The sequence below is a fragment of the Streptomyces sp. NPDC000410 genome, assembly GCF_040300305.1.
Classification (GTDB): Bacteria; Actinomycetota; Actinomycetes; order Streptomycetales; family Streptomycetaceae; genus Streptomyces.
In genome coordinates this window covers 5,582-61,992 of the sequence record NZ_JBEPDM010000014.1, presented here as the reverse complement: position 1 = coordinate 61,992, position 56,411 = coordinate 5,582, and the positions used below count along the sequence as shown (strand labels likewise).

The window sequence follows — 56,411 nt, the reverse complement described above, 5'->3', positions numbered from 1 at the left end:
GCCCCAACCCGTCCGCTGGACGACCAGCGCTCTGCGCTTGTCGGCGACGAGTGCCTCGATGGCCCGCCACTGATCCTCGCGCAGCCTGGCCGCGCCGGTGGTGTCCCCGACGAGGCGGGCGAGGACGGAGTCGGCCGAGGCGCGGAGATCTTCGCGGTCTGCGTTGGTCATGCCCCCATGCAACCTGATGGCGGTGACATTGCGCGAACGAGACCTCTGGCCCTGTGGATAACGTTATCCACAGGGGTCGCGGCATCGGGGTGGTCCGCGGGACCGTCGTGCCATGAACAAGCACCAGGAACCCACCGGTCCGGCCGACGAGCAGTTGCAGATCACTCTGCGCGGCCCCGCCGAACTGGCCGACGCGCTCCCGTACATGTTGGGGTTCAGGCCGACCGACTCAGTCGTGCTCGTCGCGCTCCACGGCACCCGCGGCCGCTTCGGCGGGCGGCTGCGGCTCGGCATTCCCGAAGCGTCGCTCGAGTGGCTGCCCATGGCTCGGCAGCTCGCCGAAAGCCTCGTCGAGTCCAGTGAGGGGCACGGCGCCAGGCCCGACGGCGTCATCGCCTTCCTCTGCCAGGACCCGAAGGAGGGGGAGACGGGCCATGACGTGATGGAACGGCTCAGGCCCCTCGCGCAATGGCTGCGGACAGCCTGCGGTGCGCTCGACGTCCCGGTCTACGAGGCCCTGTGCATCTCCGACAGGCGCTTTTGGTCCTACTGCTGCCCGGATCCCCGTTGCTGTCCGGCGGAGGGGACAGCCATGGCGATGCCGGGCACCTCGGTGATGGCCGCGGCTGCGGCCTACGCGGGCATCCAGGTCCGCGGGTCGCTGCGCGAGATGGAGGACCGACTGAAGCCCGTGCCCGCTCCCGCCGCGGCCGAGCAGCAGCGGGCGCTGGACACCGCGGGCGCCGCGCTCGTGACCAGGATGGTGGCCGCGAACGACCGGGACCAGGTCGCCGCCGAGACCGTCAGGCTTGCCCGGCGTCTGATGAAGAGACTGGGGGAGAAGGCGACCCTCGGCGTCGGCTGGACCGAGGCGGATGCCGGCGACGACAAACTCATCTCGCACGACGAGGCGGCCGCGGTCATCATCGGGCTCCAGGACCGCGACACCCGGGACACGGTCGCGGGCTGGATGGAGGGTGCCGAGGCGGACCGTGCGCTGCGGCTCTGGCGGGCGCTGTCCCGTCGCTGTGTCGCGCCGTACGTGGAGCACGCTGCCGCTCCGCTCGCGCTCGCCGGATGGGTCTCCTGGTCGACCGGCGACGAGCCGGGCGCGCGCGTCGCACTCAGCCTCGCCCTGCGGGTCGATCCGGAGTACGTGTTCGCGCGGCTGCTCCACCAGGCGTGCAACGAGGGGCTGGATCCCGAGGCGCTGCGCTGCATTCTGCGTTCCGAGCGCACCGCTTCCTCCTTGCCGGGCTCAGGAGTCAGCGCGGGCGACCACGGTCCGGATGCCGGATCGGGCGACGCCGGTCCTGGAGACGGTTCGAGCAGCCGCACGGCAGGACGGCGTACGCGGGCGCGGACAGGGACGCCACGTTCCACCGGGCCGAAGAAGGGCCCGTCGGCCGGCACAGGGGCTCCGGCGGCGGACCAGGCGCGTCGGCGGCGTAGCACGCCGAGGCCGGACACGGCAGCAGCCCGCAGCCAGGAGCGCTCGGTCGGACGGGGCGGGCCGAGGGACACACGGAGCGGACGATGATGCCGGGCGTGACCCCACCACCTGTGCGGGCGTTCACCTGTGTGGCGGTGTCGTACGACCGTCCCCCTACCCCCTGCGTGCGTGAGAGGACCCCCAGCCGCACTCGAAGCGGCTGTCCGGAGCGCACAGAAGAAGGCACAGCAGACCCCACATGGCCCCCAGCGACCATCTCCAGGCCCCGGCAGCGGGCCAGGCCCCCGGTACGCGCCGCGTCACCGTCCCGTCGTCCGTACGCACACCGGTCCTCGGAAGCACCCCACCGGGCCATGCGCGTGCCATCCCGCCCGCCACGTCCACTCCCCCCGCCCGGCGGCCACCCGGAGACCCGCCCGCCCTGCACCACACGCTCATGTGCGTCGCCCTGCCGGGTCTCACCGTTTCCGAGGAGCACGGCCAGCTCAACGGACACGGCCTGGAGGGTGTCTACCGAGCGGGCGTCAGGCTGCTCTCACGCAGCCAGTTGCGCATCGCCGGGCGAGAACCGCTCGTCGTTCAGGGCAGGCTGGTCTCCCCCGACCGCGCCACCTTCATCGCGGTCGCGCGGACCCATGCGGACATCGGCCCGGACCCCGGGATCGGCGTCGAGCGGGCACGCGACGCCGACGGGAGCGAGCGGATCACGTTGCGCAACTGGTCCGGCCGGACCGTCCGGCTCCCGGTCGAGATCGGGCTCGGCACCGATCTCGCGGACCTGGGCGCGGTGGCGGCCGGGCGGGCGGGGCCGGAGCTGCCGGCCAGTGTCCATGGCTCGGGCCTGCGCTGGTCGGCACCCCACGGCCGCCACACTTCCGTCACCGCGTCCCCACCGCCGAAGGACGCACTGGCCTCCGCGGGACTGCTGCGCTGGGAATTCGAGCTGGCGCCCGGCGAGAGCAGGACCGTCGAGCTCCGTGTCCGCGCCGACCGGGCGGTGCGACCGGCCGGTCACACCGGCGGCAGCCCGTTGGCCGACGCACGCGCCGAGGGCGACGATCCGCGTGTGGGGAGCCTGCTGCGGGCCGGTCTGGCCGACCTCGGCGCCCTGCTGCTCCGCGACCGCGACCAGCCGTTGGACGTGTATCCCGCCGCAGGTGTGCCCTGGCGCTGCGGACTCGCACCCGCCGAGGCACTCTGGGCGGTGCGCATGGCGCTCCCGGCCGGTACGCGCCTGGCCGCGGCCACCTTGCGCACACTCGCCCGCACCCAGATCGGTGGCACGGGACCCGACGCCGGGCGCATCCCAGGTCCCCTCCGGGACGCCGGACCGCACCTTCCACCCAGTTGCACGGGAGTCGAAGCGACGCTCGCCTTCCCCGCCGTCCTCGCCGAGGCCTGGCGCTGGGGACTTCCGGATCAGGAGCTGGAGGAGCTGCTGCCGACGGCCGAGCGCTGTCTGCTCTGGCTGCGAGCGGCCGCCGACGGTGGCGGATTCGTGTCCGACTTGGGCCCCACCGGGGTGCAACGTGCCGAGACACAGGCGCACGCCCACCGGGCGGCGATGCTCGGCGCGGACGTCCTGACGGCGTGCGGGCGCCCCGGAGCCGCATGGTGGCGCGAGTGGGCAAGCGGTCTGCGCCAGGAGTTCAGGGAGGGATTCTGGCTCGACGACCGCAGCGGCGGGCGGCCGCCCGCCGCCCGCATGGGGGACGGCAGGCTCGTGCCTCACCTGGGCGGCGCGGCGGCGCACCTGCTGGACACCGGTCTGTGCGGCGGCGGACGGTACGCGCCCGGACTGCTCGACCACGTGCAGACGGGGCAGCTGGCGCGACTGCTGGGCGGCCCGGACCTGGATTCCGGCTGGGGACTGCGCAGTCTGGGAGCGAGGGAGCCCGCGCACAATCCCTTCGGCCACCGGTCGGGGACGGTGCGGGTGCACGAGACGGCCGTGGCGGTCGCGGGCCTGGCCGCGGCCGGATACGAGAAGGAGGCGAGTTCCCTGCTCCGGGGGATCCTCGACGCGGCAGAGGTCTTCGGATACCGGCTTCCGGAGATGTACGCGGGGGACCAGCGGACGGTCGGCTCGGTTCCGGTCCCGCACCCTGCCGCGTGCCGGCCGGCGGCCGTGTCCGCCGCCGCCGGGATCCAGCTCCTCACCGCGCTCGCGGGTATCCGTCCCGATGCCCCCGCCGGTGCGGTCGCGCTGGAACCGATACGCGGTGCTCCCCTCGGCGCCGTCCAGTTCTCCGGTCTGCGGGTCGCGGGGGAGCCGTTCTCCGTCCGTATCAGCAGACTCGGGCTCGGCATGGTCGAGGAGGCTGCCGGTGGACTTCAGTTGGGGATCTGACGGCGGTGGGTGACGCGGTTGGGCCCCCGCTGGACCGGGAGGCGTGGGCGGATCAAGAAGTCCTCGGAGCGGATCACGAAGGGAGTGTTTATCGTCAGGAAGACGACTATGATCGCGGCATGTCGCCCTACGACCCGTCGGCCTTTCCGCCCTTCGCTGTCACCGTCGACCTGGTCGTGCTCACCGTACGCCGCCATGCGCTGTGCGCACTGGTCGTACGCCGCGGGGAGCCGCCGTTCCAGGGCCGGTGGGCGCTGCCGGGGGGCTTCGTCAGGGCCGATGAGGATCTCGCGGCGGCAGCGGCGCGGGAGCTCGTCGAGGAGACGGGCCTGTGCGTGCACGATCCCGCGTCGCCGACGCCGGACAACGGTGCCCACCTGGAACAGCTCGCCACCTACGGTGACCCTCAGCGCGATCCCCGTATGCGGGTGGTGAGCGTCGCTCACCTCGTGCTCGCTCCGGACCTGCCGGCACCCCGGGCCGGCGGCGACGCGAACAGCGCGCGCTGGGCGCCCGTGGAGTCCCTCCTGGGCCCGGAGAACGGCGCCCGAGAGGACGAGCAGTCCGCGCAGCTCGCCTTCGACCACGCGCTGATCCTGGGGGATGGTGTGGAACGGGCCCGGTCCAAGATCGAATACTCCTCGCTGGCCACGGCGTTCTGCCCGCCGGAGTTCACGGTGGGTGAACTGAGGCGGGTGTACGAAGCGGTATGGGGCGTCGCTCTGGATCCCCGGAACTTCCATCGGAAGGTGACCGGCACGCCGGGGTTCCTGGTCCCGGCCGGCGGGACCACGACCCGTCAGGGCGGCCGGCCCGCCCAGTTGTTCCGGGCCGGCGGTGCGACCCTGCTCAACCCGCCCATGTTGCGGCCCGAGGTCTGAGGGCTCGCACAGGCCAGCACCGGGAAACCGGTCGTCGCCGTGCCCGAGTTGGGTCAGGGCCTCCTGTGCATGTCCCGCCCGCGGGCACGGCACCTGCTGCCCAAGTCGGATGCGCGGCACCGCTGTTGTCGTCGGCCGGCCTTTCCCCGCCCGCCTGTCACCGGCCTTCGGGGCGTGGCCCGTTGGTGAGGGTCCCGGCCTCGGAGGGCCGCGAGATAGCGTCAACTCGGCTCGCAACTCCCCGGAGATTGACCGTTTCTTCCCGATATGGCGTCAATTGCGGGGCGGGCGCCGATCACCCTTTCGTGTGCTTTTCACCAAAGACCTCAAGGGGCGCGAGAGCGACGCCGACAAAGGATGCGTGAGTACCCTTGCGCACACCATGATGACCGCCGCCCGCCCCGCCGAGTCCGGCCTCGCCGGCCCGGGCGAACTCGACCGCTACCCGTACCCGGAGGCTCCGGGTATCGACCGCGTCGACCGTGTCGGACCCCCGGCCTGGGACACCTCGGAGGCCGAGTTGGGCCGGGTCGGCCGCCGCGCGGCGGGCAACCGGGGCCGCGGGCTCCACGGTCAACTCGTCCAGCAGCTCGGCCAGATGATCGTCTCCGGCGACCTCGGGGCCGACCGTCCGCTCGTGCCCGAGGAGATCGGCCAGCGCTTCGAGGTCTCCCGTACCGTCGTCCGGGAGTCGCTGCGCGTCCTCGAGGCCAAGGGCCTGGTCAGCGCCCGTCCGAACGTCGGCACCCGGGTCCGTCCCGTCAGCGACTGGAATCTGCTGGACCCCGACATCATCGAGTGGCGCGCGTTCGGTCCGCAGCGCGACGACCAGCGCCGCGAGCTCACCGAGCTCCGCTGGACGATCGAGCCGCTCGCCGCGCGGCTGGCCGCCGGGCACGGCCGCGAGGACGTCCAGCAGCGCCTCGGTGACATGGTGGAGATCATGAACCACGCGCTTACGCAGGGTGACGGGATCACCTTCGCCCGCGCCGACGCCGAGTTCCACTCTCTCCTGATCCAGGTCGCCGGCAACCGAATGCTCGAGCACCTGTCCGGCATCGTCTCGGCGGCTCTCCAGGTCTCGGGAGGTCCGGCCGTCGGATGCGACCGCCCTTCCGAGGCGTCCCTGGCGCACCACACCCGGATCGTCGACGCGCTCGCAGCCGGCGACGCGCACGGTGCCGAATCGGCCATGCGCCAACTTCTCACCGTCCATCCGGAGGTGGAACGCGTCGTTCCGGCTCCGCGCGAGCACTGATCCGCGGACACGGCCAGGGCGCTTCGGGGCGTACCCGCTGTGCCCCTCGTGTGTCGCCGGGCCCGAGGGTCCGGCGACACGACTGCCGACAGGGTCGTCGCGGGTTGTTCCCGGCGGCCTCGAGGGTCGGGTGGTCGCGGCCGCCGGCGGCGGCCGTCCGCCGGGGTCATGCGCAGGTTCGTCGGTGTGATTGCGGCACGATGGTCGAGCGACTCTGGCGTGATCACGACGGGATTGCGGAGTGAATGCCCTCATATATCCGTTTCGTCGCAAAAGAGGTGTGACTCGGGCCACGCGGATTGGGCGTAACACTCCTCGAAACAGTGCGATGACCTAAGAGGTGACAGCCGAGGAGGGAATACAGCAGCCGTACGCGGCGCTGTGCAGCTCTGAGGTTCAGCCCGCGCCGCCGGCACATCCCCAACCGGCGGACGTCGGCTCCGGCCCGATCATGGGCGGGGCCGGAAGCCGTTTTCCATCGTTCCGAGAGGTTGTTCGTGTCGGCCAGCACATCCCGTACGCTCCCGCCGGAGATCGCCGAGTCCGAGTCTGTGATGGCGCTCATCGAGCGGGGAAAGGCTGATGGGCAGATCGCCGGCGATGACGTGCGTCGGGCCTTCGAGGCTGACCAGATTCCGCCAACCCAGTGGAAGAATGTTCTGCGCAGCCTCAATCAGATCCTCGAGGAAGAGGGTGTGACGCTGATGGTCAGTGCCGCGGAGTCGCCCAAGCGCACCCGCAAGAGCGTCGCAGCGAAGAGCCCGGCAAAGCGCACCGCCACCAAGACCGTCGCGGCCAAGACGACCGTGACGAAGACCGTCGCGGCCGCCACCGCGGCACCGGCGGCCGAGACCGTGGAGGTTTCGGCCGACGAGACCGCCGCTGCCGCGAAGAAGGTGGCAGCGAAGAAGACTGCCGCCAAGAAGACGACGGCAGCCAAGAAGACCGCCGCCAAGAAGACGACGGCAGCCAAGAAGACCGCCGCCAAGAAGGACTCCGACGAGGGTCTCGAGGGCGAGGAGCTGCTCGAGGAGGTCCAGCCCGGCAAGGGCGAGGACGAGGAGACCGAGGGCGAGAGCAAGGGCTTCGTCCTGTCCGACGAGGACGAGGACGACGCCCCCGCGCAGCAGGTCGCCGTCGCCGGCGCCACCGCCGACCCGGTCAAGGACTACCTCAAGCAGATCGGCAAGGTCCCCCTGCTCAACGCCGAGCAGGAGGTCGAGCTGGCCAAGCGCATCGAGGCGGGCCTGTTCGCCGAGGACAAGCTGGCGAACTCCGACAAGCTCGCCCCGAAGCTCAAGCGCGAGTTGGAGATCATCGCCGAGGACGGGCGCCGCGCCAAGAACCACCTGCTGGAGGCCAACCTCCGGCTGGTCGTCTCGCTGGCCAAGCGCTACACCGGCCGCGGCATGCTCTTCCTGGACCTGATCCAGGAGGGCAACCTCGGTCTGATCCGCGCCGTCGAGAAGTTCGACTACACCAAGGGCTACAAGTTCTCCACGTACGCCACCTGGTGGATCCGTCAGGCGATCACCCGCGCGATGGCCGACCAGGCGCGCACCATCCGTATCCCGGTGCACATGGTCGAGGTCATCAACAAGCTCGCGCGCGTGCAGCGCCAGATGCTCCAGGACCTGGGCCGTGAGCCCACCCCGGAGGAGCTGGCCAAGGAGCTCGACATGACCCCGGAGAAGGTCATCGAGGTCCAGAAGTACGGCCGTGAGCCGATCTCCCTCCACACCCCCCTGGGTGAGGACGGCGACAGCGAGTTCGGTGACCTCATCGAGGACTCCGAGGCGGTCGTCCCGGCCGACGCGGTCAGCTTCACGCTCCTCCAGGAGCAGCTGCACTCGGTGCTGGACACCCTGTCGGAGCGTGAGGCGGGCGTCGTCTCCATGCGCTTCGGCCTCACCGACGGTCAGCCGAAGACGCTCGACGAGATCGGCAAGGTCTACGGGGTCACGCGTGAGCGGATCCGCCAGATCGAGTCCAAGACGATGTCGAAGCTGCGTCACCCGTCGCGTTCCCAGGTGCTGCGCGACTACCTCGACTAGGCCTCAGGTCTCTCCGTGCGGCTTTGTCGACGGTGACGACGTTCGCCGAGGGCCCGGCTCCCGTAAGGGAGCCGGGCCCTCGGCCGTCGGTCCGCGGGTGCGGGCCCTGCTCCGGTGGATGACTCTGAGTGGACGGAGTTCACCGGAGAGTCAGGAGTCCGCATGCGCTGTCCCATCGCCCGAGCACTCGCAGGAGCCCTGGCACTGGTCGCGACAGGAGTCCTGGCGCCGCTTGCCGCACCCACCCCGGCCGCCGCGGACGTGATCATCGGCGGTCGGCCGGTGCGCTCCGCGGACGCACCGTGGGTCGTTGCCCTGTCCAGCCGTGACCGGTTTGGCGGTATGCGGGCCGGACAGTTCTGCGGGGGCGTGGTGGTGGCCCCGACGAAGGTGCTCACCGCGGCCCACTGCCTCGGCCCTGATGTGCTGGGTACGGAAGTGGAGGAGGTCCGCGATCTGAGGGTCATCGCGGGGCGCGATGATCTCAGGGGTGCCGGCGGCAAGGAGATCGCCGTGCTGGAGGTGCTGATCGCGCCCGGCTACGACCAGGGGGCGAACACCACCGATCTGGCCGTGCTGACGCTGTCGAGCGCGCTGCCCGCGGACCATGTGATCGAGACGGCTCGCGCGGGTGACGATGCGTACACCGCGGGTACCCAGGCCGAGGTGTACGGCTGGGGCGACACGACGGGCGGTGGCGACTACGCGTCCACGCTCCGCGCCGTGCCGGTGACGGTCCTGCCGGACGAGACGTGTGTCCACGCCTATCCGGGCGGCGCTGGGGGCCGCTACGAGGCGTCCACGATGCTCTGCGCCGGAGATACCCGAGGAGGTCACGACGCGTGCCAGGGGGACAGTGGAGGGCCGCTGGTGGCGCGGGGACGGCTGATCGGGCTGGTCTCGTGGGGCAGCGGCTGCGGCCGGGCGGACAGCCCAGGGGTGTACACCCGTATCTCCGCGGCGCTCGGATCGGTGGCGGGCCGCCTGTGACCGATCGCGGCAGGTCGCGGTACGGGAGGATCTGACTACTCTCGGTGATGGGAGCCCGGGTGGTTCACGAGAACGGGCTGCCGCCCCTCATGGGAGGGGCGGCAGCCCATCGGCCGGTCCTGGACCAGCCCTTAGCTCGTCGGGGGATGCGAGGTCAGCGTTCGTCCTCGCCGGCACTGGCCGGTGCGGCCGTCAGCCGGTCCGTCTCATCCTGTATCTCCGCGGCGATCTTCTTGAGTTCCGGCTCGAACTTGCGCCCGTGGTGGGCACAGAAGAGCAGCTCACCGCCGCTTGTCAGGACGACGCGCAGGTACGCCTGGGCGCCGCAGCGGTCGCAGCGGTCCGCCGCCGTCAGGGGGCTCGCGGGGGTCAGAACAGTAGTCACGTCGCCTCTTCTCTAGCTCGACGAGCTGTCGTACCAGGGTCAACATCCAACCAGGCCGAAAACGTTCCCGCTCGTGCCTTTTCCTTGAAACTTCTTCTCAAGCTGGCTGTCTGCTGCCGGTTGGCGGCGAATGTGCCGTATTGCTTAGCTTTACGGTTTCGCTTTGCTTGCTTGTCTCGGTATGTGTCCTCCCGGCTGGGTTGCCGGTTGTTCATGAGGACGTGCCCGGAGCCTAAATGGTTCATGCCCCGAAGGGAACGTGATGTTCGCTTCACTCGATCGAGGGATCGAACGTGTATGCGACTCTGCACTAGCATAAGGAATCACGAGGGTGGCGTTACATCGGCTCTACCAGGCCTCGGTACCCTCTGACCGGCGACCGACGCCGGGGCCTTTACCCCCACAGGGCCAGATTCAAATTCAGCGAGGAGCGAACCGCGTGACCGCCGAGACGTCCGTGCCGTCCAGTGCGCTGCTGACCGCAGACCGTGATGGTTCCAACTACACCGCGCGGCACTTGATGGTTCTCGAGGGGCTCGAGGCAGTCCGTAAGCGCCCGGGTATGTACATCGGGTCGACCGACAGCCGCGGTCTGATGCACTGCCTCTGGGAGATCATCGACAACTCGGTCGACGAGGCCCTGGGCGGCTACTGCGACCACATCGAGGTGATCCTCCACGAGGACGGCTCCGTGGAGGTCCGGGACAACGGCCGCGGCATCCCCGTGGACGTCGAGCCCAAGACCGGCCTGACCGGTGTCGAGGTCGTCATGACCAAACTGCACGCCGGCGGAAAGTTCGGCGGTGGCTCGTACGCCGCCTCCGGCGGTCTGCACGGCGTGGGCGCGTCCGTGGTGAACGCGCTCTCGGCCCGTCTCGACGTCGAGGTCGACCGCAACAGTGCCACGCACTCGATCAGCTTCCGCCGCGGCGTTCCCGGCATCTTCACCGAGTCCGGCCCCGACGCCCCCTTCGACCCGGCGGGCGGTCTCATGAAGGGCAAGCGGGTGCCCAAGACCCGCACCGGCACGCGCGTGCGCTACTGGGCGGACCGCCAGATCTTCCTCAAGGACGCCAGGCTCTCCCTGGAGACGCTCCACCAGCGCGCCCGCCAGACCGCATTCCTCGTTCCCGGCCTCACGATTGTCGTCCGCGACGAGCGGGACCTGGAGGGCCAGGGCAAGTCGCAGGAGATCTTCCGCTTCGACGGAGGCATCAGCGAGTTCTGCGAGTACCTCGCCCAGGACAAGGCCGTCTGCGACGTCCTGCGCCTCACCGGCACCGGCACCTTCAAGGAGACCGTCCCGGTCCTCGACGACCGAGGCCACATGACTCCCACCGAGGTCACCCGCGAGCTCGGCGTGGACATCGCGCTCCGCTGGGGCACGGGATACGAGACGAACGTGAAGTCGTTCGTCAACATCATCGCCACCCCCAAGGGCGGCACCCACGTCACCGGCTTCGAGCGCTCCGTCACCAAGACGGTCAACGAGGTGCTGCGCTCCGCCAAGCTGCTGCGCGTCGCCGAGGACGACATCGTCAAGGACGACGCACTCGAAGGCCTCACCGCCGTGGTGACCGTGCGTCTCGCGGAGCCGCAGTTCGAGGGCCAGACCAAGGAGGTCCTCGGTACCTCCGCGGCCAACCGGATCGTCGCCAACGTGGTCGCCAAGGAGCTCAAGGCCTTCCTGACCTCGACCAAGCGCGACGCCAAGGCGCAGGCCCGCGCCGTCCTGGAGAAGGCCGTCGCCGCCGCCCGTACGCGTATCGCGGCCCGCCAGCACAAGGAGGCGCAGCGCCGCAAGACGGCCCTGGAGTCGTCGTCGCTCCCGGCCAAGCTCGCCGACTGCCGCAGCGACGACGTCGAGCGCAGCGAGCTCTTCATCGTCGAGGGAGACTCGGCGCTCGGTACGGCCAAGCTCGCCCGCAACTCCGAGTTCCAGGCGCTGCTGCCGATCCGGGGCAAGATCCTCAACGTCCAGAAGTCGTCCGTCTCGGACATGCTCAAGAACGCCGAGTGCGGGGCGATCATCCAGGTCATAGGGGCGGGATCGGGTCGGACCTTCGACATCGACGCCGCCCGCTACGGGAAGATCGTCCTCCTGGTCGACGCCGACGTCGACGGAGCGCACATCCGCTGCCTGCTGCTCACGCTCTTCCAGCGCTACATGCGGCCGATGGTCGAAGCCGGCCGGGTCTTCGCCGCCGTGCCGCCGCTGCACCGCATCGAGCTGGTCCAGCCCAAGAAGGGCCAGGACAAGTACGTGTACACGTACTCGGACAACGAACTGCGCTCGACGCTGCTGGAATTCCAGCGCAAGGGCGTCAGGTTCAAGGACTCCATCCAGCGCTACAAGGGCCTCGGTGAGATGGACGCCGACCAGCTGGCGGAGACCACGATGGACCCGCGGCACCGCACGCTGCGCCGGATCAACATCGGGGATCTGGAGTCCGCGGAGCAGGTCTTCGACCTGCTGATGGGCAATGAGGTCGCCCCGCGCAAGGAGTTCATCACCAGCTCGGCAGCGACCCTCGACCGCTCGCGCATCGACGCCTGACCGCGCCCCCGGGTGGCGGTGGAGACGGCAGGGAGACCTGGCCGGGGAAACCGTCACCTGATGGGGTGAAGCGAGGGTAGAGAAGAGTCCTGGATCTTCCCGCTCTGTCCATCCTTGGGCATGTGACCGAAACGGTTCGCCGAAACGGTTCGCCGACAAGGAGAGTTGAGCGTGGACGAGCAGCAAGGCCCGGACGCCGCCGCTGTGCGGATCGACGACCCGTGGTACGACGCGCTGGCCTCCGGCTGGGGCGAACTGGACGGGACGGAAGCGGCTGGGCCCGCGGCTTTCCCGGGGGCCAGGGACGGTGAGCCCCGGCACAGCCAGGCGGACATCTATCTGGAGGTGCACCGCAGCGCGGCCTTCCAGGAGGTGCGCAGCCGCTATCGGCGCTTCGTCGTCCCCGCCGCCCTGGCCTTCTTCGCCTGGTACCTCGCGTACGTCGTCGCCGCCACCGCCGCACCCGAGCTGATGGCCAGGCCCGTCGTCGGCGCGGTGAACGTGGCGATGGTGGCGGGCCTCGGGCAGTTCCTCAGCACGTTCCTGCTGACCTGGGCGTATGCCCGGCACGCCCGGCTGCGCAGGGACCGCGCGGCGCTCGATCTGCGGTGGACGGTCTTCGACCAGACGCGGGGGAGCGCCCGTTGACGGACGACCATCAGACCCTGGCGCTGCTGCTGTTCAGCGCGTTCATCGCGGTGACCCTCGGGATCACGACATGGGTCAGCCGCAACCGGCACGGCTCGGCGGAGGAGTTCTACGCGGGCGGACGGCTGTTCTCGCCCATGGAGAACGGGTTCGCGATCGCGGGCGACTACATGTCCGCCGCGTCCTTCCTCGGTATCTCCGGGCTCATCGCGCTCTACGGCTACGACGGAATGCTCTACTCCGTGGGCTTCCTGGTCGCGTGGCTGGTCGTCCTGCTGCTCGTCGCCGAACTCGTCCGCAACTGCGGCCGGTTCACCCTGGCCGATGTCGTCGCCGCCCGGATGAAAGAGCGGCCGGTCCGCATCGCGGCGGGAACTTCCTCGGTCACGGTGTCCGTTCTCTATCTGGTGGCGCAGATGGTGGGGGCGGGCAGCCTGGTCGCACTGCTCCTCGGCGGGACGAGCGAAGCCGCGCGCTCGTGGACGGTCATCGGCGTCGGTGCCCTGATGGTGATCTACGTGTCGTTGGGAGGGATGCGAGCCACTACCTGGATTCAGATCGTCAAGGCAGTGCTGCTGATGGCGGGCGCGCTCGCGCTCACCGTGCTCGTCCTCGCGCGCTTCCACGGCGACTTCAACCAGCTGCTGAACAGTGCTGCCGAACAGAGCGGCCACGGCAAGGACTTCCTCTTGCCCGGCCTTCGCTACGGCGCGGACTGGACCGCGCGCCTCGACTTCATCAGTCTCGGACTCGCCCTCGTGCTCGGCACCGCCGGCCTGCCGCACATCCTGTCCCGCTTCTACACCGTGCCGACCGCGCGGGCCGCCCGCCGCTCGGTCGTCTGGGCCATCGGTCTCATCGGCAGCTTCTATCTGATGACCATCGTGCTCGGCTTCGGTGCCGCGGCCGTCCTCGGCTCGGAGGAGGTGCGCGCGTCGAACGCCGCGGGGAACACGGCGGTGCCGCTGCTCGCCCTCGACCTCGGCGGGGGAGCGGGCTCCACCGGTGGCACCGTGCTGTTCGCCGTCGTGGCGGCGGTGGCCTTCGCGACGATCCTGGCCGTCGTCGCGGGGATCACACTCGCCTCGTCGGCCTCGGTGGCGCACGATCTGTACGCCTCGCTGAAGCGTCCCCATGCGAAGCAGTACAGCGAGGTCGCGGTGGCGCGGGTCGCCGCGGCCGGGATCGGCGTGGCCGCGATCGCGCTCGGTCTGCTCGCCCAGGATCTCAATGTGGCGTTCCTGGTGGGGCTGGCCTTCGCGGTGGCCGCCTCGGCCAATCTGCCGGTCCTGCTCTACTCGCTGTTCTGGCGCCACTTCACCACCCGAGGTGCGGTCTGGTCGGTCTACGGCGGGCTGATCCCCTCCGTGCTGCTGGTGCTGCTCTCACCGGTCGTCTCCGGCAGCCCGGAGGCGCTGTTCCCCGGCGTCGACTTCCATGTCTTCCCGCTGCAGAACCCGGGCCTGGTCTCCATCCCGCTGGGTTTCCTGGCGGGCTGGATCGGCACGGTCACCTCGGCCGAGGAACCGGACGAGGCCAAGCACGCGGAGACGGAGGTGCGCGCGCTGACCGGGGCGGGTGCGGTGTGACTCCCGGGGCTCAGCCGCCGTGTGCGTCCCGCGTGCTCGCCGCCCAGGTGTACTGGTGCTCGGGGCGGCCCGTCTCGCCGTACCGGAGGGTGAGCCGGACCCGTTCGGCGCGCTCCAGCAGCTTCAGATAGCGCTGGGCGGTCTGGCGGCTCACTCCGGACCGTTCCGCGATCACCTGCGCGGACAGCGGCCCGTCGGCGGAGAGGAGTACCTTGCGGACCACCTCCGCGGTCGTCGGGGAGTGACCCTTGGGCAGGTCGGGGACGCTCGTCGCGGAGAGCGCGCCGAAGATACGGTCCACCTCGGCCTGTTCGGCTTCGCCGCCGCCGTCCAGGGTGCGCCGCAGCCCGGCGTACGCTTCCAGCTTGGCGCGCAGCCCGGCGAACGTGAATGGCTTCACCAGGTACTGGAGTGCGCCGTGCCGCATCGCCGCCTGGACGGTGGCGACGTCACGCGCGGCCGTGACCATGATCACGTCAGTGTGGTGGCCGAGGCGGCGCAGCTCGCGGACCACCGTGAGCCCGTTCTCGTCCGGCAGATAGTGGTCCAGCAGGATCAGATCCACCGGCACCTTGGCGATCCGGGCGAGCGCCTCGGCCGCCGAGTGGGCCCGCGCGACGACCCGGAATCCGGGCACCTTGGCCACATAGGCCGCGTTGATCTCCGCGACCCGGGTGTCGTCGTCCACGACCAGTACGCTGATCGGCCCGTCGGGAGGCCCGTCGGGAGGCCTGCCAGGCGCCCCGGAAAGCGGCCCGGAGGGCGGTTCGCCGGGTGGTACGTCGATCGGTGCGTCGGCCATCACGCCATCGCCTCTTCCGCTGTCGCGAGCCCCGCGTCCGTCAGTGCCTCGGGCAGTACGACGGTGAACTCGGCCCCGCCGCCCATCGCCGCCGGGGCCTCGGCCACCCGGGCGCTGCCGCCCTGCCGCTCCGCGAACCGCCGCACCAGGGCCAGCCCGAGGCCGCGCTTGCCGTGAGCCGGGAGTTCCTTGGTGGACCAGCCCTCCGTGAAGACCAGCTCCCGCTGCCCCGCAGGGATGCCCGGCCCGCTGTCCGACACCCGCAGCACGGCCGTACGACCCTCCACGCTCAGCCCGACCTCGACCCGCGGGTCCTCCGAGCCCGCCGCCGCGTCCAGCGCGTTGTCCACCAGGTTGCCGACGACGGTGACGAGGCCGCGCGGATCGACCAGCCGGTCGGGAAGCAGCGTCCCCGGCGCGATCCGCAGCGAGACACCCCGCTCCGCCGCGACCGTCGCTTTGCCCACCAGCAGCGCGGCCAGCAGCGGATCGTGGATCTTCTCCGTGACCTGCTCGGCCGTGGCCCGGTGTACGCCGACGACCTCGGTCACGAACTCCACGGCTTCCTCGTGCATCCCCAGCTCCAGCAGTCCGAGGAGGGTGTGCATCCGGTTCGCGTGCTCATGGTCCTGGGCGCGCAGGGCGTCGATGAGCCCGCGCGTGGAGTCCAGTTCGCGGCCGAGCTGCTCCAGCTCGGTGCGGTCGCGCAGGGTGGCGACGGCGCCGCCGTCGTCGGTCGGCATCCGGTTGGCGATCAGTACACGGTGGCCGCGTACGGTCACCAGATCCTCACCGCTGACCCGCCCTGCGAGCACGTCGGTGGTACGGCCCTCGCCGAGGACCTCGTCCAGGGGGTGGCCGATGGCCTGAGGACCGAGACCGAGGAGCCGCTGCGCCTCGTCGTTCATCAGCCGGATCCGGCCGGACTCGTCAAGGGCGACCACGCCTTCCCGGATTCCGTGGAGCATGGCCTCGCGCTCGGCAAGCAGGGCAGAAATATCGGAGAAGGCCAGGTCATGGGTCTGCCGCTGAAGTCGGCGGGAGATCATGTACGCGGCGAGGGCGCCGACGGCCAGGGCGCCGCCGGCGTACGCGAGCAGCCCCGGGATGGCCGAGAGCAGCCGGTCGCGCACGCTGTCGTACTCGATGCCGACGGAGACCGCGCCGACGATGGCGCCCCGCTCGTCGCGCAGCGGGACCTTGCCGCGCGCGGAGCGGCCCAGAGTGCCGCTGTCGATCTCCATGACGTGCTCGCCCGCGAGCGGCCGGCCGGGGTCGGTGGAAACGACCTTGCCGATCGCGTCGGGGTCGGTGTGGGACCAGCGCACTCCGCGCGTGTCCATGACCACGACGTACTCGGCGTCGGCCGAGCGCCTGATGCGCTCGGCCTCGGCCTGTACCGGGCCGCCGACGGACGGCCGGGATGCCAGCAGCGCCTCGGCCACCTGCGGTGACGCCGTGGTCTCGGCGATCGCCAGCGCGCGTCGCATCGCCCCTTCGTCGAGCTGGTCGCTGAGGGGAGCGAGGAAGAGGCCCGTGGCCAGCACGGTGACGCCGGTGGCGATGGCCAGCTGCATCAGCAGGACCTGCGCGAAGACCCGCCGCGGCCAGCCGAACCGCCGCCGTCTCACGCGTGCGCCCGCGGGGTCGGGCGGTGCGGGGTGCATACGTACGAAGGTAAAGGGCCGCGACGGGCTTCGGGAAATCTCCTCAGGAGGGCCCATATCCTGGAGCCCCCCTTGAGCCTCTTCGGGCCTCCTTGAGCCCCTTGAGCCCTTGGAGCGGGCAGAGGAACAGCAGATCCGAGAGGTGTCGTCGCGTTGAGCAAGCAGCAGATCCCCGTCATCGTCCTCGCGGGCTTTCTGGGATCGGGCAAGACGACCCTGCTCAACCATCTGCTGAGGGCGAGCCGCGGCACCCGCATCGGTGCCATCGTCAATGACTTCGGTTCGATCGAGATCGACGCCATGACCGTGGCGGGGCAGCTGGGGGATTCCACCGTCTCGCTCGGCAACGGCTGTCTCTGCTGTGCCGTCGACGCGAGCGAGCTGGACGTCTTCCTCGACAAGCTCGCCCGGCCGGCGGCGCGGCTCGATGTGATCGTCATCGAGGCGAGCGGGCTGGCCGAGCCGCAGGAGCTCGTACGGATGATCCTCGCGAGCGAGAACGAACGCATCGTGTACGGCGGCCTCATCGAGGTCGTCGACGCGGCGGAGTACGACGCCACCCGGGAGCGTCACCCCGAGATCGACCGGCATCTCGGCATCGCCGACCTCGTCGTGCTCAACAAGGCGGACCGGGCCGGCGGCCCGGCAGAGGAGGACCGGCTGCGGGAGCGCGTCGCCGCCCTCGCCGACGGAGCGGCCGTGATCCCGGCGACGTACGGGCGTATCGACCCGGAGCTGCTCTTCGAATGCCGCCCGCGCACCGAACGCGTGGGCCAGCTGTCCTTCGAAGATCTCGAAGATCTCGACGACCTGCACGATCCCGACGCCCCTCACGGTCACGACGGCCACAGCGGCCATCTGCACGCCGCCTACGACACCGTGTCCTTCACCTCGGCCGAACCCCTCCACCCGCGCCGGCTGCTGGACTTCCTCGACTCCCGGCCCGACGGCCTCTACCGGATCAAGGGATTCGTCGACTTCGGCGTGTCCGACCCGCTCAACCGGTACGCCGTCCACGCCGTCGGCCGCTTCCTCCGCTTCTACCCGGAGCCCTGGCCGACGCCGGGCGGCGGCGCCGAGCGGCTCACCGAACTGGTCCTCATCGGCACGGGCATCGACACCGGCGCACTCCTCAAGCAACTCGACGCCACCTGTGTGACCGGGCCGCAGGACGTCCCCGCCGAGCACAGCATGTGGGGAGTCCTGCGGTACGTGCCCGAGCGACCGGAGCCGGATCCGGAGCCGGATCCGTACGACTACGAACCGTGACCCATCGCCCTGGGTGCGGGAGCCGGTTCATAAGATCGACCCCGTGACAACAGCATCAACGGGGTGGGTGCCGCCCACGGAAACCGAGCAACTGCTGTCCGCGGCAGGCGAGAGCGGAGACCCACAGGCGGAACTCGCCGTTCTGGCCCGCGCCAGGCTGTTCCTGCCCGTCGGCCGGCTGCACGCGGACACCCCCGGCTCCAGCGCGCCGCTCGTCCCCGTGAAGGACCCGCTCTCCGGGAAGTGGAGCATCGCCGTGTTCACGGCGGGCATGCTGCCGCGCTGGCACCCGGAGTGGGTGCACCGGTCCACCACCCTCGCCGAGCTGGCCCGGGACTGGCCGAACGACAAGTGGCGCCTCGCCGTCAACCCGGGTACGCCCTGCGCTACCAGCATCGAGGCCACGCGCTCCCGCCGCCGGACCTGGCAGAGGGTCGCCGAGGAGACCGGAGGCACCCCGCGCGGGCTCCTTGTCACACACACCGGCGGTCCGCTGAGCGGCGCCCTGGCACACGGTCTGGCCTGCGGCGCGCACCTGTCGCTGCACAACAGCGTGGCGTGGAACGAACTCGGCACGACGTACCTGGACTACTTCGATGACGCGAGGATCCTGCGCGGCACCTGGAGGGTGACGAATCGCGCCCAGTTCCAGAGCAAGCTGACCGAGCTGTTAGAGGCCCGGTTCTCGAGCGACCGGGAGGCGGGGCAACGTTCCACCCGCTATGAGGAGCGCTTCCGGGCGGACGGAGTGCTCGGTCACGGTGAACCAGTCGACTCGCTGCGCGCGTTCGACTACGGGCGGATCATCATGTTCGTACGGATCGCGCTCGGAGCCCGCCTGTGCGATCCCCGGGAGGCGGAGGAGGCGGTCCTCGCCGCGGGCAGGCTGAGCCGGGAGACGTACGCCTCGTGGAGCGCGTTCTCGGCGGCGTACTGCCTGGCGCGTGTACTCGCCTTCGACGAGGACGAGTTCGGGCGGACCTACCAGGAGTCGGTCGCCCAGCACCGGATTCTCACCCAGGATCCGAACAGCCCGTACCGGAGCATCCCGTGGTCATGAACTGGATCCCTCCCACGGCGGTGGAGCGGGAGCTGTACGAGGCCGGGCTGCGGGGAGACGTGGAGGCGCAGCTGCGGGTACTGGCGGCCGAGGGGCTCTTCATCGGGCAGCCCCGGCACGAGGTCGACGCCGAACCGGACATGATCTATTGGCGCGCGGTCACGGACCCGGCGACCGGGGGGCGCTGCAGGCCCGTGCTCACCCGGGGCATGCTGCCGCCCTGGCACCCTGACTGGGTGTTCCACGAGGTGACGCTGCGCTGGCTGGCGGAGTTCAGCTGGCCGGACCCGGCGCAGTGGCTCGCGGTCAACGGCGGCACCCCCGCCGCCGTACATCTGCCGGCCTCACCGCAGCACCGCGCGGTCTGGCGCCGCTATTACGCGGAGAACGACCGTACGACGGGCAACCGGCTGACCGCACTGCACACCGGGACGCTGTTCGGACCGCTCGCCTTCGGGCTCGCGTGCGGGGGGCACCTGGCGGTGGCCAACGGAGTGCCGTGGAACGAGGTCGGCACCGTCTGCCGGGACTACACGACCGAGCGGCAGTCCCTGCGCGAGTCCTGGGGGCTGACCGACCACCCCGGCTGGCAGCGGCAGATGGCGGCCCTGCTGGACTACTCCAACAGCCCGCCCGAGCCCGAGTTCGCCCTCCAGGTCCGCGAACAACTGCGCAGGCACCTGGGCGAGCTGCCGCCCGCCGACCTCTGGCGCGAGACCGCCGCCGGGTCGCTCCAGGACCGGTGCGCCCCGCCCCGCATCGTCAAGGAGATGGAGGAACTGGTCCGCCGCATCATGCGCTACGAGGCCAGGTTCCGGGCCGACGGACTGCTCCCCGAGGACGGCCGGGTCGCCACGGCCGCGGCCTACGACTACGGGCGGGCGACCGGCCTGGCGCGCTGGGGTCTGGCCGCGCGGTTCTGCAACCCGCAGGAAGCGGAACAGGCGATCGTGCACGCGGGTGCGCTCAGCAAGGCCGCGTACCGCTCCTGGGGAGAGTTCTCGGCGGGCTATCTGCTCGGCAGGGTGCTGCGCTTCGACGACGAGGAGTACGGCTCGTTCTACGAGGGCGCGCTGAACGCCCACCGGCTGCTCATGGAGGACGAGGGCAGCCCCTGGCGGAACATCCCCTGGAGCTGACCGCCGCCCGTTCCCACTCCGCCCAGCCCAGCTCAGCCCAGCCCAGCCCAGCTCAGCCCCGACGCGCCCGCCCCCTCCTGCTTCCGCGGCGGAGGGGGCGGGGCGTGCGTACGTACGCGCCGTGCTTACGAAGCCGGGCCCGCCAGCGCCGCCACCGGCCCCACCAGCGGTGTGCCCGAACCGTCGCGGCGCGGGTCGGTCTCCGGCAGCTCGGACGGCGTGCCGTTCTCCTGCGCCGCGCGCGCCGGGGCGGCGCCCGCCCAGGCCAGCACCAGGACGTCCTCGCCCTTGAGGAACCGCTGGCAGCGCACGCCGCCGGTCGCGCGCCCCTTGCGGGGGTACTGGTCGAACGGCGTCAGCTTCGACGTCGTCGTCTCCGAACCGCCCAGCGTGCCCGTCGAGCCCGCGACGGTGAAGACCACCGCGTCCGCCGCCGGGTCGACCGCGGTGAACGAGATGACCTCGGCGCCCTCGGCCAGCTTGATGCCCGCCATACCGCCCGCCGGGCGACCCTGCGGGCGGACCTGGGAGGCCTGGTAGCGCAGCAGCTGCGCGTCCGACGTGATGAAGACCAGGTCCTCCTCGCCGGTACGCAGCTCGGCGCCGCCCACGATCCGGTCACCCTCCTTGAGGGCGATCACCTCCAGCTCGTCCTTGTTCGCCGGATAGTCGGGGGCGACGCGCTTCACCACGCCCTGGAGCGTGCCGAGCGCGAGCCCCGGCGAGGACTCGTCGAGGGTCGTCAGACACACCACCGACTCGTCCGGGTCCAGAGTCAGGAACTCCGACAGCTGCGCCCCGCCCGACAGGTTCGGCGCGTGCGCGGTCTCCGGCAGCTGGGGCAGATCGATCACCGCGAGCCGCAGCAGCCGCCCGGCGGAGGTGACCACACCCACATCGCCGCGCGCCGTGGCGGGCACGGCCGAGACGATCACATCGTGCTTGGCGCGCCTTCCGCCGTCGTCCGGCAGCGGCTCCCCGGTGACCGTACGGGCCAGCAGACCGGTCGAGGAGAGCAGCACCCGGCACGGGTCGTCCGCGACCTCCAGCGGCACCGCCCCGACGGGCGCGCCCGCGGACTCCAGCAGCACCGTGCGCCGCTCGGTGCCGAACTTCTTGGCCACCGCGGCCAGTTCGGCCGAGACCAGCTTGCGCAGCTCCGCGTCCGACTCCAGGATCCGGGTCAGCTCCGCGATCTCCGCGTTGAGCTTGTCCCGCTCGCTCTCCAGCTCGATCCGGTCGAACTTGGTGAGCCGGCGCAGCGGGGTGTCCAGGATGTACTGCGTCTGGACCTCGCTGAGCGAGAAGTGCGCGATGAGGCGCCCCTTCGCCTGTGCCGAGTTCTCACTGGAGCGGATGAGGCGGATGACCTCGTCGATGTCCAGCAGGGCCACGAGCAGGCCCTCGACCAGGTGCAGCCGGTCGCTCTTCTTGCCCCGGCGGAACTCGCTGCGGCGCCGTACGACGTCGAAGCGGTGGTCGAGATAGACCTCCAGCAGCTCCTTGAGGCCCAGGGTCAGCGGCTGGCCGTCGACCAGCGCCACATTGTTGATGCCGAAGGACTCCTCCATCGGCGTCAGCTTGTAGAGCTGCTCGAGGACGGCCTCCGGGATGAAGCCGTTCTTGATCTCGATCACGAGGCGCAGGCCGTGCGCACGGTCCGTGAGGTCCTTGACGTCCGCGATGCCCTGGAGCTTCTTCGAGCCGACGAGGTCCTTGATCTTCGAGATCACCTTCTCGGGGCCGACCGTGAAGGGCAGCTCGGTGACGACGAGGCCCTTGCGGCGCGGCGTCACGTCCTCGACGGTCGCGGTCGCGCGGATCTTGAAGGTGCCGCGGCCCGACTCGTACGCGTCCTTGATCCCGGACAGGCCGACGATCCGGCCGCCGGTCGGAAGGTCGGGGCCCGGGACGAAACGCATCAGCGTCTCCAGGTCGGCGCCCGGGTGACGGATCAGATGCCGGGCGGCGGCGATGACCTCGCCCAGGTTGTGCGGCGGCATGTTCGTCGCCATGCCGACCGCGATGCCGGAGGCCCCGTTGACCAGAAGGTTGGGGAAGGCGGCGGGCAGCGCGACGGGCTCGCGCTCCTGGCCGTCGTAGTTCGGGGAGAAGTCGACCGTGTCCTCGTCGATCGACTCGGTCATCAGGCTGGTCGCGTCGGCCATCCGGCATTCCGTGTACCGCATGGCGGCCGGGGGGTCGTCGTTGCCGAGCGAACCGAAGTTGCCGTGGCCGTCGACCAGCGGGAGGCGCATGGAGAAGGGCTGCGCCATGCGCACCAGCGCGTCGTAGATCGACGCGTCACCGTGCGGGTGGAGCTTGCCCATGACCTCGCCGACGACACGGGCGCACTTCACATAGCCCCGGTCGGGCCGCACCCCCATCTCGTTCATCTGGTAAACGATCCGGCGGTGCACGGGCTTCATCCCGTCCCGCGCGTCCGGCAGGGCCCGGGAGTAGATCACCGAGTACGCGTACTCGAGGAAGGAGCCCTGCATTTCGTCGACGACGTCGATGTCGAGGATCTTCTCCTCGAAGTCGTCGGGCGGCGGGGTCTTCGTGCTGCGGCGGGCCATCGCTGCTGCGGCTCCTTCACCAACATGAACGGGAACTGACGCGGACCATTGTGGACTGTCCCACTGACAAGCCGGACCGCGACCCGGAACAGTGGGCCGAACCACCGGGAACTCAGCCGGGTTGTCCACAGGGAACTTCGCCAGGTGTCGGCACGCTTGCATACAGTGGCAGGACATCAAGCAACGCGATCGAAGGGACTACATGCCCATGGGTCACACGGCCACAGCGCAGGCCGGCTCCGGCGGCCTGACAGCGACCGAGCACCGCCTGGCCAACGGCCTGCGCGTGGTGCTCTCCGAGGACCACCTGACCCCGGTCGCCGCCGTCTGCCTCTGGTACGACGTCGGTTCGCGCCACGAGGTCAAGGGCCGTACGGGCCTGGCTCACCTCTTCGAGCACCTGATGTTCCAGGGCTCGAAGCAGGTGCACGGCAACGGGCACTTCGAGCTGGTCCAGGGGGCCGGCGGTTCGCTCAACGGCACCACCAGCTTCGAGCGCACCAACTATTTCGAGACCATGCCCACCCACCAGCTGGAGCTCGCGCTCTGGCTGGAGGCCGACCGCATGGGCTCGCTGCTCGCCGCACTCGACGACGAGTCCATGGAGAACCAGCGCGACGTCGTCAAGAACGAGCGCCGCCAGCGCTACGACAACGTGCCGTACGGCACGGCCTTCGAGAAGCTGACCGCCCTCGCCTACCCCGAGGGCCACCCGTACCACCACACCCCGATCGGCTCCATGGCCGACCTGGACGCGGCGACGCTGGAGGACGCGCGGACCTTCTTCCGTACGTACTACGCGCCGAACAACGCGGTGCTGTCGGTCGTCGGAGACATCGACCCCGAGCAGACCCTCGCCTGGGTCGAGAAGTACTTCGGCTCCATCCCGTCCCACGACGGCAAGCAGGCGCCGCGCGACGGCTCCCTCCCCGAGATCATCGGGCAGCAGCTGCGCGAGGAGGTCGTCGAGGAGGTGCCCGCCCGCGCCCTGATGGCCGCCTACCGGCTGCCGCACGACGGCACCCGCGAGTGCGACGCCGCCGACCTGGCGCTCACCGTCCTCGGCGGCGGCGAGTCGTCCCGGCTGCACAACCGCCTGGTGCGCCGCGACCGCACGGCCGTCGCCGCGGGCTTCGGCCTGCTGCGGCTCGCAGGGGCCCCCTCGCTCGGCTGGCTGGACGTGAAGACGTCCGCCGGGGTCGAGGTGCCCGACATCGAGGCCGCCGTCGACGACGAGCTGGCCCGGTTCGCCGCCGAGGGCCCCACGGCCGAGGAGATGGAGCGCGCACAGGCCCAGCTGGAGCGCGAGTGGCTGGACCGGCTCGGCACGGTCGCGGGCCGCGCCGACGAACTCTGCCGGTACGCGGTGCTGTTCGGCGACCCCCAGCTGGCGCTCAGCGCGGTCTCGCGGGTCCTCGACATCACCCCCGAGGAGGTCCAGGCGGTCGCCCAGGCCCGGCTGCGCCCCGACAACAGGGCGGTGCTGGTGTACGAGCCGCTCGCGGCCACCGAGGACAACGACGACGAAGAGGGAGCGGTCCAGTGACCGACGCTGCCGTGACCATGGACTTCCACCCGCAGCCGCAGCCGGGCGAGGCCAAGCCGTGGGCCTTCCCCGCCCCCGACCGCGGCGCGCTCGGCAACGGACTGACGGTCCTGCGCTGCCACCGCCCCGGCCAGCAGGTCGTGGCGGTCGAGATCTTCCTCGACGCCCCGCTGGACGCCGAGCCCGAGGGCCTGGACGGCGTCGCCACGATCATGGCGCGGGCGCTCTCCGAGGGCACGGACAAGCACACGGCGGAGGAGTTCGCCGCGGAGCTGGAGCGGTGCGGCGCCACGCTCGACGCGCACGCCGACCACCCCGGCGTCCGGGTCTCGCTGGAGGTCCCCGTCTCCCGGCTGCCCAAGGCCCTCGGCCTGGTCGCCGAGGCGCTGCGCGCGCCGCTGTTCGCCGACAGCGAGGTCGAGCGTCTCGTACAGAACCGGCTGGACGAGATCCCGCACGAGACCGCGAACCCGGCCCGCCGGGCGGCCAAGGAGCTCTCCCGGCAGCTGTTCCCGGCCACCTCCCGGATGTCGCGCCCCCGTCAGGGCACCGAGGAGACGGTGGAGCGCATCGACTCGGCAGCCGTACGCGCCTTCTACGAGGCGCACGTCCGCCCCTCGATGGCCACCGCCGTCATCGTCGGCGACCTCACCGGCGTCGACCTCGACGCGGTGCTCGCCGACACGCTCGGCGCCTGGACCGGCGACAAGGCGGAGAGCCGTCCGATGCCGCCGATCACCGCCGACGACACGGGCCGCGTCATCATCGTGGACCGCCCCGGAGCCGTCCAGACCCAGCTGCTGATCGGCCGGATCGGCGCGGACCGCCACGACCGGGTCTGGTCGGCCCAGGTCCTCGGCACCTACTGCCTGGGCGGCACCCTCACCTCCCGCCTGGACCGCGTCCTGCGCGAGGAGAAGGGCTACACGTACGGCGTGCGCTCCTTCGGGCAGGTGCTGCGCTCCACGGCCCCGACCGCCCCGGGCGGGGCCACGGGCGCCGCGATGCTCGCCATCAGCGGCTCCGTGGACACGCCGAACACGGGACCGGCGCTGGACGACCTCTTCAAGGTGCTGCGCACGCTCGCCGCGGAGGGGCTGACCGACGCCGAGCGCGATGTCGCCGTGCAGAATCTGGTGGGTGTGGCCCCGCTGAAGTACGAGACGGCGGCGTCCGTGGCGGGCACGCTGGCCGACCAGGTCGAGCAGGGCCTTCCGGACGACTACCAGGCCCAGCTGTACGCGCGCCTGGCGGAGACCGGCACGGTCGAGGCGACGGCCGCGGCAGTCAACGCCTTCCCGGTGGACCGGCTCGTCACGGTCCTCGTCGGGGACGCACACGAGATCGAGGACCCGATCCGGGAGCTCGGCATCGGTGAAGTGACCGTTGTCACGGGCTGATTGAGCCGAGAGGGCCCGAAGAGGGCCGAGAGGGACCCCGGCCGGCAGGCATGCCACCGGGGTCCTTTTTATGTCCGCTTCGAGGGGGGATGTAGGTGTCTGCCCTGTGGCATGCACTACAAATCGGCGTGTCTGTTTGGTGATTGAATGATCTCCCGCTTAGCGTCTTCTGCGCTGCCCGTCAGTTGCACCAGCCGCACCCGCGGCATCGGGCAGCCATCGCCGAGTCCCCGTCCGGCGCGAGCCTGGGGAGCCGGGGACCCACATGTCCCCTGGGGTGAATCGGACGCCTTCGCACCCGGTGCGGAGGGGCCCGTAGGAGACCTTCCTGCTCCGAACCCGTCAGCTAACCCGGTAGGCGAGAAGGAAGGAAAGGATCAGCCACTACATGGCGTTCACCCGTGCCACCGGGAAGCATCGTGGTCCGAGCCGGCTGTCGCGCAGGAGCGCGGGCGTGGCCGGAGTCGCGACCCTCGCCACCACCGGAGTCATCGGAACCCTCGCCTCCCCGGCGGTCGCCGCCGAAGCGGAAAGCCTCTCCCTCGAAGACACCGGCCTGACCCAGGCCATCGTCGCTCCCGACTACCTCGCCGAGCAGATCGACGCCCAGGCCGAGGCCCAGCAGCTGGAGGCCGACCTCGCCGCCGCCCAGGCGAAGGCCGAGGCCGAGGCGAAGCGCAAGGCGGAGGCCCGCGCCGAGGCGGCCCGCGAGGCCGAGGAGCGCGCCGCCCGCGAGGCCGAGCGCAAGCGCCTGATGTCGTACACCCTCCCGGTCGCCGGCTCGTACGTCAGCACCAGCTACCAGGCGGGCAGCTCGCTCTGGTCCTCCGGCAGCCACACCGGCGTCGACTTCCATGCCGCCTCCGGCACTTCGGTCGTGGCCGTCGGCTCCGGCAAGGTCGTGGAGGCCGGCTGGGGCGGCGCGTACGGCAACAACATCGTCATCAAGATGAACGACGGTACGTACACCCAGTACGGCCACCTGGCGTCGATCGACGTCTCGGTCGGCCAGACCGTCACCCCCGGCCAGCAGATAGGCCGCGCCGGATCGACCGGCAACTCGACCGGTCCGCACCTCCACTTCGAGGCCCGTACGGGCGAGGACTACGGCTCCGACATCGACCCGGTCGCGTATCTGCGCGCGCACGGCGTGAACGTCTGAGACCTTCAGTGTCTGAGATCTTCGGCGTCTGAGATCTTCAGCGAAGGCCCCGGCTCGGGATGAACCGAGCCGGGGCCTTCGTCGTCTTCCGGCCAAAAGATATCCATGGATTCCCGTTCGCCGTCGGAAATTCCGTCCCCTTGCAATAGAGTCACCGGACAGGCAGGGCGATCGGGCAGAGATCCACGGGTTTCGCGAGGATTAAAGCGGAGGTTCGGTATGCGCATTCCAGCGCGCTCGGTATGCGCGGCGATCCGCGACGACATCATCACCGGTGTCTTCGAGCGCGGCAGCCGGCTCACCGAGGAGCAGCTGGCGCGCCGCTACGGCGTATCCCGCGTACCGGTGCGCGAAGCGCTGCGCACCCTGGAGTCGGAGGGCTTCGTGGTCACCCGCAGGCACGCCGGAGCCTGCGTCGCCGAGCCCACCGAGCAGGAGGCCGCCGATCTGCTGGAGATCAGGATGCTGCTGGAGCCGCTGGGTGCGGCGCGCGCGGCCCAGCGGCGCACGGAGGCGCACCTCAAGGTGCTGCGCGGCCTGGTCAGACTGGGCCAGGAGCGGGCGCGGCGGGGTCAGGGCGAGGACCTGCGCTCGCTCGGCGCCTGGTTCCACGAGACCCTCGCCCAGGCCTGCGGCAGTCCCGGCCTCACCGCCCTGCTCACCCAGCTCCGGCACAAGACCGCCTGGATGTACGCCGTCGAGCAGCCGGCCCGGCCCCTGGAGTCGTGGGCCGAGCACGGCGCGATCGTGGACGCCGTGGCGCGCGGTGACGCGGAGCGGGCCAGGGCGCTCACCGCGATGCACGCGGAGCGGGCGAACGGCGCGCACCGGCTGCGCACCGGTGTGGTGGTGAGGGCTTCGCAACACTCCGTAAACACGGTGAGCGGCCGTCATTAACATGGCCGACGTATACAAGAAGTATTCGCATCGGAGATTTCCCTTTGTGGGATTTCGCCGCGCGTAAACGCGTATAAAGCGGCGGAGCCGCGCACCGATGAAGGTGGTGCGCGGCTCCGCTCCGCATTCCCCGCGAGAATTCAGCAAATTCGGGGACCGGATGGTCTCAGACGGTTTCGGGGAGTTCCTCGAGCCCCTCCGCGACCAGCTTCGCCAGCCGGTCCAGAGCGGCCTCGGCGCCTTCCGCGTCGGAGGCGAGCACGATCTCCTCGCCGCCCTCGGCGCCCAGACCGAGCACCGCGAGCATCGAGACGGCGTTGACGGGGGTGCCGCCGGCCTTGGCGATCGTCACGGGGACGCCGGACGCCGTGGCGGCACGGACGAAGATGGAGGCGGGGCGGGCGTGGAGGCCCTCGGCCCAGCCGACATTGACGCGGCGCTCAGCCATGGTGATGCCCTTCGGGTGCTCTTCGGTGCCAAATGTTGTCTAGACCAGTCTCTCATGCGTGCTGGAGTGCCCCCAGCGTGCCCTGGAGCGAGGCGGTCCGCGAGCCGTGTCCGCGAGCCGTGCCGACGCTGTTGCCGGAGCCGTACGCTGGCCCCATGCAGAGCCCGTCGGATCACGCGTACCCCGACCACTGGGAAGCCGACGTGGTGTTGCGCGACGGTGGCACCGCGAGGATCAGGCCCATCACGACCGAGGACGCCGAGCGGCTCGTCAGCTTCTACGAACAGGTCTCGGACCAGTCCAAGTACTACCGTTTCTTCGCGCCCTACCCACGGCTCTCGGCCAAGGACGTGCACCGCTTCACCCACCACGACTACGTGGACCGCGTGGGCCTGGCGGCCACGGTGGGCGGTGAGTTCATCGCGACCGTCCGCTACGACCGGATCGACGCGGACGGGAGGCCCGCCTCCGCGCCCGCCGACGAGGCGGAGGTCGCCTTCCTGGTCCAGGACGCGCACCAGGGCAGAGGCGTCGCCTCCGCGCTGCTCGAACACATCGCGGCGGTCGCCCGGGAGCGGGGGATCCGGCGGTTCGCGGCGGAGGTGCTCCCCGCGAACAGCAAGATGATCAAGGTGTTCACGGACGCCGGCTATACCCAGAAGCGGAGCTTCGAGGACGGGTCCGTGCACCTCACGCTCGACCTCGAACCGACCGCCGAATCCCTCGCGGTGCAGCGCGCCCGTGAACAGCGCGCCGAGGCCCGGTCCGTGCAGCGGCTCCTCACGCCCGGGTCGGTGGCCGTGATCGGGACCGGCCGCGCGCCGGGCGGAGTGGGCCGCACCGTGCTGCGCAATCTGCTGGGCGCGGGCTACGCGGGGCGTACGTACGCGGTGAACCGGGCCCTCGGGCCGGACGTGCGGGAACTGGACGGGGTCCCGGCCTTCCCCTCCGTCGGCGCGATCGGCGAGCCCGTCGACCTCGCCGTCGTGGCCGTACCGGCCGAACGGGTACCGGAGGCGGTCGCGGACTGCGGCGAGCACGGGGTGCGGGGGCTGGTCGTGCTGTCCGCCGGATACGCGGAGAGCGGGGCCGAGGGGCGGGAGCGGCAGCGCGAACTGGTCCGGCAGGCACGGTCGTACGGGATGCGGATCATCGGCCCGAACGCCTTCGGCGTCATCAGCACCTCGCCCGACGTCCTGCTGAACGCCTCCCTGGCGCCCGAGTCGCCGACGCGCGGGCGGATCGGGCTGTTCACCCAGTCGGGCGCGATCGGCATCGCGCTGCTGTCGGGGCTGCACCGGCGGGGCGCGGGCCTGTCGTCCTTCATCTCCGCGGGCAACCGCGCGGACGTCTCCGGGAACGACTTCCTCCAGTACTGGTACGAGGACCCGGACACCGACATCGTCCTGCTCTACCTCGAATCCATCGGCAACCCGCGGAAGTTCACGCGGCTCGCGCGGCGCACGGCGGCCGTCAAGCCGGTCGTCGTGGTCCAGGGCGCCCGGCACAGCGGGAGCGCGCCCCCGGGGCACGCGGTGCCGACGACGCGCATTCCGTACGCCACGGTCTCCGAACTGCTGCGCCAGGCGGGCGTGGTCCGAGTGGACACGGTCACCGAACTCGTCGACGCCGGACTGCTCCTGGCCGGTCAGCCGCTGCCCGCCGGCCCGCGCGTGGCGATCCTCGGGAACTCCGAGTCCCTCGGGCTGCTCACGTACGACGCCTGCCTGACGGAGGGCCTGCGGCCACTGCCGCCACGCGACCTCACGACGGAGGCCACGCCCGGGGACTTCCGCGCCGCGCTCGCGCAGGCGCTGCGGGACGACGCGTGCGACGCGGTCGTCGTCACGGCGATCCCCTGGGTCGGCGAGAACGGTGTGACGGAGTCCGGCGACGGCGAAGTCCTGGCGGAGGCCCTGCGCGAGGCGGCCACGGCGGCTCCGGCGAAGCCGGTGGTCGTCGTCCACGTCGAGATGGGCGCCCTGGCGGACGCCTTGACAGCGGCGACGAGCACGGCGCGCTCCGGGGGGCGGGGGGCGCCTGGTGCGTCCTCGGACTCGCGTCCCGCCTCGGGGTATGTGGCGGGCTCCGAGTCCGCGGCCCCGGGGGCGGGCCATCCCGCCCCGGGCCAGGCGCCTTCGACACCCCCCGGTACGGGCGACGGTCCGCCGCTCGCCCCCGAGGCCGCATCGCCCTCTCCCCCAGGGCCGAGCCCCACGCCCACGGGCGCCCCCGCCCCCGCCCGGCCGCCGCACGCGGGTGCCGGGGTCACGCGGCACGCCGACCCGGAGCGGTCGCCGGAGACCGTGTCGGGGGCCGGAGGTACGTGGTCCCCAGGCTTGCACGCCGGTGGTGCTCGTAGCGCGGAGGAGCCGGCGGTGGCCGGGGGCACGCAGTCCCCCGAAACCCCCCAGCACGCCGATGGTGCCCGGACCGCGGAGGCCCTCGCGGGGGCCGGGGGTACGCAGTATCCCCGCACAAGAGCCCGCATCCCCGCGTACCCCGCCGCCGAGCGGGCCGTGCGGGCGCTGGCCGAAGCGGTGCGGTACGCGCGGTGGCGGCGGGAGGCCGCCGAGCCGGGGAAGGTGCCGGAGTACGAGGACATCGACGAGGACGGGGCAGCCGCGCTCGTCGAGCGGGTGCTGGAAGGGGGCGCGGGGGAGCGGGGGGTCACGCTGGGGCAGGAGGACGCCAGGCAGCTGCTCGGGCGGTACGGGATCGACGTACGGGCCGCCCTGCCCGCCCCCGGCCCCGACGCGGCGGCCCGAGCCGCCGCCCGGCTCGGATACCCGGTCGCCCTCAAGACCACCGCCCCGCACCTGCGCCACCGCGCGGACCTCGGCGGCGTACGCCTCGATCTCGCGACCGAGCAGCAGTTGCGCCAGGCGTACGGTGAGTTGACCGACGCCTTCGGCAAGGCCGAGGAGCTCCAGCCGGTCGTCCAGGCCATGGCCCCGCGCGGCGTGGACACCGTCGTACGCGCGGCCATCGATCCGGCTGTCGGCGCCGTACTGTCCTTCGGGCTCGCGGGCCCGGCCACGGAGCTGCTCGGCGACACCGCCCACCGCCTCGTCCCGGCCACCGACCGCGACGCCGCCGAGCTGATCCGGTCCATCAGGACCGCCCCGCTCCTCTTCGGCTGGCGCGGCGCGGCCCCGGTGGACACCGCCGCGCTCGAAGAGCTGCTCCTGAGGGTGTCCAGGCTCGTCGACGATCACCCCGAAGTGGTCGCCATCAGCCTCGAACCGGTCGTCGTCGCCCAGCACGGGCTGTCCGTCCTCGGGGCCACCGTGCGGCTGGCGCCGCCCCCGCCGCGCACGGACCTCGGACCGCGCACCCTGCCCGCCTACTGAGCGGACCCCGAGCGGACCCGGAGCGCCCGGAGTGGGCCGTAGGATGGAGCCCATGGCGAAGACCGGTACGACGACCCAGGGGCTGCGCGCGGCGATCGAGCGCAGCGGCTACTACCCGGCTCTCGTGGCCGAAGCGGTGGAGGCCGCTGTCGGTGGTGAGCAGATCGCGTCGTACCTGGTCCACCAGGAGACCACGTTCGACGCGAACGAGGTGCGCCGGCACGTCACCGTCCTGGTCCTGACCGGCACGCGGTTCATCGTCAGCCACACCGACGAGCAGGCCGCCGACAACAGCTCCCCGACGCCGTACGCCACCACCTCCACCGAGTCGGTCAAGCTCGACCGGATCTCGTCGGTCGTCGTCAGCCGCGTCGTCGCCAACCCCGAGTCGTACACCCCGGGCACCCTGCCCCGCGAGGTGGTCCTCACCATCGGCTGGGGCGCCGTCTCCCGCATCGACCTGGAGCCCGCCGCCTGCGGCGACCCCAACTGCGACGCCGACCACGGCTACACGGGCAACTCCACCGCCGACGACCTCAGCCTGCGCGTCAGCGAGGCGGGCGACGGCCCGGAGACGGTCCGCCAGACGCTCGTCTTCGCGCAGGCGCTGTCCGAGGCCACCGCCGCCACGGCGACCGCCCGCTGATGACGCTGCCCGACTGGCCCGAGGACGTCGTCCCGCTGGCCCTCGACTCCGCGCCCGTTCCCGCGTACGGCTCCGGCTCGCTCGCCGATCTGCTGCCGGCGATCGCCGCGGGCCAGGGCGTCCCGGGACTCCGGTCCGCCCTCCCCGAGCTCGCCCCCGCCGACCGGAACTGCGTCTTCCTCATCGACGGTCTCGGCTGGGAGCAGATCCTCGCCCACCCCGACGAGGCGCCGTACCTCACCTCTCTCCTCCCCAGCTCGCTCGGCGGCAGCGGACGCCCCCTGACCGCCGGGTTCCCCGCCACCACCGCGACCTCGCTCGCCTCCTTCGGCACCGGCCTGCCGCCCGGCGCGCACGGCCTGCCCGGCTACACCGTCCGCAACCCGGAGACGGGCGAGCTGATGAATCAGCTCCGCTGGAGGCCGTGGACCTCGCCTCAGGTCTGGCAGCCGTACCCGACGGTCTTCCAGCTGGCCGACCGGGCCGGTGTGCACACCGCCCAGGTCACGTCCCCCGCCTTCCAGGACACCCCGCTGACCAAGATCGCCCTCAGTGGAGGGACGTTCCACGGCCGGCTCACCGGCGAGGAGCGGATGGACTTCGCGGCGGAGCAGCTCGCCGCCGCCGACCGCTCGCTCGTCTACACGTACTACAGCGAGCTCGACGGCGCCGGCCACCGCTTCGGAGTCGACTCCGACGCCTGGCGCGGCCAGCTGATGTCCGTCGACCGGCTCGTCCAGCGCCTCGCCGAACAGCTCCCGCCGCGTACGACGCTGTACGTCACCGCAGACCACGGCATGATCGACATCCCGTTCGACGAGGAGTCGCGCATCGACTTCGACGAGGACTGGGAGCTGCGCGCCGGTGTCGCCCTGCTGGGCGGCGAGGGCCGGGCCCGCCACGTCTACGCCGTCCCGGGCGCCGAGACCGACGTCCTCGCCGTCTGGCGCGAGGTCCTCGGCGACCGCTTCTGGGTGGCCGGCCGGGACGAGGCCATCGCGGCCGGCTGGTTCGGGCCGCAGATCGACGAGCGGGTCTACCGGCGGCTCGGCGACGTCGTCGCCGCGGCGCACGCCGATGTCGTGATCACGGCCTCCGTGAACGAGCCGAACGAGTCCGCCATGGTCGGAATGCACGGTTCCATGACCCCTGTCGAGCAGCTCGTCCCGCTGCTCGAAGTACGTTCGTAAGCTTCGTAAGCCCTGCTCTGCGACTCCGCGCAAGAGATGACTGGAAGGCCGTCACCACCCTATGTCCGAGCTGGTGTTCTTCTCCGGAACGATGGACTGCGGAAAGAGCACGCTGGCGCTCCAGATCGGACACAACCGGTCGGCCCGCGGGCTCCAGGGCGTGATCTTCACGCGTGACGACCGGGCGGGTGAGGGCAAGCTGTCCTCCCGGCTCGGACTGGTCACGGAGGCGGTCGAGGCCGCCGAGGGCATGGACCTGTACGCGTACCTCGTGAACCTGATCTCCAGGGGCGGCAAGGCCGACTACGTGATCGTGGACGAGGCGCAGTTCCTCGCACCCGAGCAGATCGATCAGCTCGCCCGCATCGTCGACGACCTCGGCATGGACGTGTTCGCCTTCGGCATCACCACGGACTTCCGTACGAAGCTCTTCCCGGGTTCCCAGCGCCTGATCGAGCTCGCCGACCGGATAGAGCAACTCCAGGTCGAGGCCCTGTGCTGGTGCGGCGCCCGCGCCACGCACAACGCCCGTACGGTGGGCGGGGAGATGGTGGTCGAAGGCGCCCAGGTCGTCGTCGGGGACGTCAACCGCCCGGCCGAGGAGATCGGCTACGAGGTCCTCTGCCGCCGCCACCACCGCCGCCGCGTGACGAGCGCCTCGGCCCACGCGAGCGCCCTGTCGCCGGACGTCCTCCCCGTCAACCACGTCTGAGCGCGCCCTCCCCGTGCTCGCCTCACCGTCCTACTGGCACGTTGTGGCACAGCCTTCCGTCATCCGCGCCATTCGAGCAGGACGAGCGTCGCGTCGTCCGAGGTGGTTTCGCCGCGTGCCCGCTTGAGGGTGTGGGACAGGTCCCGGGCCACCGTGCGGATCCCGTGGTCCGCCTCCTCCAGCTGGTTCACCCAGTCGATCAGCTGCTCCTCGCCGAACTGTTCCTGGCCGCTTTCGTGTTCCTCGATCAGGCCGTCGGTGAAACAGAGGACGCGGTCGCCCGGCTCCAGCGCCACCGCGCTGACCTGTGGCTGGGCCCCGCCGAACCCGACGGGGAGGGTCGTGGGGCTCCGCAGGCGGCGTGCGACGCGGTGCGCGCGGATCAGCATGGGCGCGGGATGCCCCGCGTTGACCCACTGGAGGTACCCCGTGTCCGTGTCCAGGCGCATCATCTGGGCGGTCACGAAGTGGTCCGGGTCGAACTGCTCGGCGATGGCCCGGTCCATGAAGAGGTAGATCTCGGACAGTTCGATGCTGATCCTGCGGGCGTGGCGGTAGGCGCCGATGGCCACTGTGGCCATCGTGGCCGCGTCCAGGCCGTGCCCCATGGCGTCGATCATGGCGAGGTGCAGGACGTCGCCGTTCAGGGCGTAGTCGAAGCTGTCCCCCGCCACGTCGTAGGCGGGCTCCAGGACTCCGGCGACCGCGACGTGCGGCATCACCATCGACAGCGGGGGCAGCAGGGACCACTGGATCTCCGCGGCCACGCTCATCGGTTCGCTGCGGCGGGTGCGGAAGAAGAGGTCGGTGTAGCCGTTCTTGGTCTGCAGCAGGTCGGCCGCCAGAGCCGCGATCCTGTACAGGAGGCGGCGGGCGTCGTCGTCGATCCCGTCCAGGGTGACCGTGAGGACCCCCACCTGGTCGCCGCCGTCCAGCAGGGGCAGGTGGACCCGTACGCCGTCGGGCGTCAGGACTTCGACGGGGCGTGACTCCAGGAAGCACCGGCCGGCTTCGGACTGGTCGATGGGCTGGGGACCACCGACGGCCACGCCGTCGGCGGGCAGGGGGACCAGCTGCTGCTGTCCGTAGTCCTGCAGCAGGATTTGCGGGTCGCGGCCCCCCATCCGGGCCACCGTCTCGGCGACGAGCGGGCCGACCATGTGCGGCGGCAGCTCGTGCGCCCGGTCCAGGAGCACCCCGAGCAGTTCCTCCCCGAAGCTCTCCGAGCGGTCCGGGTCCCCGCGCCCTCCGACGGTCATCCTGTTGCCTCCAACCGGACGGCGGGCCGGCGTCCGGCTGCACGGGCGGCGTGCCTCCAGGATGCTCCCCGGCGACCGGGCACGCCACATGGCTTCCGTGCCCGGCGGCCTCCACGACCCGGATTCCCCGGTGGGCCGGTTCGCGCAGGGCTCGCCCGGTCCCGTCCCGCTCCCGTCGTGCGCCGACGGGGCCCGACCGGCTGCTACCAGGCATGCTCCGGCACGCGATGGTGAAGGGAGCCGTTCCGGGCGGCTGCCCGGGACCGGGAGTACCGTGTGAGGACCGGCAGTGCCGCATCCCCGGCAGTGCCCGAGTGGGCTCCGGCAGACACGGGTCGGGGAGCGGCCGGACCCCGTAGACGGGCGGACCACGATGGCTGAGGCCGACATCCCGCACACGCCCCCGATGACCCTGCCGGACGCGATCCACACGGCGCTCCAGCCAGGTACGGCCCTCCTGCGGCTGGAGACCACTGCTTCCCGGGAGGGGATCCTCGACGGTGCGTGGTGGCCACGCTCACGCGATGTATCGGGTGAGCTGCCCGCGCTGATCAGCGTGCTGACCGAGCACCTCGGGCCCATCACCCGTGTCGGCCTGGACGCCTCAGCCTGGAACGGCCTGCCGACCCGCCTGGTCGTCGACGACCGTATCGTTCACCTCGACTCCGACCCCGTCGGAGACGACACCGTCCTCATCACCCGCGGCGACCAGGACCACTTCGCGCTCCTGGTGGTACCGCCCGGCACCACGCCCGATGCCGCCCGCGCCGCCATGGCCCGCGCGGTCCGCGCCGACAACCTCACATCGGCCGCCGAGATCCTCGTCGCCCCCACGGCCGTACCCGGGCGAGGAGAGCCGACGTGACCCGGCGCGGTGGACCTCCGCGAGTGTCGCTGTGCCGTCCAGCGCCGTCGGCCTGAAGGGGCCGTGCCATCGCGCTGCCCGGGCGGCGCCCGCGACGCCGGCGTCGTCGTGGAGGTCCTGGACCACACCGTTCGCCCGGCGTGCGTGTTTTGTGCGCATCGGCCGATGATGGGAGTACGGCCGAACACGCGGAGCTGAGCATGACGGGTTGGCGTGTCAGGGACTACACCCAGGACGATCTCGAAGCGGTGATCCGAGTCGACGCGGAAAGCGGCACGGCCGAAGAGTCACCGCTCTTTCCGCTCTCGGACGCCGTGGCGGCCCTCCAGGCTCTCCACCCGGCGGTGGTGGCCACCGCGGACGAGGAGGTGGTCGGCGCCGCGGTGAGCAGGGTGGAGGGTGACCGGGCGTGGATCCTGCGCATCAGCATGGCGCCTGCCTGGCGGCACCAGGGGCTGGGCAGCGACCTGATCACGGCCCTGGAGCACCGGCTGTTCGCGGGCGGCGTCCGAACGGTGCACGCGGTCCTGCCCGACGGCGAGACCGGTGCCACCGCCCTGCACAACTGCGGCTTCGGCGCCCGTCGAGGCCTGGTCTTCTTCGAGAAGCGCGGGCGGGTGACCCCTCAGGCGGTCAGCATGCTCGCGTCGCTGGGAGCGGAGCTGCCGCCTGGGGGTCTGTGGCAGAAGGTCGCGGGCATGCAGAGGGAGAAGGAGCTCATCGAGCGGCGCCTGGTCCTGCCACTGGCCCATCCCGAAATGGCCGCGCAGCACGGAGTCGAACCGCCGCGGGCGGTGATGCTGTTCGGGCCGCCCGGGACGGGGAAGAGCACGTTCGCGCACGCGATCGCCAGCCGTCTGGGATGGCCGTTCCTCGAACTGTTCCCCGCCCGGCTGGCCGCCGAGTACGGGCTGGCCAGCGGGCTGAACCGGCGCTTCGACGAGATCGCCCGGCTCGACCACGTCCTGGTCTTCATCGACGAGGTCGAGGAGATCGCCGGGACCCGGAGCGGTGCGGACGCGATCGCGGTCGGTGTCGTCAACGAACTGCTCAAGGCGATCGTCCGGTTCCGGGGCCAGGACGGGCGGCTGCTCGTCTGCGCCACGAATGACGTGGCCGCGCTCGACTCCGCGTTCCTGCGGCACGGCCGTTTCGACTACGTGCTCCCGATCGGCCCGCCCGACGACCGCGCGAGGACCGCGCTGTGGGAGAGCTACCTGACCCGAGCGGGCGCGGAGGCCGACAGCGCGGCGCTGGCGTCCGCCAGCGAGGGGTTCACCCCTGCCGACATCGCCCATGTGGCGCGCACCGTCTCCCAAGCCCAGTTCGAGCGCACCTTCGACACCGGAACCAGGGCACGCCCCACCACCGAGGACTACCTGCGCACCATCGGCGAAACCAGGCCCACGGTCAGCGCCGCCATGGCTCAGGAACTCGTTTACCAGACCGAGAAGTTCGCCCGCATCTAGACCGTCCCTTCCTCCTCGGCCTCCAGGCGCCGGATTCCTTCGTGTGTGAGGGTGACCATCGCCGGGGTGTTGCCGGGTTCCCAGTCGACGGTGATCAGTCCTTCGCCGGCCAGGTAGGTGCAGGCGGCGGCCAGGTCCTGTTCCGGCACGTGGAGGTCGCGCCGCAGCTGTGCTCCGGCGGATCGAGCAGCTCCAGGTCGAGGCCCTGTGCTGGTGCGGCGCCCGCGCCACGCACAACGCCCGTACGGTGGGCGGGGAGATGGCGGTCGCAGGCGCCCAGGTCGTCGTCGGCGACGTCAACCGCCCGGCCGAGGAGATCGGCTACGAGGTCCTCTGCCGCCGCCACCACCGCCGCCGCGTGACGAGCGCCTCGGCCCACGCGAGCGCCCTGTCCCCGGACGTCCTCCCGGTCAGCCACGCCTGACCGTCGCCCCAGGGGCTGTCCGGCGGTGAGTGTCACTGCTGGGCGGTGACGCCGGTGGACGGCCGAGCGACAACGCCTCCGGCGCTCCGGACCGGACCGGACCGGACGCGACCGGCCGACCGGATCCGGCGTCATGACGACAAGGCCGTCAGCGCGGGGGACCCGCCGCGATGGCCGTGAGCGCGGCGATGTGGCGCCGGTAGGTCGCCACACCCTCCTGCGTCACACACAGCCAGGTCCGCGGCCGCCGGCCGAGCTGCCCCTTCTCGACCGTCACCCAGCCCGCTTCCTCCAGCCGCGAGACCTGCTTCGACAAGGCGGAATCGGTGATCTCCACGAGATCCCGCACGTAGGCGAATTCGGCCTTGTCCACGCCGACGAGAGCCGCGACGATCGACAGTCGTACCGCCGACTCGAGAAGAGGGGCGAGGGCGTGTCGCGGGTGAGGGCCCTGCCCTGTCGGCACCGAAGCCTCGGATGTCATCCGGCGCGCCCCTCCCGCCAGGCCGCGACGGCAGCCGGCAGCGCGCATACGAGGGCGGCCACCGCGGCGAAGGCGACGCTGTCCACGAAGAGGGTGAGGGCGAGGACGAGGGTCAGGACGTACGCGACCGTCCAGGCGCCGATCATCCAGAGGTGCTTGCCGGTGTATCCGCGCGGTACGACGGGCTGCCGCGTCGCGAACACTGACAGCCCCACGACCAGAAGAGCGTTGGCCAGCGTGCTGACGAGCGCCCCGGCCGGCCCGTGCCACAGCACCACCGTGGGAACGAGGACCAGCTGCCACGCGGCGAAAGTCCACAGGTAGACGGCGTACCAGCCGCTTCGCTTCCGTGCCGCGGCCTCGATCCGCCCAACACCCCTCAATGATGCGGCCACTTCGTCCTGTCCATGCATGACGTACCCCCGGGTCGTCGCTGGGCATCCTCGTATGTGTCGGCCCAGCATCTACTTTCCAACTTAGCAACTACTTGCCAATGTAGGCTACATGGCGGCAGAGGCACTCCGCCGAGATCGACCGGGAGTGAGCCTCTCGCCATGTGAGACACCCGGTGGGATATGGGTCGGCACTCTTGACGGGGCTCTTGGGGCCGCTCGACACTCCAGAGCGGAAACCTAGTGAACAGGTGGGCAATCATGGGGCGTTCGGGGTCGGGCTCCGACCGTGCGATCCGCACGGGCAGCCGGCCTTCGCTCCTTCTGACGTCCCGTCGCCACATCGATCTGCTGCGCGTCAGCAGCGCGGCGAGTTCTCGCCACTGAATCTCCCCACTGATTCTCTTCGCTGATTCTCTCCGCTGAGACGGCAGCCCCCGCTGCGTACGGCTCCGTGCCGCCGCGGCCGTGCGCCCGCATTCGCACCTGACTCCAGGGAGACACATGCCCGCCACACCCCGACAGCCATGCCGTCCGTGCCGTCCGCAGCCCCGCCCAACGTGCCGTCCACGCCGCCCTTCCGGGGCCGGATCGGCCGTGACGCGCGCAGCGGCCACTACCCCGTACCGCGCCGCTTCCGCCTCCACCTCTCGCTGTCCTGTCCGCACTGTCTGCGGATCGCCATCACACACAGCCTGCTCGGCCTCGACGACACCGTCCCGGTGACGCTGCTGCCCGCCGTCCCCGACGGACCCGACGGCGGACACTCCGTGCTGCGCCCCCTGTACGAGGCCAGCTCGCACCGGTACCCCGGCGCGGCCACGGCACCCGTGCTCAGCGACGACTGGACCGGACGGATCGTCAGCACGTACACGCCCGACATCCTGCGCGACCTGGCCCAGCGGTTCGGCGGCGACGGACCCGTTCTCCATCCGCGGGGTGCCGAGGCGGAGATCGCGGCCGTCGGACGCCTCTGCGAGCAGGGCATCAACGACTCCGCGCAGCGTGCCGGGAAGCCCGGCACCGACGGGGCGGCCCGTGAGAGCGCACTGGGGGAGCTGCTGCGCACCCTGTCCGCACTGGAGCGGCGGCTCAGCCGTCGGCAGTACGCGCTCGGCGGCGAACTGTCCGCCGCCGACGTGCGGTTGTGGGTCACGCTGGTGGAACTCGACACGGTCCACCGCTGGCACCTGGACGCCGCCGCGGTGCACCACATCACCGACCATCCGCACCTGTGGGCCTACGCGCGGCGGCTGGCCGCCCAGCCCGCCTTCGGCTCCCACCTCGATCTGGCGGGCATCGCCCGCAGACACCACGCGCACTGCCAGGGGCTGGAGGCGGCCGGGGCGGCGGTGCAGATCCTGGACTGGGCCGCACACACACCGGACAGGGCGACGGCCCAGCCCTGCTGAGCGCGCCCCGGCCCCGGCCCGCGATCGGCGGGCCGGGGCCGGGGCGTCACTGTCCGTCCAGGTCAGCTGGGCCGGGTCCGTACGATCGTGAAGACCGCGCCCTCCGGATCCGCGACGGTCGCGAGCCGTCCGCTCGTGCCCTCCCGGGGCGGATGCAGGACGTGGCCGCCGAGCTCCTCCACGTGAGCCGTGGTCCGGTCGACGTCCTCGACCTCGAAGTACGTCATCCAGTGCGAGCCCCTGTCACGTGGCAGGGCGTGGCCGACCCCGTGCAGCGAGGCCACGGGGCGGCCCTCCAGGTGCAGGGTCAGGTAGTCGAAGTCGGCCGAGACCACCGGCTCCACCTCGTATCCGAAGACCGACTGGTAGAACTTGCTGACCGACGACGTCTCCCGGGTCACCAGCTCGTTCCAGACCGGTGTCCCATGCGTGCCGAACAGGGCGGTGCCGGCATGGGCCGCGGCCTGCCAGATGCCGAAGACCGCGCCTTCCGGGTCCGAGGCGATGGCGAGCCGCCCCGCGTCCCCCGCGTCGAGCGGACCGACACCGACCGTGCCGCCGCACATACGGATCTGTTCGGCGGTCTCGTCGGCGTCGTCGGTGGCCAGGTAGGTCGTCCAGGCGACCGGCAGATGACGGTCGGGCGGCATCTGGCCGATCCCGGCCACCTCCTTGCCGTCGATCAGCGCGCGGACGTACGGACCGAGGTGCTGCGGGCCGGGGACGAAGTCCCAGCCGAACAGATCCCGGTAGAAGTGCTGGGTCGTGCCTAGTCCGTGCACCATCAGGCTCACCCAGCAGGGCGTGCCGAGTCTGCGCCGAGTCGCCTCGGTCATCGTCACTCTCTCCTCGGACCGTCGTCGTGGCCGTGCGGGGGACGGCAACGGACCGGCTGCCCTGTGCGGCGGCCCCGTGTCCCGTGCAGATGCTCGCACCACCCGGCGCGCGGCGCGTCGCGGCCGCGCCGCATGTCCCGGGATCCCACTGGAGGATGCCCGTTTTTGGCATTGTCCACCCGTGCCGACGCTGTTACGGGCCCGCCGTACCCTGCGCGAGGATGGCTCTCATGACCCCCATCATCTCCGCAACAGAACTCGCGAGCGAGTCGGCCGGCCCGCGGCCTCCCGTGCTTCTCGACGTCCGCTGGCAGCTGGGCGGGCCGCCCGGACGCCCCGCGTACGAGGCCGGGCATCTGCCCGGTGCCGTATACATCGACCTGGACACCGAGCTGGCGGGTCCGCCCGGGACCGGTGGCCGCCACCCGCTGCCGGACGTGGCGGCCTTCGGGGCGGCGATGCGCGGGGCCGGTGTCTCGGGCGACACCCCGGTCGTGGTGTACGACGACTGGCAGGGGTGGGGCGCGGCGCGGGCCTGGTGGCTGCTGCGCTGGGCCGGGCATACGGACGTACGCGTCCTCGACGGTGGCCTCGCGGCCTGGGACGGGCCCCTGAGCACCGAGACCCCTGTCCCCCCTGCGGGTGATTTCCAGCCGGTGCCCGGGGGCCTCCCGCTGCTCGACGCGGACGGAGCGGCGGCACTGGCCCGCACCGGGCTGCTGCTGGACGCGCGGGCCGCCGAGCGCTACCGCGGCGACGTCGAGCCGATCGACCGGGTCGGCGGGCACATCCCCGGCGCGGTCTCGGCCCCGACGACGGAGAACGTCACCGCTGCCACCGCCTTCCTCCCGGCGGAGGAACTGGCCGCGCGCTTCAAGCGGCTGGGGGCCACGGACGCCCCCGAGGTCGGCGTCTACTGCGGCTCGGGCGTCTCCGGCGCCCACGAGGTCCTCGCCCTGGCGATCGCCGGGATCCCGGCGGCCCTCTACGCGGGCTCCTGGTCGGAATGGTCCTCCGACCCCGACCGCCCGGTGGCGACGGGCCCGGACCGGGGCTGAGGGCTCTCCGGCCTCTGAGGTTCGGGGGTTCCGGCGCTTCGGGGCCGGATCCCCCGCAGGCGCCGTCCCCCGACGGTATCCGGCCGGCCACACGCGGAAGGGCCCGTACGCGGTCGTACGCGCCCTGCCGGCGATCCGCGGACCGGACCGCTATTCCTGCTTCTTGCGCCGCGTGCCGAAGACGATCTCGTCCCAGCTCGGCACCGCGGCCCGCCGTCCCGGGCGCACCCCGTCCGCCTCCGCCTGGCGGTCCGTGGTGCCGGTGAGGCGGTCGCGGTGGCCGCTCACCGAGCGGGGCATCAGGACGTCCGCGTACGCCGAGCCCGCGCCCGCCGAGGCCGCCGGAGCCGGCGGTTCCTCGGGCTCGGGCTCCTGGCCGGGCTCGGTGTCGGCCGGCTCCGTGGCGGGCCGCTCGGGCACGACCATGTCGCCGCGGAAGCTCGGCACCGCCTCCAGCAGACTCGTCAGCGAATCCCGCTCGCTCTCGTCCGGCTCGGGCGCCGGTGCCGGGGTCGGCAGCGGCGTCGGCCGGTCGAGCGTGCGGTCCAGCGGCCGGTCCCGAGGCAGCCGGGCGATGCGCGGTACGAAGGGGAAGCTCGGCTCGGGCGCGACGGCAAGGGTGTCGTCGGTCTCGCCGATCAGCGCACGGGCCTCGTCGTCGACGGCCTGGACGAGCCGCCGCGGCGGGTCGTACGTCCAGCTCGCCGAGTGCGGCTCGCCCGCCACGCGGTACACCAGCAGGACTTCCCACGTGCCGTCGTCACGCCGCCAGGAGTCCCACTGCACGGAGTCCTTCTCCGCGCCGCGCAGCAGCAACCGCTCCTGCACCGCCTCGCCGAGCTGGGGACCGGTGTTCTCCCCGGGACGGCGTACGGGGGTCTTGCGCGCCCGCTCCGCCATGAACGCGCGCTCCGCGAGCACCGGGCCCTCGAAACGACGCACCCGGTCGACGGGGATTCCGGCGAGCTGCGCGACTTCCTCGGCGGAGGCACCGGCTCTTATACGCGCCTGGATGTCGCGGGGGCGGAGATGGCTCTCCACCTCGATCTCGATCTGGCCGAGACGGGCGCGGTCATTGCGCACGGCAGCGCGCAGCCGCTCGTCAATCGGAAGCGTGTACTCCGTACTGTCCGCAGCCTTCAGCACCAGTCGTGTGCCGTCGTTGGAGACGGCCACGACACGCAGTTCGGGCATGGGGACCTCCCGGGTGGTGCCTGCCGACGTCACGTGCGTCGCTGCTTCCGCTAGTCGAGTGTGGCCTGCCCGGGTGCAGCCTGCCACAACATTGCCGAGTTGCCCGGCGTGTCGGGCATGGGCCCTGGATCGCCGTTATGGCACGGTTACCTATTTGCAACGCAGCGTGACTGACTTCGTCACTCTGTGCAGCAGGCGCCCGTGCGGTGCCGCGGCGCCGCCGGTTCGAGTGCCGCCTTCGGCCCCCTCCCGTAAGTCCGGACACCCGTAAGGGAGGCCGGTCCCAGGGCTCGCCACAGTACTCCATTCGGGCCATCGGGGTGGACAGGCGCGCCGCCGAACTTGTCGCGGGGCGCGGGAGTTGGGTCCCCGTGCCCCGGATTCGGGGGTGGCAAGCTTCACAGAATCTCCGGAACCGGAACTATTCGCTTCGCTCATATGTCCCTTCCTGGTGCATGGTGGGACAGATGGGTAAGCAGGGGCTGGAGATGGATCGGAAGCGGGAGCGTCATGACCGGAGCGCCGGGCGGGAGCGGGAGCGGCGGCTCGATCTGAACGTCCCGCAGGTCGCGGGCAGCGCGCTCGCCGCGATCGCGGCGGCGGTGCTCGCCTCCCGCCTCGGGGTGTACGGGACCGTCATCGGCGCGGGAGTGGTCAGCGTCGTCGCGACCTGTGGCGGCTCGGTCTTCCAGCATCTGTTCCGGCGTACCGGCGAACAGCTCCGCGACGCGGCCAAGGCCCCCCGCCAGATGCCGGTGCCCGACGGGGAGTTCGGTGCGGCGACGACGTACGGCACCCGAGTGCGCGGCTGGAAGCGGTCCGTACTCGCCGCCGTCGTCGTCTTCGGGGTGGCGATGACCGGCATCACGACGTACGAGATCGCCTCCGGCAAGGATCTGCACGGCGGTACGGGTACGACGGTCGGCTCCGTCGCACGCGGCGGCGGAGGGCAGTCCCCGGCGTCGGGCACTCCGGACCGGACTCCGCATCAGAACCGGAACCAGGACCCGGATCGAAGCGGGAACCAGCAGCAGACTCCGGATCAGGGCCAGGATCGGGACCAGAGTCGCGATCAGAGTGAGGGGGCACCGACTCCGAGTCCCGAAACCGGTCAGGAAGGCGGCGGCGAGGCCGTTTCACCCGCGCCGACCCCGTCCTCCTCCACGGGGGCGGACGCCGACGCCCCGGAGTCCCCTAAGCCCCCAGCACCCGACGCAGATAGTCGTTCCCGAACACCCGCTGCGGATCCAGCCGGTCCCTGAGCGCAGTGAACTCGCCGAAGCGCGGATAGACGCTCTCGAAGTACTCCGCGTCACGTGTGTGGATCTTGCCCCAGTGCGGTCTGCCGCCGTGCGCGGTCATGATCCGTTCGACCGCGGTGAAGTACGCGCGGTAGGCCGTGCCCTTGTACATGTGCACGGCGATGTACGCGCTCTCCCGGCCCGAGGCGGTCGAGAGCGTGATGTCGTCGGCAGGCGCTGTACGCACCTCCACCGGGAAGCTGATCCGCAGCGGCGAGCGCTCGATCATCGCCCGGACCTCACGCAGCGCCGCGACCGCGGCCTCTCTCGGCAGCGCGTACTCCATCTCGACGAAACGCACCCGGCGGGGACTTGTGAAGACTTTGTAGGGGATGTCCGTGTACGTACGGGCGGACAGGGCCCGGCTGGAGAGCTTCGCGATCGCCGGAATGGTCGCGGGCACCGCCCGGCCCAGCGAGTTGACCACCTGGAACAGGCCGTTGGAGAGGAGTTCGTCCTCGATCCAGGCGCCGACCGCCCCCGGCGGAGCGATCGGACCGGCGCTGCGGTTGTTGCGCTTGGTGTTGCAGTTGCCCGTGTGGGGGAACCAGTAGAACTCGAAGTGCTCGTTCTCCGTGTGCAGTTCGTCGAACTCCGCCGTGACCCGGTCGAAGGTCATCGGCTCCTCGCGAGCCGTCAGGAGGAACAGCGGCTCCACGGCGAAGGTGATCGCGCTGACGACGCCCAGCGCGCCGAGTCCGATCCGGGCCGCGGCGAAGACCTCCGGATTCTCCTTCTCGGAGCAGCGCAGCACCTCACCCTCCGCCGTGACCAGCTCAAGGCCCTTGATCTGCGCGGCGATGGAGGCCGAGTCGCGGCCCGTGCCGTGCGTGCCCGTGCTGGTCGCGCCCGCGACGGTCTGCTCCATGATGTCGCCCATGTTCGTGAGCGACAGGTCCTCACGGGCGAGGGCGGCGTTCAGCCGCTTCAGGGGCGTGCCCGCCTCGACGGTCACCGTCATCGCCGTACGGTCGATCTCCCGGATCCCGGTGAGCAGATCGGGCCGTACGAGAACGCCGTCGGTCGCCGCGATCGCGGTGAAGGAGTGGCCCGTGCCGACGGTCTTCACCCGCAGCCCGTCCTCGGCGGCCCGGCGCACGGCCGCGGCCAGCTCGTCGACCGTGGCGGGGGAGACCTCCCGAACCGGGCGGGAGGTCACTGTCCCTGCCCAGTTACGCCACACGCTCCCCGTCCTGGATGTGCTGGTCATCCTGCCCCTCCCGCGTCGGCACCGGCTTGCGCAGCCGGCGGTACCCCAGGAACGCCACCGCGGCCGCGAGCGCTCCCGACACCACGGGCACCGCGTACGCCGCACCCGCTCCGCGCGCGTCGACCACCCAGCCGGCGGCCGACGAGCCGAGCGCCACACCGACCGCGAGCCCGGTACCCGTCCAGGTCATGCCCTCGGTCAGCTTGGTGCGCGGTACGTGCGCTTCGACGAGGGCCATCGTGGTCACCATCGTCGGTGCGATGGCCAGGCCTGCGACAAAGAGCGCCACGGCCAGGATCAGCAGGTTCCCGGCCAGTAGGAGGGGGATCATACTCACGGCCATCGCGCAGACACCCACCAGCCACCTGCGGGACAGCTCACCCTTGAGGTGGAGCAGCCCGAAGACGGCTCCGGCCAGGCAGGATCCGAGCGCGTACACCGCGAGGACCACGCTCGCCCACGCCTTCTGGTGCTGCTCCTCGGCGAACGCCACCGTCACCACGTCCACCGAGCCGAAGATCGCTCCCGTCGCGACGAACGTGGCCACCAGCACCTGCAGACCGGGAGAGCGCAGCGCGGAGCCTCCGGAGTCATGCTCGCGCGGATGCGGCACCGGCTCCGTGGCGCGCTGCGCCGTCAGCCACAGGACGCCGACGATCAGGAAGCCGGTGGCCAGCAGCGGGCCCGCCTCCGGGAACCAGATCGTCGACAGGCCGATGGAGACGATCGGGCCGACGATGAAGCAGACCTCGTCGGCGATCGATTCGAACGCGTACGCGGTGTGCAGCTGGCGGGGCGAGTCCTGGTAGATCTCCGCCCAGCGGGCCCGTGTCATCGCTCCGACGGCCGGGACGCAGCCGCCGGCGGCGGTGAACACGAACAGGGTCCAGTCAGGAGCCCCCTGCTGGGCGCAGACGAGCAGCCCGGCGAACGCCGCGACCGAGATCAGCAGGGCGGGCCGCAGCACTCGGCGCTGGCCGTGCCGGTCGACCAGCCGGGAGACCTGCGGGCCGAGTACCGCCGCCGAGAGCGCGAGCGTCGCGGAGAGCGCGCCGGCCAGGCCGTACCGCCCTGTCAGCTGGGAAATCATGGTCACGATGCCGATGCCCATCATGGACAGCGGCAGCCGGCCGAGAAAGCCGGCGGCGGAGAACCCCAAGGTGCCGGGGGCGGCGAATATCGCGCGATAGGGACTGGGCAAGAGGGCGCTCCGTAAGGAATATGAGTGGCCGGTACAGCTTACTGGTGAGGTCGCCCTTACGAACCGGTATTCGTGACCGGTTGTCCACCGGGGGTTTCTCGGCTGTCGGAGGGGGGTGGCAGGATCTTCACCATGGCCGAACAGCTCGATCCCGCTCCCTACGACGCCCTGCTGCTGCTCTCCTTCGGCGGCCCCGAGGGCCCGGACGACGTCGTCCCGTTCCTGGAGAACGTGACGCGCGGCCGGGGTATCCCCAAGGAACGCCTCAAGGAGGTCGGACAGCACTACTTCCTGTTCGGCGGGGTCAGCCCGATCAACGACCAGAACCGGGCCCTGCTCGACGCCCTGCGCGAGGACTTCGCGGGCGCCGCGCTGGACCTGCCGGTCTACTGGGGCAACCGGAACTGGGCGCCGTATCTGACCGACACCCTGCGGGAGATGGTGCTGGACGGGCGCCGGCACATCGCCGTGCTCGCCACCAGCGCGTACGCCTCCTACTCGGGCTGCCGCCAGTACCGGGAGAACCTGGCGGACGCGCTCTCCGCCCTGGAGTCCGAGGGGCTGCCGCTGCCGCGCGTCGACAAGCTGCGGCACTACTTCAACCACCCCGGCTTCATCCGGCCCATGGTGGAGGGCGTCCTCGCCTCGCTCGCCGACCTCCCGGAGGACGTACGGGAGGGCGCGCACCTCGCCTTCACGACCCACTCCATCCCGGACGCGGCGGCGGACGCCTCGGGGCCCGTGGCGGAGCACGGGGAGGGCGGGGCGTATGTGAAGCAGCACCTCGACGTGGCCCGGGTGATCGTCGACGCCGTACGGGAGGAGACGGGCATCGCCCACCCGTGGGAGCTCGTCTACCAGTCGCGCAGCGGCGCCCCGCACATCCCCTGGCTGGAGCCGGACATCTGCGACCACCTGGAGGAGCTGCACGGGGCCGGGGTGCCGGCGGTCGTGATGGTGCCGATCGGGTTCGTCTCGGACCATATGGAGGTCCTGTACGACCTCGACACCGAGGCCACCGCGAAGGCCGCCGAGCTCGGGCTGCCGGTGCGCCGCTCGGCCACGGTGGGCGCGGATCCGCGGTTCGCGGCAGCGGTCCGTGAGCTGGTGATCGAGCGCGCCGCCACGGAGCGGGGGAAGGTGGTCGAGCGGTGTGCGCTGGGCGCGCTCGGACCCTCGCACGACCTGTGTCCGATCGGGTGCTGCCCGGCGCGGTCCGAGCGCCCGGCGGCGGCCGGTGCCGACAGCCCGTACGCGTAGGGAGCGCTTCCGATGACCGACCACGCTCTGGACCCTTCGCACGCCGAACTGCTGTCCCTGGCCCTGGAGGCCGGGGCCAGGGCCGGTGAGCTGCTGCGGGACGGCAGGCCGGAGGACCTGGCCGTCGCCGCGACCAAGTCCAGCCCGATCGATGTCGTCACCGAGATGGACATCGCCGCCGAGAAGCTGATCACCGGCTTCCTCGCCGGCCACCGGCCCGAGGACGGCTTCCTCGGCGAGGAGGGCGCGTCGTCGGACGGCAGCAGCGGGATCCGCTGGGTCATCGACCCCCTCGACGGCACGGTGAACTACCTCTACGGCCTGCCCACGTGGGCCGTGTCCATCGCGGCCGAGCGGGACGGTGAGACGGTCGTCGGGGTCGTCGTCGCGCCGATGCGGGGCGAGACGTACCACGCGGTGCTGGGCGGCGGGGCGTGGCTGGGCGACCGTCCGCTGCGGTGCCGTCCGGCACCGCCGCTGGACCAGGCGCTGGTGTCGACCGGCTTCAACTACGTCCAGACCGTGCGCAGCCACCAGGCGGACGTGGCCCAGCGGCTGATCCCCCGCCTGCGCGACATCCGGCGCAGCGGCTCGGCGGCGGTGGACCTCTGCGACGTGGCCGCGGGACGGCTGGACGGCTACTACGAGAGAGGCCTCCACCCCTGGGACCTCGCGGCGGGCGACCTCATAGCCCGCGAATCCGGCGCCCTCACGGGCGGCCGCCCCGGCACCCGCCCCTCCGGCGACCTGACGATCGCGGCGACCCCCGGAGTCTTCGAACCCCTCCAGCGCCTCCTGGACGACCTGGGCGCCTGGCACGACTGACCCTCCCCTCGGGTGGGGGTGCCGGGGGGTTGCCCCGTCGCCCCCGGTACGGCCTTCGGCCGTGTCCTCAATCGCCGGACGGGCTCCGAAGGAGCCTCGCCGGGCGTTTGAGGCGCGGGGGTTCGGGGGCGGAGCCCCCGCAAGCGGGGCCTGGGGGCTTGCCCCCAGTTCGGGAAGGGGCGGGTCGGGGAAAGGCCCGCCGCAGGTGCCCCCGCCCCCCAGCGCGGCACCACCCCGCCCCCCCCGCAACGTCCCACCACCCTGCGCCCCCACCGCCCCGCACGCGCCGCGCCGCGCATGCGAGAGGGCCCGGCCGCCATGTCCATGGCGGCCGGGCCCTCTCGAAAGTGGTCAGGCGCTCGCGGCGCCGACTTCCACGCCATGCTCGGCGGCGAGGCGAAGCAGGTCGTCCAGCTCTGCCTGCTCAACGTCCGCCAGGAAGTCGTCGCCCGTCTCGCGAGCCCGCGTGAGGTCGGTCTCCGTGGCTTTGATGCGCTGCAGGAGTCCTGCGGTGAATGCGTCCATGGTTGCGCCCCCTCGTCGTGGGTCGGTGGCGGGGTTGATCACGCGACTCTCCGTGGGGGACGGAGAGCGGGGTGTGGCGAGCCACATGCATGGCGTGATCGCGGGTGTGCAGTCGTCCTCCCCAGGCCCCACCTCAGAGAAACCTCAACTTGCCCGTGAATCCCGTGATTTCCCGGAGCATGGGACGGCCCCTGTTCCGCCTTACGGCCGGTTTACGCACGTAACGGGCAGGATGGAGGCTCACCATCAGGCCGCGCGTTTTGTGCCGGCCGCTGCCACAGACCCGCCTCGCCCCCGTGTCGGGGGCAGGCCCACAGGAAGGAACCAGCCACGTGCGCGTACTCGTCGTCGAGGACGAGCAGCTGCTCGCCGATGCGGTGGCCACCGGACTGCGCCGGGAGGCCATGGCCGTCGACGTCGTGTACGACGGCGCCGCAGCCCTCGAGCGCGTCGGGGTGAACGACTACGACGTCGTCGTTCTCGACCGCGACCTCCCGCTCGTCCACGGCGACGACGTCTGCCGCAAGATCGTCGAGCTGGGCATGCCCACCCGCGTCCTGATGCTCACGGCCTCCGGCGACGTCAGCGACCGCGTGGAGGGCCTGGAGCTCGGTGCCGACGACTATCTCCCGAAGCCGTTCGCGTTCACCGAGCTCATCGCCCGTGTCCGGGCCCTGGGGCGGCGTACGACCGTGCCTCTGCCGCCCGTCCTGGAGCGCGCCGGGATCAAGCTGGACCCCAACCGCCGCGAGGTCTTCCGCGAGGGCAGGGAGATCCAGCTCGCCCCGAAGGAGTTCGCCGTGCTCGAGGTGCTCATGCGCAGCGAGGGCGCGGTCGTCTCGGCCGAGCAGCTGCTGGAGAAGGCCTGGGACGAGAACACGGACCCGTTCACCAACGTCGTCCGCGTCACCGTCATGACCCTGCGCCGCAAGCTCGGCGAGCCGCCCGTGATCGTCACGGTCCCCGGCTCGGGTTACCGGATCTGACCATGGCCTCAGCACCCGCGCCCCCATCGGCCCCGCCGAAACCGACCTGGGCTCCGGAGGAGCCGGTACAGCCCTGGTTCCGCCCGACCATCCGGATACGGCTCACGCTGCTCTACGGCGGCATGTTCCTCATCGCCGGGATTCTGCTGCTCTCGATCATCTATCTGCTCGCCGCACAGGCCGTGCAGGTGGGCAGCGAGCTGCCGTTCAAGATCGTCAACGGCAATGTGACCAGCGAGGTGTGCAACTTCCCGAACACCGCACCGCCCGCCGAGTTCAACGCGGCGATGAACTCCTGCGTGACCGAGGCGCGTCAGCACGCACTCGACGAGCTGCTCACCCGCTCGCTCTTCGCGCTGGTCGGCCTGAGCGTCATCGCGTTCGCCTTCGGCTTCGCCATGGCCGGCCGCGTCCTGTCCCCGCTCGGCGAGATCACCCGCACCGCGCGCCGCGTGGTCGGCTCGGACCTGTCCCGGCGGATCGAGCTGGACGGGCCGGACGACGAGCTCAAGGAGCTCGCCGACACCTTCGACGAGATGCTGGAGCGGCTGGAGCGGGCCTTCACCGCCCAGCAGCGGTTCGTCGCCAACGCGTCGCACGAGCTGCGCACGCCGCTCGCGATCAACCGCACGCTGCTGGAGGTCCATCTCTCCGACCCGGGCGCGCCGGACGAGCTCCGGCAGCTCGGCAAGACGCTCCTCGCCACCAACGAGCGCAGCGAGCAGCTGGTGGAGGGCCTGCTGCTGCTCGCCCGCAGCGAGAACCAGATCGTCGAGCGCAAGCCCGTCGATCTGGCCGAGGTCGCCACCCGGGCCGTCGACCAGGCCCGCAGCGAGGCCGAGGCCAAGGGTGTGCGGTTCCGCGGGAGACGGGCCCCTGTGGTCGTCCAGGGCAACGGCGTCCTGCTGGAGCGGATCGCGCTGAACCTGGTGCAGAACGCCGTGCGCTACAACGTTCCGGAGGACGGCTGGGTGGAGGTCACCACCGAGATCCTGCCCGGCCACCCGGACCAGGCGGTGCTGGTCGTCACCAACACGGGCCCGGTGGTCCCGGCGTACGAGATCGACAACCTCTTCGAGCCGTTCCGGCGGCTGCGCGAGGAGCGGACCGGCAGCGACAAGGGCGTGGGCCTCGGCCTGTCGATCGCCCGGTCGGTGGCGCGCGCTCACGGGGGCCGTATCATCGCGGAGCCACGTGAGGGCGGCGGCCTCGTGATGCGGGTCACGCTGCCGGTCTGACGTACCGGCCCGACCCGCGAAATCGAGCCGTCGGCCGGGAATCGGTTTTGTTCGCTTTACGCGGAATTTTCGGGACTTGATCCTCGAACGTCCGTGTGTGATCGATCACAGAGGCGAATTTCCGGCCATCCACTCTCCGTGATCGCCGATCCTGCCGTAAAGCCGGTAAAAGTCCGGGTTTTCAGGGGGTCGGATCACGGGAAGTACACGGGGTGGCGCCCGTGAAGTGCGGCATTCGGACCGTGTACGGTCCCCATCGCCATCCAACTCGATCACTCTTGAGGGGTCCGGTTGGGTGTCGATTGAGTAACAGACCTTGATGTGAGGCAAAATCTCCGCCTCGGGTCGGGCACAAGTCCGGCCTCTCACGCGTTACGTGCGCTGGAGACACCGCAAACACCCAGAGGGGGAGAGCGACATGGCAACGGACTACGACACCCCACGCAAGACCGATGACGACATCGATTCCGACAGCCTTGAAGAACTGAAGGCCCGGCGGAACGACAAGACGACGTCGACTGTCGACGTCGACGAGTTCGAGGCCGCCGAAGGCCTGGAGCTGCCCGGAGCGGACCTCTCGAACGAGGAGCTGGCCGTCCGGGTGCTGCCCAAGCAGGCGGACGAGTTCACCTGCATGAGCTGCTTCCTGGTGCACCACAGGAGCCAGCTGGCCCGCGAGAAGAACGGCCAGCCGATCTGCCGAGACTGCGACTGAGGTCCGGTCGGCCGTGGCAGGCGACACACCGCCGGGGAAGCCGTCGAAACCGCCCAGGAGGCTCCGCCTCCGGCGGAAGGGCACCGCAGGCTCCCCGGAGGCGCACAAGAGCGGTCCGGGCCCGTGGGGCGTCGATGACGCGTCCGACGGGGACCTTGCCGCTCTGCCCTCTCCCGGCGACGCACGTGACGACGAGCGAGGCCTGCCGGCCTCGCTCGAGACGGCGCCACCGCCGGCGCTCCCGACCAGGGCCCGGCGTCTGGACGTGGTCAGGCACGGCGTACGCAGGAGCGGCGCGGCCGCCAAGGGCGCGCTGGGCTTCGTGGCCGACCGGATCATCGACATCGCCCCGCGCGTTCCGGTGCGCGACCTCGCGACCCTGCGCGCGCAGTTCCCGGGCCTCGGCCCGGAGCAGCTCGCCGACAAGCTCGTCGCGGGAGCCGCCAACGGCACCTCCACCGTCGGCGCGGGCATCGGCGCGGCGGCCATGCTGCCGATCCCGCCGGCGATGCCGGCCGAGCTCGCCACGGAGATCATCGGCGTCGCGGCGATCGAGCTCAAGCTGATCGCCGAGCTGCACGAGGTCTACGGAATGCGGGCGCCGGGCAACCTGAAGGACCGTGCCTCCGCGTATCTGACCTCGTGGACGGAGGAGCGTGGGATCGACGTCACCAAACCGGCGACGATCAACGCCGCGCTCGGCGGCCGGATGAAGCGCGAGCTGCGCCAGCAGATCATGAAGCGCATGGTCCGCAATCTGCCGAACCTGATGCCGTTCATGGTCGGCGCCGCGGTCGGCGCCGTGATGAACAGGCGGGACACCCGCAAGCTCGCGGACCGCATCAGGAAAGACCTGCGCAAGCGGCAGGTCCCCTGGGACGCACTGCCCGCCCTTCCCCGGCTCGACCAGCCGAAGGAGCCCCTCCGGGAGCTCCAGGAGCCCCCCGGCCGCCCCTGGGGGCCGGCGGGATAGCCCGAGGGGCTTATCCGGCCCGTACGGCGTCCAGCGCGGCCACCAGCGCCTTCGGATCCCGGGTCGAGACGTACACGTACGGCGTCGGATCGGCCGGATCCGTGACCGGGATCCGTACCGCCGTCGGCACGTAGCTGCGCAGCAGCATGAAGGCCCGCGGATCCGCCTTGTACGAGCGCCAGGCCAGCGCCTCCTCGGCGTCCAGCACCTCGGCCTCGCCGAGCGCCGGCACCGGAATCCGCGCGTCCCCCGCGACCAGCGAGTCCGCGACCACCCGGATCCGGGCGGAGCCGTACGAACTCACCCCGGCCGCCGCCAGCGCACCCGCGCCGATCAGCCCGCCCAGTGCCGGCACCGTACCCAGGGGAAAGAGCACCAGGCCGCCCGAAAGCGCGACCAGGGCGGTGATCGCCCACCAGGAACGGGGGGCGGTGAGGCGTTCGTCGTAGCGAGGGGCGGAAGGCTGCATGACAGCAAGCTTGGCACGGCGCGACCTGCCCCTATCCGCGCGGGTAAGGTCTGCGCCTGTGAGTACTGCACTGACCCCTCCCGCCGACGCCATACCGCCGGTACGGCACCCCGAGGCGCCGGCTCCCGGCGAGCTCCTCGGCGCGCACTACGAGCACTGCTTCGGCTGCGGCGGAGAACAGCCCCACGGGCTGCATCTGGAAGCGCGGGCGGGCGAAGGCGTCAGTCTCACCGCCGAGTTCACGGTCACGCCCGCCCATCAGGGCGCGCCGGGCCTCGCCCACGGCGGCGTGCTCGCCACCGCGCTCGACGAGACGCTCGGCTCGCTCAACTGGCTGCTGCGCGTCATCGCGGTGACCGGACGGCTGGAGACCGACTTCGTCCGCCCGGTGCCGGTCGACACCGTGCTGCACCTGGAGGCCGAGGTCACCGCGGTGGCCGGCCGCAAGATCTACTCCAGGGCCACGGGCCGGATCGGCGGCCCCGAGGGGCCCGTCGCGGTCCGCGCCGAAGCCCTCTTCATCGAGGTCAAGGTCGACCACTTCATCGACAACGGCCGCCCGGCGGAGATCCAGGCCGCCATGGCCGATCCCGACCAGGTCAGGCGCGCCCGCGCCTTCGAGGTGAACCCCTGATGTCCCAGACGCGCAATCCCGTCGACGTACTGATCCGGCGACTGGACCCGGAGGTGCCGATTCCGGCATACGGACATCCGGGCGATGCCGGTGTCGATCTGGTGACCACGGAGGCCGCCGAACTCGAGCCGGGGGAGCGCACGGTACTGCCCACCGGAGTCTCGATCGCGCTCCCGGACGGGTATGCGGCCTTCGTCCACCCGCGTTCGGGGCTGGCGGCCCGCTGCGGATTGGCCCTCGTGAATGCCCCGGGGACGGTGGATGCCGGGTACCGTGGGGAGATCAAGGTGATCGTGGTCAATCTGGACCCGCGCGAGAGCGTACGGTTCGAACGGTTCGACCGGATTGCCCAACTGGTCGTCCAGCAGGTCGAGAAGGTGCGCTTCCACGAGGTGGCGGAACTTCCCGGCTCGGCGCGGGCCGAGGGGGGCTTCGGGTCCACCGGCGGTCATGCCGCCGTGGGCGGGTCAGCCGTGGACGGCTCACAGGGTGGGAATCGATACGCTTCGGTCGTATCCGACCGGGAAGGACAGTGACGTGTTCGGACGTCGCAAGAAGAGCGGATCCGCCGAGGATGTGGCGGGCGAGGCCGAGCAGGTCGTCGACGAGCTCGACACTGAGGACACCGAGGACGCGGCCGAGGACCAGCCGCGCCGCGTGAACCTTCCGCCGGCGCCGCGGCCCGACGGCCCGTGGGACGTCTCCGAGGTCTCCAAGCCCGACGAGGGCCGGGTGGACCTGGGCGGCCTCTTCGTGCCCGGGGTCGACGGCATGGAGCTCCGGGTGGAGGTCGCGGGTGACGCGATCGTCGCTGCGACGGTCGTGCTGCGCGACAGCGCGATCCAGCTGCAGGCGTTCGCCGCGCCCAAGAAGGAGGGCATCTGGGGCGAGGTCCGCGAGGAGATCGCCTCCGGCATCACCCAGCAGGGCGGCGTCATCGACGAGGTCGAGGGCCCGCTGGGCTGGGAGCTGCGGGCACAGGTCCCCGTCCAGCTGCCGGACGGCACCGGCGGCGTACAGCTGGTGCGGTTCGTCGGCGTCGACGGCCCCCGCTGGTTCCTGCGCGGAGTGATCTCCGGCCAGGGCGCGGTGCAGCCCCAGGCGGCCGGCCTGCTGGAACAGATCTTCCGCGACACCGTCGTGGTCCGTGGCGAGGGCCCCATGGCGCCGCGCGACCCGATCGTCCTGAAGCTGCCGAACGACGCGCAGATGGTGCCCGAGGGCGTCCAGCAGGAGGAGCAGGAGACCTCACGCTTCTCCGGCGGCATGGGCCAGCTCCAGCGCGGCCCGGAAATCACCGAGGTCCGCTAGCGCCTCCGGCGGGCTTCGGGGCTGGGTGTCCTGGGGTCCGCTTTTGGCTGTGGCGGTGTTCGTCGGCTCCAGCGCGGCCCGGAAATCACCGAGGTCCGCTAGCGCCTCCGGCGGGCTTCGGGGCTGGGTGTCCTGGGGTCCGCTTTTGGCTGTGGCGGTGTTCG

The 56,411-nt window shown here is 71.4% G+C and carries 50 protein-coding genes, 2 pseudogenes and 1 riboswitch (1 of these 53 cut by a window edge); of the genes and pseudogenes, 36 read left to right on the top strand and 16 right to left on the bottom strand.

What is annotated here, in order from left to right; translation table 11 throughout:
* Window positions 1-171: the start of a RecQ family ATP-dependent DNA helicase gene (locus ABT342_RS17210; RefSeq protein WP_351573716.1), read on the bottom strand. It extends 2,001 nt beyond the left edge of the window; 171 of the gene's 2,172 nt are visible here — the first part of the coding sequence; the start codon lies at window positions 169-171; its stop codon lies off the left edge, out of view.
* Window positions 172-283: 112 nt separating this feature from the next.
* Here ABT342_RS17210 and ABT342_RS17205 point away from each other — a divergent pair, with 112 nt between their 5' ends.
* From ABT342_RS17205 to ABT342_RS17180, 6 genes are all read left to right on the top strand, one after another.
* Window positions 284-1,711 carry a DUF4192 domain-containing protein gene (locus ABT342_RS17205; protein WP_351573713.1) on the top strand — a complete coding sequence of 476 codons (1,428 nt, stop codon included), beginning with the start codon at window positions 284-286 and terminating at the stop codon, window positions 1,709-1,711.
* A 151-nt stretch (window positions 1,712-1,862) separates the two neighbouring features.
* Window positions 1,863-3,974, top strand: coding sequence for an amylo-alpha-1,6-glucosidase (locus tag ABT342_RS17200; protein ID WP_502965559.1), 2,112 nt, complete (start codon window positions 1,863-1,865; stop codon window positions 3,972-3,974).
* Between the two features lie 119 nt (window positions 3,975-4,093).
* Window positions 4,094-4,855, top strand: coding sequence for an NUDIX hydrolase (locus ABT342_RS17195; protein WP_351573710.1), 762 nt, complete (start codon window positions 4,094-4,096; stop codon window positions 4,853-4,855).
* Window positions 4,856-5,216: 361 nt separating this feature from the next.
* A complete protein-coding gene (locus ABT342_RS17190) occupies window positions 5,217-6,113 on the top strand; it encodes a FadR/GntR family transcriptional regulator (protein WP_351573707.1) in 897 nt (298 codons plus the stop codon).
* Between the two features lie 497 nt (window positions 6,114-6,610).
* Complete coding sequence (locus ABT342_RS17185; RefSeq protein WP_351573704.1) at window positions 6,611-8,167, top strand: RNA polymerase sigma factor; 1,557 nt, start codon at window positions 6,611-6,613, stop codon at window positions 8,165-8,167.
* 162 nt (window positions 8,168-8,329) lie between these two features.
* Window positions 8,330-9,157 (top strand): S1 family peptidase, encoded by an 828-nt coding sequence (locus ABT342_RS17180; RefSeq protein ID WP_351573701.1) that lies wholly within the window; start codon window positions 8,330-8,332, stop codon window positions 9,155-9,157.
* Window positions 9,158-9,311: 154 nt separating this feature from the next.
* On the opposite strand, the gene ABT342_RS17175 is transcribed toward ABT342_RS17180, so the two are convergent.
* Window positions 9,312-9,542: a DUF7455 domain-containing protein gene (locus ABT342_RS17175; protein ID WP_351573698.1), complete on the bottom strand. Its 231-nt coding sequence runs from the start codon at window positions 9,540-9,542 to the stop codon at window positions 9,312-9,314.
* Window positions 9,543-9,981: 439 nt separating this feature from the next.
* Between ABT342_RS17175 and ABT342_RS17170 the strand changes: the two genes are divergently transcribed.
* From ABT342_RS17170 to ABT342_RS17160, 3 genes are all read left to right on the top strand, one after another.
* Window positions 9,982-12,099 carry a DNA gyrase/topoisomerase IV subunit B gene (locus ABT342_RS17170; RefSeq protein WP_351573695.1) on the top strand — a complete coding sequence of 706 codons (2,118 nt, stop codon included), beginning with the start codon at window positions 9,982-9,984 and terminating at the stop codon, window positions 12,097-12,099.
* A gap of 171 nt (window positions 12,100-12,270) precedes the next feature.
* Window positions 12,271-12,747 (top strand): DUF485 domain-containing protein, encoded by a 477-nt coding sequence (locus ABT342_RS17165; protein ID WP_351573692.1) that lies wholly within the window; start codon window positions 12,271-12,273, stop codon window positions 12,745-12,747.
* On the top strand, window positions 12,744-14,336 hold the full coding sequence (locus ABT342_RS17160; RefSeq protein WP_351573689.1) for a monocarboxylic acid transporter: 1,593 nt from the start codon (window positions 12,744-12,746) through the stop codon (window positions 14,334-14,336). Before ABT342_RS17165 ends, ABT342_RS17160 begins: the two co-directional genes overlap by 4 nt.
* Before the next feature lie 10 nt (window positions 14,337-14,346).
* Here the strand turns inward: ABT342_RS17160 and ABT342_RS17155 are convergent, their stop codons facing one another.
* Window positions 14,347-15,138: a response regulator gene (locus ABT342_RS17155; protein WP_351573686.1), complete on the bottom strand. Its 792-nt coding sequence runs from the start codon at window positions 15,136-15,138 to the stop codon at window positions 14,347-14,349.
* Complete coding sequence (locus tag ABT342_RS17150) at window positions 15,138-16,805, bottom strand: sensor histidine kinase (protein ID WP_351573683.1); 1,668 nt, start codon at window positions 16,803-16,805, stop codon at window positions 15,138-15,140. The genes ABT342_RS17155 and ABT342_RS17150 overlap by 1 nt, the downstream gene beginning before the upstream one ends.
* Before the next feature lie 153 nt (window positions 16,806-16,958).
* On the opposite strand from ABT342_RS17150, the gene ABT342_RS17145 reads away from it, so the two are divergent.
* Genes ABT342_RS17145 through ABT342_RS17135 form a run of 3 tightly spaced genes read left to right on the top strand, consistent with a single transcriptional unit; the run spans window position 16,959 to window position 20,273 of the window.
* Window positions 16,959-18,074, top strand: a complete 1,116-nt coding sequence (locus tag ABT342_RS17145; protein WP_351573680.1) for a CobW family GTP-binding protein — start codon at window positions 16,959-16,961, stop codon at window positions 18,072-18,074.
* Window positions 18,075-18,117: 43 nt separating this feature from the next.
* Window positions 18,118-19,134: a DUF1266 domain-containing protein gene (locus tag ABT342_RS17140; RefSeq protein ID WP_351573677.1), complete on the top strand. Its 1,017-nt coding sequence runs from the start codon at window positions 18,118-18,120 to the stop codon at window positions 19,132-19,134.
* Complete coding sequence (locus ABT342_RS17135) at window positions 19,131-20,273, top strand: DUF1266 domain-containing protein (RefSeq protein ID WP_351573675.1); 1,143 nt, start codon at window positions 19,131-19,133, stop codon at window positions 20,271-20,273. The genes ABT342_RS17140 and ABT342_RS17135 overlap by 4 nt, the downstream gene beginning before the upstream one ends.
* Window positions 20,274-20,398: 125 nt before the next feature.
* On the opposite strand, the gene ABT342_RS17130 is transcribed toward ABT342_RS17135, so the two are convergent.
* Window positions 20,399-22,852, bottom strand: coding sequence for a DNA gyrase/topoisomerase IV subunit A (locus ABT342_RS17130; RefSeq protein WP_351573673.1), 2,454 nt, complete (start codon window positions 22,850-22,852; stop codon window positions 20,399-20,401).
* A 208-nt stretch (window positions 22,853-23,060) separates the two neighbouring features.
* Between ABT342_RS17130 and ABT342_RS17125 the strand changes: the two genes are divergently transcribed.
* The 4 genes from ABT342_RS17125 to ABT342_RS17110 all read left to right on the top strand — a co-directional run bounded on the left by ABT342_RS17125 (window position 23,061) and on the right by ABT342_RS17110 (window position 27,857).
* A complete protein-coding gene (locus tag ABT342_RS17125) occupies window positions 23,061-24,398 on the top strand; it encodes a M16 family metallopeptidase (protein ID WP_351573671.1) in 1,338 nt (445 codons plus the stop codon).
* Between the two features lie 17 nt (window positions 24,399-24,415).
* Window positions 24,416-25,798, top strand: a complete 1,383-nt coding sequence (locus ABT342_RS17120; RefSeq protein ID WP_351573897.1) for a M16 family metallopeptidase — start codon at window positions 24,416-24,418, stop codon at window positions 25,796-25,798.
* A 210-nt stretch (window positions 25,799-26,008) separates the two neighbouring features.
* Window positions 26,009-26,173, top strand: a riboswitch (cyclic di-AMP (ydaO/yuaA leader).
* Window positions 26,174-26,186: 13 nt separating this feature from the next.
* Window positions 26,187-26,960: a M23 family metallopeptidase gene (locus ABT342_RS17115; RefSeq protein WP_351573669.1), complete on the top strand. Its 774-nt coding sequence runs from the start codon at window positions 26,187-26,189 to the stop codon at window positions 26,958-26,960.
* A gap of 219 nt (window positions 26,961-27,179) precedes the next feature.
* Window positions 27,180-27,857, top strand: a complete 678-nt coding sequence (locus tag ABT342_RS17110; RefSeq protein WP_351573667.1) for a GntR family transcriptional regulator — start codon at window positions 27,180-27,182, stop codon at window positions 27,855-27,857.
* Window positions 27,858-28,023: 166 nt separating this feature from the next.
* On the opposite strand, the gene ABT342_RS17105 is transcribed toward ABT342_RS17110, so the two are convergent.
* Window positions 28,024-28,305: an HPr family phosphocarrier protein gene (locus ABT342_RS17105; RefSeq protein WP_351573664.1), complete on the bottom strand. Its 282-nt coding sequence runs from the start codon at window positions 28,303-28,305 to the stop codon at window positions 28,024-28,026.
* Between the two features lie 155 nt (window positions 28,306-28,460).
* On the opposite strand from ABT342_RS17105, the gene ABT342_RS17100 reads away from it, so the two are divergent.
* The 4 genes from ABT342_RS17100 (at window position 28,461) to ABT342_RS17085 (ending at window position 34,206) form a co-directional block, all read left to right on the top strand.
* Window positions 28,461-31,658 (top strand): bifunctional acetate--CoA ligase family protein/GNAT family N-acetyltransferase, encoded by a 3,198-nt coding sequence (locus ABT342_RS17100; protein ID WP_351573662.1) that lies wholly within the window; start codon window positions 28,461-28,463, stop codon window positions 31,656-31,658.
* Window positions 31,659-31,710: 52 nt separating this feature from the next.
* The gene (locus ABT342_RS17095; protein WP_351573659.1) at window positions 31,711-32,304 is read left to right on the top strand and encodes a DUF5998 family protein; all 594 of its coding nucleotides are present in this window, start codon (window positions 31,711-31,713) and stop codon (window positions 32,302-32,304) included.
* On the top strand, window positions 32,304-33,494 hold the full coding sequence (locus ABT342_RS17090; RefSeq protein WP_351573658.1) for an alkaline phosphatase family protein: 1,191 nt from the start codon (window positions 32,304-32,306) through the stop codon (window positions 33,492-33,494). Before ABT342_RS17095 ends, ABT342_RS17090 begins: the two co-directional genes overlap by 1 nt.
* Before the next feature lie 61 nt (window positions 33,495-33,555).
* Window positions 33,556-34,206: a thymidine kinase gene (locus ABT342_RS17085; protein ID WP_351573656.1), complete on the top strand. Its 651-nt coding sequence runs from the start codon at window positions 33,556-33,558 to the stop codon at window positions 34,204-34,206.
* A gap of 59 nt (window positions 34,207-34,265) precedes the next feature.
* Here the strand turns inward: ABT342_RS17085 and ABT342_RS17080 are convergent, their stop codons facing one another.
* Window positions 34,266-35,465: a PP2C family protein-serine/threonine phosphatase gene (locus tag ABT342_RS17080; RefSeq protein WP_351573653.1), complete on the bottom strand. Its 1,200-nt coding sequence runs from the start codon at window positions 35,463-35,465 to the stop codon at window positions 34,266-34,268.
* Window positions 35,466-35,838: 373 nt separating this feature from the next.
* On the opposite strand from ABT342_RS17080, the gene ABT342_RS17075 reads away from it, so the two are divergent.
* Together ABT342_RS17075 and ABT342_RS17070 are read left to right on the top strand one after the other, a co-directional pair.
* Complete coding sequence (locus ABT342_RS17075; protein ID WP_351573650.1) at window positions 35,839-36,330, top strand: DUF5994 family protein; 492 nt, start codon at window positions 35,839-35,841, stop codon at window positions 36,328-36,330.
* Window positions 36,331-36,530: 200 nt separating this feature from the next.
* Window positions 36,531-37,799: an ATP-binding protein gene (locus ABT342_RS17070; protein WP_351573647.1), complete on the top strand. Its 1,269-nt coding sequence runs from the start codon at window positions 36,531-36,533 to the stop codon at window positions 37,797-37,799.
* Here the strand turns inward: ABT342_RS17070 and ABT342_RS17065 are convergent.
* A pseudogene (locus ABT342_RS17065) lies at window positions 37,796-37,975 on the bottom strand (hypothetical protein); the annotation flags it as partial. The gene ABT342_RS17070 and the pseudogene ABT342_RS17065 sit on opposite strands and share 4 nt — an antisense overlap.
* 2 nt (window positions 37,976-37,977) lie before the next feature.
* Here ABT342_RS17065 and ABT342_RS17060 point away from each other — a divergent pair.
* Window positions 37,978-38,223, top strand: a pseudogene (locus tag ABT342_RS17060) (thymidine kinase); the annotation flags it as partial.
* 148 nt (window positions 38,224-38,371) lie between these two features.
* Here the strand turns inward: ABT342_RS17060 and ABT342_RS17055 are convergent.
* A complete protein-coding gene (locus tag ABT342_RS17055) occupies window positions 38,372-38,707 on the bottom strand; it encodes a winged helix-turn-helix domain-containing protein (RefSeq protein ID WP_351573644.1) in 336 nt (111 codons plus the stop codon).
* Window positions 38,704-39,120, bottom strand: a complete 417-nt coding sequence (locus ABT342_RS17050) for a hypothetical protein (RefSeq protein ID WP_351573641.1) — start codon at window positions 39,118-39,120, stop codon at window positions 38,704-38,706. Before ABT342_RS17050 ends, ABT342_RS17055 begins: the two co-directional genes overlap by 4 nt.
* Window positions 39,121-39,360: 240 nt before the next feature.
* On the opposite strand from ABT342_RS17050, the gene ABT342_RS17045 reads away from it, so the two are divergent.
* A complete protein-coding gene (locus ABT342_RS17045; RefSeq protein WP_351573639.1) occupies window positions 39,361-39,486 on the top strand; it encodes a putative leader peptide in 126 nt (41 codons plus the stop codon).
* A gap of 140 nt (window positions 39,487-39,626) precedes the next feature.
* Window positions 39,627-40,511 (top strand): glutathione S-transferase C-terminal domain-containing protein, encoded by an 885-nt coding sequence (locus ABT342_RS17040; protein WP_351573636.1) that lies wholly within the window; start codon window positions 39,627-39,629, stop codon window positions 40,509-40,511.
* Window positions 40,512-40,573: 62 nt separating this feature from the next.
* Here ABT342_RS17040 and ABT342_RS17035 read toward each other — a convergent pair whose 3' ends face one another.
* Window positions 40,574-41,347, bottom strand: coding sequence for a VOC family protein (locus tag ABT342_RS17035; RefSeq protein WP_351573633.1), 774 nt, complete (start codon window positions 41,345-41,347; stop codon window positions 40,574-40,576).
* Between the two features lie 230 nt (window positions 41,348-41,577).
* Between ABT342_RS17035 and ABT342_RS17030 the strand changes: the two genes are divergently transcribed.
* Window positions 41,578-42,405, top strand: coding sequence for a sulfurtransferase (locus tag ABT342_RS17030; RefSeq protein ID WP_351573630.1), 828 nt, complete (start codon window positions 41,578-41,580; stop codon window positions 42,403-42,405).
* Window positions 42,406-42,555: 150 nt separating this feature from the next.
* Here the strand turns inward: ABT342_RS17030 and sepH are convergent, their stop codons facing one another.
* Window positions 42,556-43,632, bottom strand: a complete 1,077-nt coding sequence (gene sepH / locus ABT342_RS17025) for a septation protein SepH (protein ID WP_351573627.1) — start codon at window positions 43,630-43,632, stop codon at window positions 42,556-42,558.
* Window positions 43,633-44,066: 434 nt separating this feature from the next.
* Between sepH and ABT342_RS17020 the strand changes: the two genes are divergently transcribed.
* A complete protein-coding gene (locus tag ABT342_RS17020) occupies window positions 44,067-44,861 on the top strand; it encodes a hypothetical protein (protein WP_351573624.1) in 795 nt (264 codons plus the stop codon).
* Here the strand turns inward: ABT342_RS17020 and ABT342_RS17015 are convergent.
* Window positions 44,794-46,110, bottom strand: coding sequence for a D-arabinono-1,4-lactone oxidase (locus ABT342_RS17015; protein WP_351573621.1), 1,317 nt, complete (start codon window positions 46,108-46,110; stop codon window positions 44,794-44,796). The genes ABT342_RS17020 and ABT342_RS17015 overlap by 68 nt on opposite strands.
* Window positions 46,073-47,311, bottom strand: a complete 1,239-nt coding sequence (locus ABT342_RS17010; protein ID WP_351573618.1) for an MFS transporter — start codon at window positions 47,309-47,311, stop codon at window positions 46,073-46,075. Before ABT342_RS17010 ends, ABT342_RS17015 begins: the two co-directional genes overlap by 38 nt.
* A gap of 132 nt (window positions 47,312-47,443) precedes the next feature.
* On the opposite strand from ABT342_RS17010, the gene ABT342_RS17005 reads away from it, so the two are divergent.
* On the top strand, window positions 47,444-48,571 hold the full coding sequence (locus ABT342_RS17005; protein ID WP_351573615.1) for a ferrochelatase: 1,128 nt from the start codon (window positions 47,444-47,446) through the stop codon (window positions 48,569-48,571).
* 12 nt (window positions 48,572-48,583) lie between these two features.
* A complete protein-coding gene (locus ABT342_RS17000; RefSeq protein WP_351573612.1) occupies window positions 48,584-49,396 on the top strand; it encodes an inositol monophosphatase family protein in 813 nt (270 codons plus the stop codon).
* A gap of 351 nt (window positions 49,397-49,747) precedes the next feature.
* Here the strand turns inward: ABT342_RS17000 and ABT342_RS16995 are convergent, their stop codons facing one another.
* The gene (locus ABT342_RS16995) at window positions 49,748-49,921 is read right to left on the bottom strand and encodes a hypothetical protein (RefSeq protein ID WP_351573609.1); all 174 of its coding nucleotides are present in this window, start codon (window positions 49,919-49,921) and stop codon (window positions 49,748-49,750) included.
* A gap of 332 nt (window positions 49,922-50,253) precedes the next feature.
* Here ABT342_RS16995 and ABT342_RS16990 point away from each other — a divergent pair, with 332 nt between their 5' ends.
* The 4 genes from ABT342_RS16990 to ABT342_RS16975 all read left to right on the top strand — a co-directional run bounded on the left by ABT342_RS16990 (window position 50,254) and on the right by ABT342_RS16975 (window position 53,833).
* Window positions 50,254-50,907, top strand: coding sequence for a response regulator transcription factor (locus ABT342_RS16990; protein ID WP_351573606.1), 654 nt, complete (start codon window positions 50,254-50,256; stop codon window positions 50,905-50,907).
* Between the two features lie 2 nt (window positions 50,908-50,909).
* On the top strand, window positions 50,910-52,145 hold the full coding sequence (locus ABT342_RS16985; protein WP_351573603.1) for a sensor histidine kinase: 1,236 nt from the start codon (window positions 50,910-50,912) through the stop codon (window positions 52,143-52,145).
* A 418-nt stretch (window positions 52,146-52,563) separates the two neighbouring features.
* The gene (locus ABT342_RS16980) at window positions 52,564-52,860 is read left to right on the top strand and encodes a DUF4193 domain-containing protein (protein ID WP_017946571.1); all 297 of its coding nucleotides are present in this window, start codon (window positions 52,564-52,566) and stop codon (window positions 52,858-52,860) included.
* A gap of 13 nt (window positions 52,861-52,873) precedes the next feature.
* Window positions 52,874-53,833, top strand: a complete 960-nt coding sequence (locus ABT342_RS16975) for a hypothetical protein (protein ID WP_351573599.1) — start codon at window positions 52,874-52,876, stop codon at window positions 53,831-53,833.
* Between the two features lie 10 nt (window positions 53,834-53,843).
* Here ABT342_RS16975 and ABT342_RS16970 read toward each other — a convergent pair whose 3' ends face one another.
* Complete coding sequence (locus ABT342_RS16970; RefSeq protein ID WP_351573597.1) at window positions 53,844-54,302, bottom strand: DUF3093 domain-containing protein; 459 nt, start codon at window positions 54,300-54,302, stop codon at window positions 53,844-53,846.
* A 58-nt stretch (window positions 54,303-54,360) separates the two neighbouring features.
* Here ABT342_RS16970 and ABT342_RS16965 point away from each other — a divergent pair, with 58 nt between their 5' ends.
* From ABT342_RS16965 to ABT342_RS16955, 3 genes are read left to right on the top strand one after another with little or no spacing between them, the layout of a single operon-like run.
* The gene (locus ABT342_RS16965) at window positions 54,361-54,936 is read left to right on the top strand and encodes a PaaI family thioesterase (protein WP_351573594.1); all 576 of its coding nucleotides are present in this window, start codon (window positions 54,361-54,363) and stop codon (window positions 54,934-54,936) included.
* Window positions 54,936-55,472 carry a dUTP diphosphatase gene (gene dut, locus ABT342_RS16960; RefSeq protein WP_351573591.1) on the top strand — a complete coding sequence of 179 codons (537 nt, stop codon included), beginning with the start codon at window positions 54,936-54,938 and terminating at the stop codon, window positions 55,470-55,472. Before ABT342_RS16965 ends, dut begins: the two co-directional genes overlap by 1 nt.
* Before the next feature lies 1 nt (window position 55,473).
* A complete protein-coding gene (locus ABT342_RS16955; protein ID WP_351573589.1) occupies window positions 55,474-56,247 on the top strand; it encodes a DUF3710 domain-containing protein in 774 nt (257 codons plus the stop codon).
* Window positions 56,248-56,411 lie beyond the last annotated feature (164 nt).

Bases quoted from the DNA above. Each gene is read 5' to 3' on its own strand.
- ABT342_RS17205 (WP_351573713.1), top strand. From the start codon at position 284: ATGAACAAGCACCAGGAACCCACCGGTCCGGCCGACGAGCAGTTGCAG.
- ABT342_RS17200 (WP_502965559.1), top strand. From the start codon at position 1,863: ATGGCCCCCAGCGACCATCTCCAGGCCCCGGCAGCGGGCCAGGCCCCC.
- ABT342_RS17195 (WP_351573710.1), top strand. From the start codon at position 4,094: ATGTCGCCCTACGACCCGTCGGCCTTTCCGCCCTTCGCTGTCACCGTC.
- ABT342_RS17180 (WP_351573701.1), top strand. From the start codon at position 8,330: ATGCGCTGTCCCATCGCCCGAGCACTCGCAGGAGCCCTGGCACTGGTC.
- ABT342_RS17155 (WP_351573686.1), bottom strand. From the start codon at position 15,138: ATGGCCGACGCACCGATCGACGTACCACCCGGCGAACCGCCCTCCGGG.
- ABT342_RS17150 (WP_351573683.1), bottom strand. From the start codon at position 16,805: ATGCACCCCGCACCGCCCGACCCCGCGGGCGCACGCGTGAGACGGCGG.
- ABT342_RS17135 (WP_351573675.1), top strand. From the start codon at position 19,131: ATGAACTGGATCCCTCCCACGGCGGTGGAGCGGGAGCTGTACGAGGCC.
- ABT342_RS17130 (WP_351573673.1), bottom strand. From the start codon at position 22,852: ATGGCCCGCCGCAGCACGAAGACCCCGCCGCCCGACGACTTCGAGGAG.
- ABT342_RS17125 (WP_351573671.1), top strand. From the start codon at position 23,061: ATGGGTCACACGGCCACAGCGCAGGCCGGCTCCGGCGGCCTGACAGCG.
- ABT342_RS17120 (WP_351573897.1), top strand. From the start codon at position 24,416: ATGGACTTCCACCCGCAGCCGCAGCCGGGCGAGGCCAAGCCGTGGGCC.
- ABT342_RS17115 (WP_351573669.1), top strand. From the start codon at position 26,187: ATGGCGTTCACCCGTGCCACCGGGAAGCATCGTGGTCCGAGCCGGCTG.
- ABT342_RS17110 (WP_351573667.1), top strand. From the start codon at position 27,180: ATGCGCATTCCAGCGCGCTCGGTATGCGCGGCGATCCGCGACGACATC.
- ABT342_RS17105 (WP_351573664.1), bottom strand. From the start codon at position 28,305: ATGGCTGAGCGCCGCGTCAATGTCGGCTGGGCCGAGGGCCTCCACGCC.
- ABT342_RS17100 (WP_351573662.1), top strand. From the start codon at position 28,461: ATGCAGAGCCCGTCGGATCACGCGTACCCCGACCACTGGGAAGCCGAC.
- ABT342_RS17095 (WP_351573659.1), top strand. From the start codon at position 31,711: ATGGCGAAGACCGGTACGACGACCCAGGGGCTGCGCGCGGCGATCGAG.
- ABT342_RS17090 (WP_351573658.1), top strand. From the start codon at position 32,304: ATGACGCTGCCCGACTGGCCCGAGGACGTCGTCCCGCTGGCCCTCGAC.
- ABT342_RS17085 (WP_351573656.1), top strand. From the start codon at position 33,556: ATGTCCGAGCTGGTGTTCTTCTCCGGAACGATGGACTGCGGAAAGAGC.
- ABT342_RS17080 (WP_351573653.1), bottom strand. From the start codon at position 35,465: ATGACCGTCGGAGGGCGCGGGGACCCGGACCGCTCGGAGAGCTTCGGG.
- ABT342_RS17075 (WP_351573650.1), top strand. From the start codon at position 35,839: ATGGCTGAGGCCGACATCCCGCACACGCCCCCGATGACCCTGCCGGAC.
- ABT342_RS17070 (WP_351573647.1), top strand. From the start codon at position 36,531: ATGACGGGTTGGCGTGTCAGGGACTACACCCAGGACGATCTCGAAGCG.
- ABT342_RS17055 (WP_351573644.1), bottom strand. From the start codon at position 38,707: ATGACATCCGAGGCTTCGGTGCCGACAGGGCAGGGCCCTCACCCGCGA.
- ABT342_RS17050 (WP_351573641.1), bottom strand. From the start codon at position 39,120: ATGCATGGACAGGACGAAGTGGCCGCATCATTGAGGGGTGTTGGGCGG.
- ABT342_RS17045 (WP_351573639.1), top strand. From the start codon at position 39,361: ATGGGGCGTTCGGGGTCGGGCTCCGACCGTGCGATCCGCACGGGCAGC.
- ABT342_RS17040 (WP_351573636.1), top strand. From the start codon at position 39,627: ATGCCGTCCGTGCCGTCCGCAGCCCCGCCCAACGTGCCGTCCACGCCG.
- ABT342_RS17035 (WP_351573633.1), bottom strand. From the start codon at position 41,347: ATGACCGAGGCGACTCGGCGCAGACTCGGCACGCCCTGCTGGGTGAGC.
- ABT342_RS17030 (WP_351573630.1), top strand. From the start codon at position 41,578: ATGACCCCCATCATCTCCGCAACAGAACTCGCGAGCGAGTCGGCCGGC.
- ABT342_RS17020 (WP_351573624.1), top strand. From the start codon at position 44,067: ATGGGTAAGCAGGGGCTGGAGATGGATCGGAAGCGGGAGCGTCATGAC.
- ABT342_RS17015 (WP_351573621.1), bottom strand. From the start codon at position 46,110: ATGACCAGCACATCCAGGACGGGGAGCGTGTGGCGTAACTGGGCAGGG.
- ABT342_RS17005 (WP_351573615.1), top strand. From the start codon at position 47,444: ATGGCCGAACAGCTCGATCCCGCTCCCTACGACGCCCTGCTGCTGCTC.
- ABT342_RS17000 (WP_351573612.1), top strand. From the start codon at position 48,584: ATGACCGACCACGCTCTGGACCCTTCGCACGCCGAACTGCTGTCCCTG.
- ABT342_RS16995 (WP_351573609.1), bottom strand. From the start codon at position 49,921: ATGGACGCATTCACCGCAGGACTCCTGCAGCGCATCAAAGCCACGGAG.
- ABT342_RS16985 (WP_351573603.1), top strand. From the start codon at position 50,910: ATGGCCTCAGCACCCGCGCCCCCATCGGCCCCGCCGAAACCGACCTGG.
- ABT342_RS16980 (WP_017946571.1), top strand. From the start codon at position 52,564: ATGGCAACGGACTACGACACCCCACGCAAGACCGATGACGACATCGAT.
- ABT342_RS16970 (WP_351573597.1), bottom strand. From the start codon at position 54,302: ATGCAGCCTTCCGCCCCTCGCTACGACGAACGCCTCACCGCCCCCCGT.
- dut (WP_351573591.1), top strand. From the start codon at position 54,936: ATGTCCCAGACGCGCAATCCCGTCGACGTACTGATCCGGCGACTGGAC.